The sequence below is a fragment of the Thioclava sp. F36-7 genome, assembly GCF_002020075.1.
GTDB lineage: Bacteria > Pseudomonadota > Alphaproteobacteria > Rhodobacterales > Rhodobacteraceae > Thioclava > Thioclava sediminum.
In genome coordinates this window covers 110,794-166,967 of sequence record NZ_MPZR01000004.1, presented here as the reverse complement: position 1 = coordinate 166,967, position 56,174 = coordinate 110,794, and the positions used below count along the sequence as shown (strand labels likewise).

The following is a 56,174-nucleotide window of genomic DNA, read 5'->3' as shown; positions in this document are numbered from 1 at the left end:
GGCGACGATCCAGAAGGACGGGCGCGCAAGCTGCTTCGAGTGATCACTCGGCCGGTTCGGTCATTGGGCGCATGACGGCGAACAGCTCCGCCACCTTGATCCCGAATTTGCGCATCTGCGACCGGTTCAGCAGCGTCCCGTCCGGCATCAGGTAAATCCAGTCGGTCACGTCGAGCACGTGGCCGCCCGCATCCTCGGGCAGCCGCAACCGATAGCGCATCCGCAGCGCATTGCCCGACTGCTCCATCTCGGCGCGCCCCTCGATATCGTCGGCGGTCGAGCTGATCTCGCCATTCGGCCCGAACTGGATATTCCAGGCGCGGCTCTGGCGCCGACCGGAGGCATATTCGAACTCCTCCTCGATCACGCCGCCATCATTCGTGAACCGCCCCGTCATCACGGCACGGAAGCGCGAGGTGACCCGACCGTCCGGCCCATAGATCATGCCATGCGCCTCGATAGGGCCCTCGAAGGCCCGGCGAATGTCGAATTCCGGGCTTTCCGAAGCGTAATCCGCCGACTTTTGCGCCGGGAATGAGAAGAAGAAATGCCGGATCAAGAGAGCCGCCAGGATCAGAACCGCGAGGGTGAAAAGCAATTTTAACAACATTTTACGCCCTCGCATGTGCCAGTTGGACCTGCACCACATCGGTATGGCCTACCGCGAAGGCCGCCGCGCAGGCTTCGAGATAATAGGACCAGTTGCGCAGGAACTCCGGCCCGAAGCCAAGTTCGGTGGCCCGCGCGCTGCGCTCTTTCAGGCGCGTCGCCCATTGCCGGCAGGTCTCGGCATAGTCCTGCCCGAAGGCGAAGCTTTCCTTCACCGCCAGTCCGGCCTTCGCCGCCTGATCGCGGATCACCCCATCGGACAGAAGCATGCCACCCGGGAAAGTGTATTGCCGAATGAAATCGGAAGTCTCGCGATATTTCGGAAAGTAGGAATCAGACACTGTTATGGCCTGAATCATCGCAGAGCCGCCCTCCGCCAGGCGATCTTTCACCGTTTGGAAATAGTTCGGCCAATAGCGCTCGCCGACCGCTTCGATCATCTCGATCGAAACGATATGATCGAATTTGCCCGGCGTGTGGCGATAGTCCTGCAACCGGATATCCGCCCGCCCGTCGAGCCGCGCATCGGCGTAGCCTTTCTGGCTGGGCGAGATCGTGATCCCGGTGACATGACGCCCCTGCTCGGCCGCGCGTTCGGCGAAATGCCCCCAGCCGCAGCCGATCTCCAGCACCTGTTCCCCGTCGCCCATCTGGTCGAGAATGCGGTCGAGCTTGCGGTTCTGCGCACGGTGCAGATCGTTATCCCCCGGCGCGAAAAGAGCGGAGGAATAGCTCATCCCCTCATCCAGCCAGAGCTGGTAGAACTCGTTCCCCACATCGTAATGCGCCCGGATGTTGCGCGACGCGCCGCGCAGCGAATTGGCACGCATCAGCCGGTCGATTAGCCGGAACTTCAGGTTCGACCAGAAGCCCGCATAGGCGTAACCGTCGACGACATCGAGGTTTTTCAGCGCGAGCGAGAGAAGCGCCTCGATCGAGGAGGTCTCCCACAGCCCCGCGATGTAGGCCTCGCCCAGGCCGACATCGCCGCGCGACGCCATCGCCACCACGGCCTGCCAATCGCGGATTTCCATGTCGGCTTGCGGCTCCCCGCGACCGAAACTGCGCACGGTGCCGTCAGGCAGGCGCAGATGCAGCGTCCCCTGCTCGATCTTCTCGCAGGTCGCGAGGAATTCGCTGCGGATCCGGTTGGTCAGGAAAGGCATCATTGGCTGATCTCCTCGCTGGGGGGTGTGGGCCGCGACAGGTAGCGGGCGCCTTTGAGCTTGAGTCGCAGGGCCTGCCAGTAGATCAGGCCGAGCGTGCGGATCGGGGTGAGCGGGCGGCGCAGCGCCATACCGAGAAGCGCCGCCGAAGTCAGTTTGCGGCGTTGGGTCGCGAGGGTGGCCACGACGCCCTCCTCGCCATTGCGGTGATCGATGCGGATGCGGATGTGCTCGGCTCCGAGGTCGAAGCGGAACCGATATTCCCCGGCGATGGTCTGGAACGGGGAGACGTAGAAGATTTTCGCCGCGTGAAGCTCGGTTTCTGCTGAAATAGGGTCGAAATTTGGGGTAGCGCAGAGATAGGAGTGCCGATCGCCGAAGGTATTGTTTACCTCTGCTATCACGGCGCGCAGGTCATCTTGCGCATCATAGGCCAGCCAGAAATTCACCGGGTTGAACCCGGCCCCGAGGATCTTCGGCTGGGTCAGGAGCCGCAGCTGCGCGATCTCTGGCGCACCGTGGCGCGAGAGCTGTTTACGGACCCATTCGGCCCCCGCGCCGCGGCCGGGCGCCCCGCCGTAATCCTTGTCATGCACCGTCGCGAGGTTACGCCCGCGACGCGAGAAAATCCGGGGCCACGGGCCCGGCGCGTCGGGATCGATCATCACGTAATCGACGTGATAGCGGAACTGGTGGGAAATCGCGCCCCGCCGCGCATGAACCGTATGACCGGGGCAGAACTCGCCGCTCATGCGGGCACCTTTTCGAAGTCGACCTGCGGCTGCGCCCCGCGATTGAGCTCGCGCGCCACCCGAACCGCCGAAGCAAACCCATCCTCGTGGAAACCATGACGGAGCCACGCACCGGCGAACCACGTCCGATTCAGACCCTGTATCGACTGGATTTCGCACTGCGCCTGTATCGCTGCGCGATCGAAGACCGGGTGCCAGAAGACCTCGTGATCGTAGATCGTCTCCTCGGCAATCGGCGTATCGGGGTTCAGCGTGACGAAAAGCGGATCGCTCTCGGGGATGTTCTGCAGCTTGTTCATCCAATAGGTCACGCCAAGCCGCGTCTCATTCGCGCGGGTCTGCGCCTGATAGACCCAGCTCGACCAGCAAGCGCGGCGGCGCGGCATCTGCGCCACGTCGCGATGCAGATAGACGTCGTTGGGCTGATAGCGGACCGCCGAAAGCGCGGCCTGTTCCTGCGGGCTCGGCTTGGCCAGCAGTTTCAGCGCCTGATCGGAATGGGTGGCAATGATGACCTGATCGAACTGATCCGGAAGGGCCTTTTCCGCCGAAATAGTGACTGAATTGCGCTGCCGCTCGATCGCGGTGACCGGCGTTCCGGTGCGGAATTCGACACCGCGAAGACGCAGGGCGGCCTCCAGCCGCTTCACATATTCAATCGATCCACCCGAGACCGTCCACCACTGGTGCTGACCGGTCGCCGACAACAACGCGTGGTTCTCGAAGAAGCGCAGGAGGCTTTTGGCCGGGAATGCGCCGATCTGATCGGCAGGCGTGGACCAGATCGCCCCGCAGATCGGCAGCAGGTAATAGCGCCGAAACCAATCGCCCAGGTTCAGCGCGTCCAGCAGATCATCGATCGTCACGTCGTCGCTTTGCGCGACAGCGACGGCCTTCGCGTTGAACTTCGCGATATCCGCGACCATCCGCAGAAAACCCGGCCGGGCCAAGTTCCGCTTTTGCGCAACGAGACTGTTCAGGTCGCGCAAAGCATATTCGATGCGGCCCTGATCGATCGTCACGCCAAAGCTCATGTCGGATTTCTCGACCGGCACATCGAGCTCGGAGAACAGGCGCGTTAGATGCGGATAATTCGCGTAATTGAACACGATGAACCCGGTATCGACCGGCTGGTCGCCGTTGCGCCCCGCCGTGATCGTGCGCGAATGCCCCCCAAGCCGCGTTTCCGCCTCGTAAATGGTAACGCGATTATGCGGCGCGAGTTGCCACGCCGCCGCCAGACCGGAAATCCCGGATCCGATGATCGCGATGCGTTGCGCATGTGGATGCAGGGCATCAAATGACATTCGAATTCTCCCAAGCTCTTGAAGGCGTAACGGTGCATATTACCGTTTGGATCAGAAGTTTTTTCGCATCGCATGTGAACCGCTATCTCATAAGCTGCGTATCGGTCACATGCTGAGAGATGCGACCATCAACTTCGACACCACAGGGACCCCGCCAATCGCGGCGGGTCAGGCCTTTGCCGGGAAGATAATGGACGACAGGAAATCAGCGAAACCGACGCCCGAGGCGGCTTGCGAGCAGACCGATTGGCTCGTGGCCGTTCGTGACAAGCGTGACAAAATGGCCTTCGCGCGGCTCTATGATCACTTCTCGCCGCGACTGAAGGGAATGCTGGTAAGGTCCGGTATGACGCAGGCGGCGGCGGAGGATGTGGTTCAGGACGTGATGCTCACGATCTGGCGGAAGGCACATCTTTACGACGAGACGCGGGCACGCGCCTCGGCATGGATTTACCGGATTGCACGCAATCGGCAGATTGATGTGATCCGAAGACGGCCCCGGCCCGTTCCAGACGAGCTGATCGCCGAGGCCGAAACGCGAGAAACCCGTGAGGCCGATGCGGCGATCGGGCTGGAACAGGAGGCGGCGCAGCTGCGTCAAGCGATCGAGGCACTGCCGGAAGCGCAGCGCGAGATCATCGAGCGGGCCTATGTGGGCGAACTCACACAGGCCGAAATACGCGAGGCGACGGGTCTCGCCCTTGGGACGATTAAATCGCGGATCCGGCTGGCGCTGGAGAAGCTTAGACACGAGTTAAGGGATCTGAGAGAAGAATGACCGAGATTACGCATCATTTGCCCGATTGGTTGGTTCGGTCCTACGCGACCGGCTCGCTCGGTCATGCGTTCTCGCTGGTCGTGGCGGCGCATGTGAGCCAGTGCGACGAGTGTCGCGCACGGCTCGAAGCAGAGGAACTGGCGGGCGGGCTGGTTCTGGATGACCTGAAAGGCATGGCTCCCAGCGACGATTTGCGGCGACGTGTGTTTGACGGGTTGGATGACGACGATGTGATCGTCGCTGAGCAACCTGCGCGCGCCGGGATTTATCCGGGCGCCGTGGTCGAGGCGATGGGCGCCGACAGTCCGCGCTGGCGGGCCTTGGGCGGCGGCATCAAGCAAGCCATTCTGAGCGAGGATAAAGAAGGGTCGGCCCGGCTTCTCTATATTCCGCCGGGGATGGCGGTGCCGGATCACACGCATGGCGGGCTCGAATTGACGCTCGTGCTGCAGGGGTCTTTCTCGGACGAGACCGGGCACTTTGGCGTAGGCGACGTGGAAGTGGCGGATGACGATCTCGATCACACGCCGATCGCGGGGATGGAGGATGTCTGCATCTGCCTCGCCGCCACCGATGCGCCGCTGAAGTTCAAGGGTCTTCTGCCGCGCTTGCTGCAGCCGATCTTCCGGATTTAAGACCCTAAATTCGGCGAAACACGACCCCGATCCAAAGGGCTAGCGTAGCCGCCCGGCTTTGGCGATAGAGCCTCAGCCGGGCGAATTCTTTCAGACGGGTCGAAAACCCCGCCTCGCGCATCCTCTTGAAGCGATCGAAAATGGCCCGGTTCTCGGGCGTGAACCGGCGCGCCGATGCGGTGAGCGCTGCACATTGATCGTCGATCCAGCACCGCCAATCGCCGGACAGCATGCGCCCGAGCCGCGAGAGCTTGGCGCGCATTTTGACATTCGTCCCTTCCGCGTTACCCCCGTGTTGGCGGTAGAGAAGCGTGGGCTTCGCATCATAGATGACCCGCGCGCCGCACCCTGTGAACAGCTGATAGAGCCACCAGTCATGACGCGGCACGACCCTCAGTTCGCGCGCCGCAGAGATGGCCAGTTCGGCCCCGGCCGGGTTCAGGAGAATGGTGTTTCCCGCCGCGATATTCTGCACCAGTGCATTGCGGAACCCCGGTGGACGTGAGTGTCGGGCGGAAAGGCGTTGGTCTTCCAGATCAGCGTTGCAGACCCTAGTCCGGCTGCAATAAAGCGCAGCGTCCCCTTCGCTCAATCTGGAAATCCCGTGCGCGAGCCGATCCGGCAGCCAAACATCATCCTGATCACAAAAAGCGATGTAATCCTGCTGCGCGCTGTCGATCCCCTGCAGCAGAGACAGGAAGTTCCCTCCCGCGCTGGTCCGCGGACCTCTCACGATCTGCACATCGTGGTTGCGCGCGAACTCCGCCAAGACGTCGTGGGCGGCGTCGGTTCGGCTGTCGTCCCCGACGATCAGACGCCAATCCCGATGGGTTTGCGCCGCGAGGCTTTCCAACTGATCGCGCAGTTCCGGACCCGGATCGCGTGTCGCCATCAGGATCGTCACCCGCGCCACGGTCGCTTACTCGATCAGGCGCAGCAAATATTCGCCATAGCTGTTCTTGCCGAATTTCTTTGCGCGGTCGGCGAGTGCGTCTGCACTGATCCAGCCTTTCTCGAAGGCGATCTCGTCGGGCGAGCCACTTTGCAGGCCTTGCCGCTCTTCCAGCGTGCGCACGAAGTTCCCCGCATCGAGCAGGCTGCCATGCGTTCCGGTGTCGAGCCAGGCAAAGCCCCGGCCCATCTGGGTGACCGAGAGCGCGCCGTCATGCAGGTAGGTTTCCAGAAGAGACGTGATCTCCAACTCGCCGCGGGCGGAAGGCGTAAGCGTCTTGGCGCGGTCCGGCGCGGTTTCATCGAGGAAGTAGAGCCCCGTGACCGCGAATTGCGACGGCGGCACTTCGGGCTTCTCGATGATCGCGCGCACGGTGCCGCTGTCGTCGAAATCCACCACGCCATACCGCTCCGGATCACGCACGCGGTAGCCGAAGACGGTGCCGCCATCTGTGGTCGCATTCGCCGCTTTCAGGATCTCGCCGAGACCCGCGCCGAAGAAGATGTTGTCGCCCAGAACCATCGCCGAAGGGCTGCCCGCGAGAAAGTCTTCGGCCAGCAGATAGGCCTGCGCCAGACCGTCGGGCGAGGGCTGCGTGATATAGGTGAGGTTCAGCCCCCATTGGCTGCCATCGCCGAGCGTGCGGATGAACTGCTCCTGATCATGCGGCGTGGTGATCACCGCAATCTCGCGAATGCCCGCCAGCATCAGCGTCGTCAGCGGATAGTAAATCATCGGTTTGTCATAGACCGGCAGAAGCTGTTTTGAGACGCCCATCGTGATCGGATAGAGCCGCGTGCCCGAGCCGCCCGCCAGAATGATCCCCTTGCGCGTCATATCGCCCCCAATTCGGTCAAAACCTCGCCCAATCCCAGTCTCCAATCGGGTCTGTTCAGGCCGAACACGGCCAGATCGCTGCAGTCGAGCCGCGAATTGAGCGGCCGTTTTGCAGGCGTCGGATAGTCGGCGGCGGGGATATCCTCCACCGTCACGTCCCGCCCGGTCCGCGCGAAGATCTCCCGCGCGAAGCCTGCCCAGCTTACATCGGGAGAGCCTGAGAAATGGTAAACGCCGCTTTTCTCGGGCGCGCGCTGCAACTCTTGCGCCATCGTCAGGCAGGCCTCGGCAATCGCCTTGGCCGGGGTCGGGCCGCCGATTTGGTCGGCGACGATCGTCAGTCGATCGCGGCTTTCCGACAGGCGCAGCATCGTCTTCACGAAGTTCCCGCCATGCGCCGAAAAGACCCAACTGGTGCGCAGGATGGCGAAGGTTCCTCCTGTCGCGCGGATCGCCTCTTCGCCTGCGAGCTTGGTGCGGCCATAGGCACCCAGCGGTCCGGTCGGATCGGTCGGCTTGAACGGCGTCTCGCCCGAGCCGTCGAAGACGTAATCGGTGGAGATGTGGACGAGCGGGATACCGAGGTCGCGGCAGGCTTCGGCCATCGCCGCAGGTGCGTCACCGTTGACCACCTGGGCGAGCTCCTCTTCTTCTTCGGCCTTGTCGACAGCCGTATAGGCGGCGGTATTGATCACCGCCTCGGGCTTGGCTTTATGGATCGCCTGTGCGGCGGCGTCGGGATAGCGCAAATCGACCCTATTCCGGCCCAAGAACGCCGCATCGGGCACAAGGCGCTGTAGCTCCTGCGCAACCTGGCCGGTCTGTCCGAAGACGAGGATCATGCTTTGCCCAGCCTTTCACCGACGCCGTGCCGCTCCAGCAGCGGCCGCCACCAGTCTTGGTTCTCGAGATACCAACGCACGGTGCGCTCGAGCCCCTCCTCAACCGTCACGCTCGGCCGCCAGCCCAGCTCCTCGCGGATGCGGGTCGGGTCGATCGCATAGCGCGCATCGTGGCCGGGGCGATCGGTGACGAAGGTGATCAGATCGGCATAGGGCGCGTCGCCCGGACGCAGTTTGTCGAGAATGGTGCAGATCGTCTGGACCAGTTCGAGGTTCGACCGCTCGTTCTCACCGCCAATATTGTAGCTGCGACCCAACGCGCCTTTCTCCAGCACCAGAAGCAGCGCATCGGCGTGATCTTCCACATACAGCCAGTCGCGGACGTTGGACCCGTCGCCATAGATCGGCAGCGGTTTGCCCGCGAGCGCGTTCAGGATCACGACCGGGATCAGCTTTTCCGGGAAGTGATAGGGGCCGTAATTGTTCGAGCAGTTCGTGAGCACGACCGGCAGCCCGTAGGTCTCGTGCCAGGCGCGCACGAGATGGTCCGAGCCCGCTTTCGAGGCGGAATAGGGACTGTTCGGCGCGTAGGGCGTCTCTTCGGTGAACTGGCCCGTGGCCCCAAGCGTGCCATAGACTTCGTCGGTCGAGATGTGATGGAAGCGGAAGCTCTCGGGGCGACCCTCGGCCTCCCAAAAGCTGCGCGCCGCTTGCAGCATGTTGTAGGTGCCCATCACGTTGGTCTCGATGAAGGCGCCGGGGCCGTCGATCGAGCGGTCGACATGGCTTTCGGCCGCGAGATGCATCACCGCGTCGGGCTTGTGGCGCGCGAAGATCGCCGCCAAGGCCTCGGGGTCGCGGATATCTGCCTGCTCGAAGGCGTAAAGCGGGCTGTCGGCGACAGGCGCGACATTCTCGAGGCAGGCGGCATAGGTCAGCGCGTCGAGGTTCACCACCTCATGGCCGCGCGAGACGGCGAGACGGACGACCGCGGAGCCGATGAACCCGGCCCCGCCGGTGATGAGGATCTTCATGCTGCGCCCTCCCATTTGAAGGGGCTGTCGAGCCCGGAGAAAAGCGGTGCCTCGGCGTCCTTGCCGGACAAAACAGGCTCTATTCCTGCGGAAAGCGGCCAGTCGATAGCCAGATCGGGGTCGTCCCAGCGGATCGCGCCCTCACACTCGGGCGCGTAGTAATCCGAGCATTTGTAGACGATCTCGGTGCCCGACTCGAGCGTGACGAACCCATGCGCGAAGCCCGCCGGGATCAGCAGCTGCTTGCCGTTCTCGAAGCTCAGCTCGGTGCCGAACCACTGGCCGTAGCTCGGGCTGCCCATGCGGATATCGACCGCGACATCCCAGAGCCGCCCGCGTCCGCAGCGCACCAGCTTCGCCTGCGCATGGGGTGGCGCTTGGAAATGCAGCCCGCGCACCGTGCCCACGGCCTCCGAGACCGAATGGTTGTCCTGCACAAACTCGATCTCGATCCCGGCCTCGGCAAATCTCTTCGCCGAATAGCTCTCGGAGAAAAATCCGCGGTGATCGCCGAATCGCTTCGGGGTGATCACAAGAACGCCGCTGAGAGGAGTTGGTTCGACTTGCATTCGCCCTGCCTTCATTGCTTCGGGAAAGTTGTGCCAAAGCACGGCCCGAAAGGCCAGCGACATCGCTGTAAGCAAAGAAATCAGGGGAAATCGGGAAAATGGTCGGAGCGAGAGGATTCGAACCTCCGACCCCCTGCTCCCGAAGCAGGTGCGCTACCAGGCTGCGCTACGCTCCGACCGTGGGCGGGGAATTAGCCGCTTGCGCAGGGTTTTGCAAGGGGGTCTGAGTCAGCTTCTTGAATTGCGTGCACGAAGGCCCAGAACGCGACCCAGAAGCGACGATCGCGGGGCGGTGACGGTTTCCGACCGGCCCCTTGTGCGCAGCACCGGCTGGTTCTCGGAGACACGCGTCTCGCGGATGACGATGTAGATGCCCGAGAGGATCACCACGCCCGCGCCGACAAGCGTCGGGATGTCCACGCTCTCGTGGAAGATGATCCAGCCGTAAAAGACCGCCCAGAGGATCTGCGAATATTGCATCGGCGCGACGATGGCGGCCTCGCCCGCGCGATAGGCGAGGATTTGCAGGAAGGAGGCGGTCAGGCCGAAGATCGCGATCACCGCCATGAGGCCCAGATCTCCGATCTGAAGCGGCTGCCAGACAAAGGGCAGAAGGATCGCCATGACGATCACGTTTCCCAGAAGCGGCGAGAGCAGCAGCACGACGGAGCGCTCCTCCGAGCCGATCTTACGCACGATCACCGAGGCCAGCGAGCCGGTGACCGCCGCCGTCATCGCCGCAAAGTGGCCCGGTGCGAGATCCGCCTGACCTGGGCGCACCACGATCACCACGCCGATCAGGCCGAGGATGACAGCGGCCCAGCGGTGAATACCGACCTTCTCGCCCAGGATCGGGATCGAGAAGACGGTAACCAGAAGCGGCATCGCGAAGAGGAGCGGATAGACCTGCGCGAGCGGCAGGGTCGAGAAGGCGTAGAACGCACAAAGCCCGGTGACGACGGTGGTAAAGACCCGTCCCGCAACCCAGCCGGGGTGAACCGGGCGCAGGCTTCCCCCGCGCTTGTCGTTGAGCAGGATCACCGAGAGCAACGGGAAAGACAGGAGCGCCGCGAAGAACACGATCTGAACCGGCGAATAGGTCTGACCCAGATGTTTGATGATGACGTCATGCGTGGCGAAAATCGCCATCGAGGTCAGGCCGAGCGACGCACCGCGTGCGTTTGATTTTCCGCCGAAATCGGGCATGGGAGGCTCCCGGTGTTATCGCTCACATCTTGAGCGGATGTTCGGGAGTTGCAAGGCCACGGCATGAAAAAGGCGCGAGCCTGTGCCCGCGCCTTTCACAAAACTTGTCTCGTGGATCAGAGCGAAGCGTCGAGCGCTTCGATGATCTTGTCGCCCATCTCGGAGGTCGAGACCGGGGTGCCGCCTTCGGGGCCCATCAGGTCCGCGGTGCGCACGCCATCGGCCAGCACTTTCTCGATCGCGGTTTCCAGACGGGTCGCCTCGTCGCCCTGATCGAAGCTGTAGCGCAGCGCCATCGCGAAGCTGAGGATACAGGCGATCGGGTTGGCCTTGCCCTGCCCCGCAATGTCGGGGGCCGAACCGTGGACGGGCTCGTACATCGCTTTCGGGCGACCGTTCGCCATCGGCGCGCCGAGCGACGCGGAGGGCAGCATCCCGAGCGAGCCTGTCAGCATCGCCGCGCAGTCGGACAGGATGTCGCCGAACAGGTTGTCGGTGACGATCACGTCGAACTGCTTGGGCGCGCGCACGAGCTGCATCGCGCCGTTATCGGCATACATGTGGCTCAGTTCGACTTCGGGGTATTCCTCGCCGACCCGGGTCACGACCTCGCGCCAGAGGATGCCCGACTCCATCACGTTGGCTTTCTCCATCGAGCAGAGCTTTTTGTTGCGCTTCATCGCCAGCTCGAACGCAGCCCGGGCGGCGCGCTCGATCTCGGACTCGGTGTAGCGCTGGGTGTTGATGCCGACGCGCTCGTTGCCTTCTTCGAAAATGCCGCGCGGCTCACCGAAATAGACGCCCGAGGTCAGCTCGCGCACGATCATGATGTCGAGGCCTGCAACCACGTCCTTCTTCAGCGAGGAGAAATCCGCCAGCGCGTCGAAGCATTGCGCGGGGCGCAGGTTGGCAAACAGATCCATCTCCTTGCGCAGACGCAGCAGGCCGCGCTCGGGCTTCACCGAGAAGTCGAGCACGTCGTATTTCGGACCGCCCACGGCGCCGAGCAGAACCGCGTCCACTTCCTGCGCCTTCGCCATCGTCTCATCGGCCAGCGGCACGCCGTGCTTGTCATAGGCCGCACCACCGACGAGGTCTTCGCTGACGTCGAAGGCGAGATCGCGCTTGGCACCGTACCAGTCGATGACTTTGCGAACCTCGGCCATGACTTCGGGGCCGATCCCGTCGCCGGGCAGGATGAGGATGGAGGGGTTGGACATGAGGATAATCTCCCAAGAAAACAGGGTCTCGAAGGGCGTATCCCCTGCCCGCCCCTTGGTCAAGCGGCACAGGTCGCGAAACCGTGTCTGGACGATCGGCAAGCGGTTGCCGAGGCTTCGGCGGGCTTTTGCGGATCAGGTGGTTGGCGAGTGGCCCCCGCACGCGTATGAGCGCATGCTAGAGTTTAGAGCAGGCAGACGACACATGAGGGCGAAATGAATCGCAGGGTATTGATCCTGGGAATGGGCGGTTTGTTCGGATCTGCTGCGGCACGGTCCTTCAGGACCGCTGGCTGGGACGTCGATCGCTATCGCCGGGGCACCGACATGGCGATCGCAGCGCGCGGGGCGCGGTGGATCGTGAACGCGATGAATCCGCCGAATTACCACGACTGGGCGAACCAGATCCCCCAGATCACCAAGCAGGTTCTGGCCGCCTCGCGCGACAGCGGAGCCTCGGTGATGGTGCCGGGCAATGTCTATGTCTACGGGCGCGAGCCGTCTCCGTGGAGTGCTTCGACCCCGCATCACGCCTGCACCCGCAAGGGCAAGATCCGCGCCGAGATGGAGGCGCGCTATCGCGCCCATGCCGAAGAGGGCCGTTCGGTCGCGATCCTGCGCGGCGGCGATTTCCTGAATGCCGAGTCGCCCGACACGCTGATGAACCGGGTGATGCTGAAGGATTTGCGCAAGGGCAAGATCACCGCGCTCGGCAAGCCCGATGCGCAGCGCGTCTATGCCGATCTCGAGGATATGACCCGGATCGCCGTGCAACTGGCCGAGACCGAAGATCACACGCCCGGTCTGCTCGACCTCGGTTTTCCCGGCACGCGGTTCTCCGCGCGCGAACTGGCCGAGGAATTCTCGAGTCAGATGGGGCGCGACATCTCGATCAAGAAATTCCCGTGGACGGCGCTGCTGCTTGCCTCGCCCGCATGGGAGCTGGCGCGCGAGCTGCGCGAAATGCGCTATTTGTTCGACATGAGCCACGAGATCGACGGCACCGATTTCCACGCGCGCTTCCCGGAATTCACCCCGAAAACGCTGCAGCGGGTGGTGTTCGAGCATCTCTATATCCGGGGCCTCAAGGTCGTGCCCGATCAGGGCAACGCGATGTCGAGCCACACCATCTTGTGACGCGAGGCGGCTGCGGCCGCCTTCGCCAAGGGCGCGCCCGGCTTCGGCCAGACAACGCCCGCCCCCGTCACCCTCAAGTCGGTCGACGGCAGAACGTAATCGAGCCGCAGATTGCCCGGCCCGTCGTAATCGGCGGTATCGAGGCCCGGATCGCCTTCATGCATGGGATCGGCGGCTTGCGTCGCACCATCACTGCGCGGCAGCGGGTCTTGCAGATGCGGGCCGTTCAGCAGCAGATCGAGCGCATCACGCCGCCCCTCCCCGTCTTTCGGATCGAGATTGGCGTCGCCTAGCAGGATCACCGGCGCTTCGGGCGGCAGCGCGTCGAGCTCCCCATCCAGATAGCGGAGCCAGAAGGCGCTTTCGTCACGATTGCGGCGTCCGTTGCGGTCCTCGGGTCCGTCGAAAACCGGCGGTGTCGCGGCGAAGGCCAAAATATGCAGCCGCTCGCCCGAAGGCAGTTGGAGCGGCACATCCCAATGCGCGGTGGAGCTGAGACGCTGCACCTCCAGCGCTTCAGGCGAAAGATCCGCCCCTGCGCTTTGCCCGTCAGGCAGGTCCTTCCACAGCATTGCGGAGAAGTCGCGCGCGCGGTCGGCCTCAATCGGGTAGCGCGACAGTAGCGCCAGACCGCCCTGCCCCGGAAACCGCCCGTAGCCCTGCGCATCGCGCGCTTCGCCAAGCTTGCCGTTTCCGTCGAGATCGGCCCCGCTCGGCCAGCCGCTATTGGGGTGCGGCGCGAAGAGATGCGGATAGGGCTGTGCGAAAGTCTCATTCAACGCGGCCAGCGCCTGCCCGTCATAGTCCCAGTCGATCCCGGTCAGCAAAAGCACATCCGGTGCGATCGCATCGACGATGCGGGTCACAGCCGCGACCTGCGCTGTGTCGTTGCGGATATCTTTCAGCAAAAGCCCCGGACCCCGGCGCGACAGCCCGGCATCCCATGTCGCCACGCGCAGGCTCTCTGCCGCGGCGGGCAGCGCCAAGCAGGTCGCGATCAGGCCGGCAAGTAGTCGCTCGCCCCGGAAGCGAGACGCTTGTTTTCGATCATTTGCGCCACCCGCGCCAGCGCGATGCCGCGCATGAACAGGCTTGCGGGAAGGAAGGCCCATGCCGTCACCATCCAGATCATCGTGTGGGGCACTTCGAGCGTCACGATCACGAAACTGACCGAGACGAGTTTGAGCACCGCCGGAATAAGGAAGGGCAAAAGGAAGCCCAGCGCAATGTTGAACCAGGAATCGCGGCGCAGACGCTCGACCACATCGCCGCCTGCGGTCGGGTCGAAGGTGGGCAGATTGACCCAGACGTTGAATTTCGTATGCGCCTGCGGCCAGCCCATGATCCGCATGACGATGACGAAATAGCCAAGGGTCAGCAGCGAGATCAGGTAGGCCATCCCCGCAGCGGTGCGCACCAGCGCGACCTGATGCAGTGAGGCATCCGCCGGCAGCGCGAGTTGCAGCAGGCGAACGGGGCTGTAAGGCACGTCGATGGAGCTGGCGACGGTCGTGCCCAGAACCTCGATCAGCCGGGTCAGCGTCGAGGCGTGATACTGCGACTGCACCGCCAGCGAGAGCAGCAGAACCGTCAGGAACAGCGACATGAAGCGGATGCGGTTGAAGGGCGGCGCATCGCGAAACTCGATCAAGCCGGGATAAACGGAAGCATATTCGAAAAGGGTCAGCGCGAAACCGAACAGCGCCATAAGCGCCACGATCTGTGCGGTGTCACTACTTGTATCAGGCAGAATGAGCGCGGGGGTGCAGATCACCACCGCGACGAGGATCGCGCGAACAAGCGCCCCTGAGAGACGTGAGAACACAGTTACCCTACCCTTCCCTGCGGTCGGATGCGGTACATTGCCGATCCTTTTACCCGCAAGACGCGCGCCGACTGTGACGCGCTGCCTCAAACTTGCCATGATTTTGCCCAAGTTCCCGATCCAAGCAAATAGTGTTTTCAGACTCTGTGCCGCATTAAGGCATTTTCTTGGAAGACCTGGTGCGACATTGCATCAACAAAGGTGCAAAAATGTGGCAACCTAGGAGGCGAAACCATATTTAGTGGATCAAGGGGTTAGCGCCTCAAAAACCCTCAGGAGTCGCGATTGGCAAAGCCAAGTGCGGCAAGCCCGACACCATCCGCCAGCAACTGGATTCCTAGCAATAGTCCAAGGATTTGCGTCGCTATCTGATCGAATGCGGAGAAGATCAGCACGCCGATCAGGATCGAAACCGCGCCCGACAGGACCAGCATCCACCGCAGGCGCGGCCCGGCAAGGCGCAGACCGAGGAGCAAGCGCAGCGCGCCCATCAGCAGGAAGAGAACACCGACCACCGCCGCGAGCGACACCGTGCCGGACATCGGATCGGCCATCAGCCAGACGCCGACGACGATGTTGAGAAGTGCGATCAGCGCATGCCACGCCCGATGCGCCCCGTCGCGGTCGTTGAAGGCGAGCCACGCCTGCACCACCCCGGCGATCAGGAACAAGATGCCGACGAAGGTGGTCAGGGCCAGCGAGGTCGCGAAGGGATTCGAGATGGCCGCAACGCCGAGAACGATCAGCACGAGGCCGGTCACCAGAAACAGGGTCGAAACGCGCATCGCATCATCCTCTCGATCTACGTCAAATGATGAACCCTACCATGGGCGCCGGGTTCCCGCGCCCCCCTCTCATGTAAAAAGCCGCCCCGGTCGGAGCGGCTTTTCATTTCGCGATGGCGTCGTGGGTTACACCCAGGGACGCGCCTGATGCATCTGCGTCTCGAACGTGTCGATGGCCGCGGCCTTCTCCAGCGTCAGGCCGATATCGTCGAGACCTTCGAGCAGGCAGTGCTTCTTGAACGCATCGACGTCGAACTTGATCGTCTCGCCTTCCGAGGTCGTGATCTCCTGGTTCTCGAGATCGACGGTCATCCGTGCGTTCGAGCCCTTCTCGGCATCCTTCATCAGCATGTCGACCTGCTCCTGCGGAAGCACGATCGGCAGCATCCCGTTCTTGAACGAGTTGTTGTAGAAGATGTCGGCGAAGGAGGTCGAAACGATCACCTTGATGCCGAAATCGGCCAGCGCCCACGGGGCGTGCTCGCGCGAGGAGCCGCAGCCGAAGTTGTCGCCGACCACGAGGATCTGCGCTTCGCGATATTGCGGCTTGTTGAGCACGAAGTCGGGGTTCTCGTTGCCCTGACGGTCGTAACGCATCTCGTCGAACGCATGCACGCCGAGACCGGTGCGCTTGATCGTCTTCAGGAAGCCCTTGGGGATGATCATATCGGTGTCGATATTGACCAGCGGCATGGGGGCGGCGATCCCGGTAACTTTTTCGAATTTTTCCATTCTCGTCGCTCCTTACGCGTCTTCCAGTTCTATCAGCTTGCGCACATCGGTCAGATGACCGGTGACAGCAGCTGCGGCGGCCATTTGCGGGCTCATCAGATGGGTGCGGCCCTTGTAGCCCTGACGCCCTTCGAAGTTGCGGTTCGAGGTCGACGCGCAGCGCTCGCCCTCGGCCAGCTGGTCGGGGTTCATCGCGAGACACATCGAGCAGCCCGCCATGCGCCATTCGAAACCTGCGTCGAGGAAGATCTTGTCCAGACCTTCTTCCTCCGCCTGCGCGCGCACGAGGCCCGAGCCCGGCACAACCATCGCGCGGACGCCATCGGCCAGCTTGCGACCTTTGACGACTTCGGCGGCGGCGCGCAGATCCTCGATCCGGCCGTTGGTGCAGGACCCGATGAAGACCACGTCGATCTTGATGTCGGTCAGCTTGGTGCCCGCTTCGAGGCCCATGTAGTCGAGCGCACGCTTGGCCGCTTCGACCTTGCCGCCTTTGAAGTCCTCCGGCGCGGGGACAGAGCCCGAGATCGGCAGCACATCCTCGGGCGAGGTGCCCCAGGTCACAACCGGTTCGATCTCTTCGGCCTTGATGGTGACGACCTTGTCGAAATGCGCGCCCTCATCGGTGTAGAGCTGCTTCCACCAATGCAGAGCCGCTTCCCATTGCGCGCCTTTCGGAGCGTGGGCCCGGCCTTTGACATACTCGAACGTCTTCTCGTCCGGGGCGATCAGGCCTGCGCGCGCGCCGCCTTCGATCGCCATGTTGCAGACGGTCATGCGGCCTTCCATCGACAGATCGCGGATCGCTTCGCCGCAATATTCGATGACGTGGCCGGTGCCGCCGGCGGTGCCGGTCGCACCGATGACCGACAGGGTGATGTCCTTGGCGGTGACGCCCGGACGCAGCTTGCCGGTGATCTCGACCTTCATGTTCTTCGACTTCGACTGGATCAGCGTCTGGGTCGCCAGAACGTGCTCCACTTCCGAGGTGCCGATGCCATGGGCGAGCGCGCCGAACGCGCCATGGGTCGCGGTGTGGCTATCGCCGCAGACGACGGTCATGCCCGGCAGGGTCCAGCCCTGTTCGGGGCCGACGATGTGGACGATGCCCTGACGCACGTCGGAGACCGGGTAATAGTTCACCCCGAAATCCTTGGCGTTCTTGTCGAGCGCGTCGACCTGAATCCGGCTTTCCTCGTTCTCGATCCCCTTGGCGCGGTCGAGCGTGGTCGGCACGTTGTGATCCGGAACGGCGATGGTTTTCTCCGGCGCGCGCACCTTGCGGCCCGCGATGCGCAGCCCTTCGAAGGCTTGCGGCGAGGTCACTTCGTGGACGAGGTGACGGTCGATATAGAGCAGGCTGGTGCCGTCTTCGTCTTCGGACACGACATGCGCGTCCCAGATCTTGTCATAGAGGGTCTTCGGAGCAGACATGGCTCTCACTTTCTTTGGATGGCTGGCCTAAAAACGGCCGTTTGTCAGACATGGGACAGCAGGCGCAGATATGCGCCCGCGGGCGCAGAGCATCAAAGTCGTGCCAGCACCGAGCGGCTTTCGCCGTAGAAGCGCTCGCGGAGGCGGGCGCGGTCATCCATGTCGAAAACGAGTGTCATGGGGCGCTAAATACGGCGAATCCGTCTCTTAGGCAATCGAAGAGTCCGTGTTTGGACTGATCGCAAAACCGGGCTAACGTCATTTTCATGGATTTCGCGAACGGGGACATCGTCAAGATATTGGCTTCGATCTGGGCCCAGATCGAAATCTTCCTCAATTCGATCGTGCTGCCCTCGCGGCTTTGGCAGTTCGGGATCATTGCGGCATGTTTTGCGCTGGCCCATCTCGGGCGGATCTGGCTTGCCCCGAAAGTCGATGACTGGGGACGTCGGCGCGAGCTTTCGACCCGCCAGCTTCGGCTGCTGATCCTGTTCCGGCAACGTCTGCGCGGCTTCCTCTTTGTTCTTCTCGCTTGGGGCTCGGTCTTCGTGCTCGAGGCGACCAAAGGCTTTTATTCCTGGCGCTTCCTCGTGGTGCTGGTGGCAACACTGGTCACGGCGTGGCTGGTCGTGGGCCTCGTCGCGCGACTGATCCGCAACGCGCTTCTGCGCCGCATCGTGCGCTGGGGCGCGTGGATCTGGGTGACGCTCTATTATCTCGGGCTGTGGGACGAGACCGTGCGGCTTCTGAACGGCACGGCGGTCGAATTCGGGGATTTCCGGATCACGGCCTACGGCGTCCTCAAGGCGCTGGTGCTGACGACGATCCTTCTGTCGGTCGCGCGGATCATCTCGGGGCAGACCTCGGTGCGGCTGCGCACCAACGAGGATATCAGCCCCTCGATGTCGGAGCTGGTCATCAAGGTGATGCAGGTTCTGCTCTATGGCGCGGCGCTGTTCATCGGGATCAAGGCGGTGGGCTTCGACCTGACCGGGCTTGCGGTTCTGTCGGGAGCGATCGGCGTCGGCCTCGGCTTCGGTCTGCAGAAAGTCGTGTCGAACCTCGTCTCGGGCGTGATCATCCTGCTGGATAAATCGATCAAGCCCGGCGACGTGATCAGCCTTGGCGAGACCTTCGGCTGGATCAATTCGCTGGGCGCGCGCTACGTCTCGGTCGTTACGCGCGACGGCAAGGAATACCTGATCCCGAACGAAGACCTGATCACCGGGCAGGTGGTCAACTGGTCCCATTCCAATGAATTCGTGCGGATCGACCTGCCCTTCGGCACCTCCTATCACGATGACCCGCACGTGGTGCGCAAGCTGGCGGTGGAGGCCGCGCAATCGGTGAACCGCGTTTTGAAAAACCGCCCGACCGTGTGTCACGTGACCGGGTTCGGGGACAGTTCGGTCGATTATCTCCTGCGGTTCTGGATCACGGACCCCGTCGAAGGGCTGACGAACGTGCGCGGGCAGGTCTTCCTCGCATTGTGGGATACATTCAAGGCAAACGGCATTTCGATCCCGTTCCCGCAGCGCGAAGTGCGTTTGCTCGAAGGTTCGCAACTGGACTTGCAACCCGGGCCGGAAACGCATAGCGAAAATTCGCCGCATGAAAATTGAAATTGAACCTTCGGGATGCTATTTTCGGAGGACGTCCAGCGCCGGGGCCATTTCGGTGCGTAACATCTGGAGGACCATGTCCTGTCTCATCTTTCCATCGTGCCGAGTGATGCCGGCACAAAGGCAGCGGCCATGAATACACGGGCCGTCAATGCCGAAGCGACGAGCGAAGAAATCCTCGCGCGCGTCATCTCTTCCCTCGAAGACGACAAGGCCGAAGATATCGTGACCATCGACCTGCGCGGTCGGTCCTCGATCGGTGACTATATGGTTGTCTGTTCCGGGCGCAGCACGCGTCAGGTCAGCGCCATCGCCGAGAACCTGACCGAGCGGCTGAAGCACGAATTCGACCGGGCTTGCAAAGTTGAGGGCAAGGATCAGGGCGACTGGGTGCTGATCGACAGCTCCGACGTCATCGTTCACGTCTTCCGCCCGGAAGTGCGCGAGTTTTATCAGCTGGAAAAGATGTGGATGCCTGCGGGCGCCCCCGTCTGAGTTCGGCTGCATGAAGATCACGATCTGCGCGGTGGGCCGCTTGCGCAAGGGGCCCGAACGCGAGCTGATCGACGACTACCTGAAACGCTTCGAGAAATCCGGGCGCGCCTTCGGGCTCGGCCCGGCTTCCGTCGTTGAGGTCGAAGACAAGAAGGGCCTGGGGCAGAGCGCGGAGGCGGACCTGCTGAGCCGCGCAATTCCCGACGGATCGGTGATCGTCACGCTCGACGAGCGCGGCAGCCTGATCTCATCGCCCGAATTTGCCACCAAGCTGCAAGGCTGGCGCGATCAGGCCCGCGACGTGGCTTTCGTGATCGGCGGCGCGGACGGGATCGATCCGTCCCTGCGCAGCCGCGCCGCGTTCTCGATCTCCTTCGGCAAGATGGTCTGGCCGCATATGCTGGCCCGCGTCATGCTGACCGAACAGATCTACCGCGCCGGACAGATCATCGCCGGCACGCCCTATCACCGCGTCTGATCAGCACATCTTAACCTGTGCCATTTTAACCTGAGCTCTCATCAACGGCTTGCGCCGTGTCGCGGCAACGTTACGCTGCGTCAGAAAATGATGTCCAGCGGGTCAGGCTCCATGAATACACTTCGCGACATGAATATTTCCGGCGCGTCCATTTCGCGCGAGGCGATGATGCTGATGGGCTTCCAGCGCACGCGCCAGATTTCAGGTACCGCGCGCAAGGCCTGGGAAGCTGGCGACAGGGGGCCCGCGCTGGAGGAAGTCGAGGCCCGCAACGAGGAGATTTTCCGCGGGGCGCTCGCCGAGGTCTTCACCGAGTATCTCCCGCTGCGCAAGGCGCTCGAGGAAACCGGTCGTCGCCCGACCCATGTGATCGACATCGGCTGCGGACAGGGTCTCAACGACGCGCTGCTGATCAAGGATTACGATTGCGCCGTGACCTTGATCGATATCGAGGAAACCCCGGAGCAATACCATTTCTGGAGCGATACCGGTGCGGGCTATGCCTCGCTCGACGCCGCGGCGTCGTTTCTGCGCGACAATGGCGCCCGCGCGGTCGAAACGCTCAACCCGGTCAAGCAACCAGATGCTCTGGAGGGGGTCACGGGCGATCTCGTCACCAGCCTGATTTCCTGCGGTTTCCACTACCCGATCGGTGACTATCTCGACCTTATGATGCGGGTGATCCGGGATGGCGGCGCGGTCGTGCTGGACCTGCGTCGGCGCTACATGAACAAGCCTGACGCGGCGCTCTCGTCGCTGTTCGAGGCGACGCGACAGACCGAAATCCTCAGCTATGAGAAGAAAGCCCGGCGGATCATGTTCCAGGCCTGAAGTGCTTACGCCCCCGGTTGCCGCCAAGGCTTGCGAGGCGTATGAGGGGGCAACAGATTAGGAGGCCGCCATGACCCGCCCGAAACCCGTCGTCCTGTGCATTCTCGATGGCTTTGGCGAGCGAAAGGAGCGCGAAGGAAACGCGCCCCTGCTGGCCGATACCCCGAACCTCGACCGCGTTCTGTGGAACAACCCGGCGAAATCGACGCTGGTGACCTTCGGCCCCGATGTCGGGCTACCGAGCGGTCAGATGGGCAATTCCGAGGTCGGTCACACCAATATCGGCGCAGGCCGGGTGGTGGCTATGGATCTGGGCCAGATCGATCTGGCGATCGAGGATGGTTCTTTCTTCAAGAACGAGGCGATCCTCTCCTTCATCGATACGATGAAAGAGAGCGGCGGGCGCGCGCATCTGATGGGCGTCATCTCGGATGGTGGCGTGCACGGCCATATCGAACATACGCTCGCCGCGGCGAAAATGGTCTCGGAGGCGGGCGTTCCCGTGCTGATCCACGCGATCACCGACGGGCGCGATGTGGCACCCGATAGCGCGAAGTCCTTCGTCTCCGATCTCTGCGACCGACTGCCCGAAGGCTGCACGGTCGTCACGGTAGATGGCCGCTATTACGCGATGGACCGCGACAACCGCTGGGAGCGCGTGGGCCTTGCCTATGACGCGATGATCAACGGCAAAGGGCAGGGGGCCGACACCCCTGTCGCGGCCGTCGAAGCCAGCTACGACAAGAAGGAAATGGACGAGTTCATCAAGCCCACCGTGATCGGAGATTACGATGGTGCGAAGGATGGCGACGGCTTCTTCTGTCTCAATTTCCGCGCCGACCGAGCCCGTGAAATCCTGCGGGCGATCGGCGAACCGGACTTCTCGGAATTCGAAACCGGCCCGCGTCCGAAATGGGCGGCGATGCTGGGGATGGTCGAGTATTCCGACAAGCATAACGCCTATATGAAGACCGCCTATCCGAAGCGCGAGATCGTCAATACGCTCGGCGAATGGATTTCGAAACAAGGGCTTAGCCAGTTCCACTTGGCCGAGACCGAGAAATATCCGCATGTGACCTTCTTCCTCAACGGTGGCAAAGAAGAGCCGTGGGAGGGCGAAGATCGCTACATGCCCAAATCGCCCAAGGTCGCGACCTATGACCTGCAGCCCGAGATGAGCGCACCGGAAGTCACCGACAAATTCGTCGAGGCGATCGAGACCGGGTACGACCTGATCATCGTGAACTACGCCAATCCCGACATGGTCGGCCATACCGGCTCGCTGGAAGCGGCGATCGCGGCGGTGGAAGAGATCGACCATGATATCGGCCGCGTCGTCGAGGCGCTGGAGGCTGCGGGCGGCGCGATGATCATCACCGCCGATCACGGCAATTGCGAAACCATGATCGACCCGGAAACCGGCGGACCGCATACCGCGCATACGACGAACCTCGTTCCGGTCTCACTGGTCGGTGGGCCCGAGGGCGCCAAGCTGCGCGAAGGTCGGCTTGCGGATCTCGCGCCGACGCTGCTGGAGCTGATGCAGATCGAGCAGCCCGAGGAAATGACCGGAAAGAGCCTGATCGTATCGTGATCCGCGCCGCCCTCGCAGCTCTTCTGATCTCGGCCGGGCCGCTTTGGGCGGAAGGATCGGGCGACGCCGCACTCAAGGCCTCGGCCGATCTGCGCAAAGCGATCACCGCGCTCGATGCGGCGCAGTCGAAATCCGACCGCATCGCGGCGCTGACGAAAACGATCCACGCCTATGAGCAAGGGTTGAGCGCGCTACGCGACGGCTTGCGCCGGGCCGCGATCCGCGAGCGCGAGATCAAGCAGGGGTTCGACGCGAAACGCGAAGAGCTTGGCGGGCTGCTGGCCGTGATGTCGACGATGCAGCAATCCGACGGGCCGCTTCTGCTGTTGCATCCCTCGGGCCCCGAAGGCTCGGCTCGTTCGGGAATGGTGCTGTCTTCGGTCGCGCCGGCCTTGCAGGAAGAGGCGCAGAAGCTGAGCGTCCACCTCAAGGAGATCGCGACGCTCCGCAAGCTGCAGGAAAACGCGCGCGAGACGCTGGAAGCGGGGATGGTTTCGGTGACCAAGGCGCGCACCGCGCTGTCCGAGGCAATCTCCGAACGCCGCGAAAAACTCCCGCAGCGCTATCTCGAAGAACCCGAGGAGCTGACCGCGCTGGTGCAAAGCGCCGATACGCTCGAAGGCTTCGCGACCGGCCTGAGCGACATGGAAAACGATATCGGCCCGCCGCGCGGCGATTTCGCGGGCGCGAAAGGCAGTCTGAACCTGCCGGTGATCGGCTCGGTTCTGCGGAGCTTCAACGAGCCCGATGCCGCGGGGATCAAACGTCCCGGCCTCGTGATCGCAAGTGAGCCGGGCTCGCTGGTCACAACGCCCTGGGCTGCGACAATTCGCTACCGTGGTCCGTTGCTCGACTACGGAAATGTGATGGTTCTCGAACCCGCAGATGGATATCTTCTGGTTCTTGCGGGGCTCGGAACCGTCTATGGTGAGGTTGGAGACGTGCTGCCAAAGGGCACGCCCATAGGTTTGATGGGCGGAATTCAGCCGGGAGCGAAGGAATTCGGCAAGGAATTCGTGCAGGCGGCGACAGATGGCGCTGGTGCAGATCGCAGCGAGACGCTTTATTTGGAACTGAGAGAGGGCGGTAAGCCCGTGGACCCGACGCCGTGGTTCATCCAGACAAAAGACGACAAGGGTTGAGTATGAAAAAGTTCATGATGGCAGCGGTTGGCGGCACGCTCGCGGGGGCGCTTTTGTCCACGCAAGTCGCGGCGCCGCTGATGGCCGAAGAAACGAAACGCAACGAGACCGTCTACCAGCAGCTGGACCTGTTCGGCGACATTTTCGAGAAAATCCGCCAGGACTATGTTGAGCCCGTGGACAGCAAGAAGCTGATCGAAGCCGCGATCAACGGCATGCTCAGCTCGCTCGATCCGCATTCCAGCTACCTGCCGCCCTCCGATTACAGCGACATGCGCGTTCAGACGCGCGGCTCCTTCGGCGGTCTCGGCATCGAGGTCACGCAGGAAGACGGCTTCGTGAAGGTGGTTTCGCCGATGGACGGCACGCCCGCGGCCGAGGCTGGCATCAAGTCCGGCGATTTCATCACCGCGGTCGATGGCGAGTCCCTGATGGGTATCCCGCTCGATCAGGCGGTGGACAAGATGCGCGGGCCGGTCGGTTCGGACATCACCGTGACCATCGTGCGCGAAGGCGAACAGGATCCGTTCGACGTCACGCTGACCCGCGACACAATCAAGCTGACCGCCGTGAAGGGCCGCCATGACGGCGATACTGTCATCCTGCGCATCACCACCTTCAACGACCAGACCTTCCCGAACCTCGAATCCTCGATCAAGGAGCAGGTCAAGGAAGTCGGCGGCATGGACAAGGTCGACGGCTTCATCGTCGATCTGCGCAACAACCCCGGCGGCCTGCTGACGCAGGCGATCAAGACGGCGGATGCCTTCCTCGACAAGGGCGAGATCGTCTCCACCCGTGGCCGGAACCCGCAGGATAGCGAGCGCTTCAACGCGACCGCCGGCGATATGGCCGACGGCAAACCGATCGTCGTACTGATCAACGGTGGCTCTGCCTCGGCGTCGGAAATCGTGACCGGTGCGCTGCAGGATCATCACCGCGCGATCGTCGTCGGCACCAAGAGCTTCGGTAAAGGCTCTGTCCAGACGGTCATGCCGATCCAGGGCGAAGGCGCGATGCGTCTGACCACTGCGCGTTACTACACGCCGTCGGGTCGCTCGATCCAGTCGCTGGGCATCGCCCCCGACGTGGTCGTGCCGCAGCCCGATCAGCCGAAATCTGAGGATAAAGCGGCCGCCGAAGGCGACAACGCCCGCAAGATGACCTCCGAGGCCGATCTGAAGGGTGCGATCACCAACGACTCGATGACCGAGGACGAAAAGCAGCAGGCCGAGGACGAGCGCGCGAAAGCCGAAGAGGCCGCGAAGCGCCGGATGGAAGATTTCCAGATGTCCTACGCGATCGACCTGATCAAAGGTCTCTCGGCCATCGCCCCCGAGACGAAGGCTGACACCGCCTCGACGCAGAAGGCCGAAGCGCCCAGCGACGATGGCAAATCCGACACGCAGCAGAATTGAGGGAAGGGGCCTTCGGGCCCCTTTTTCATATGACCCCCGAAGAGATCGTTAAACTTCCTTACCGCCGCAATGTCGGCGTCGTGCTGATGAACCCCGCTGGCCTCGTGTTCGCAGGCCAGCGCATCGACAATCCCGGCCCGGCCTGGCAGATGCCGCAAGGCGGGATCGACAAAGGCGAGAAACCGAAAGAAGCCGCACTGCGCGAGCTGGAAGAAGAGACCGGGGTGAACCCCGATCTCGTCGAAATCGTCGCGAAAACCTCCGATTGGGTGCGCTACGACCTGCCGCATGATCTCGTGCCGAAAATCTGGAACGGCCGCTGGCGCGGGCAGGAGCAGAAATGGTTTCTGATGCGCTTCCTCGGTTCCGACGATCAGGTGCAGATCGAGACTGACCATCCCGAATTTTCGGTCTGGCAATGGATGTCCTTCGACGAACTGGTCGAGAATATCGTGCCCTTCAAACGCTCGGTCTATGAGGCCGTTCGCGCCGAATTCAGAGACTATCTCGGCTGAAGTCTCAGAAGTCGAGGCCCAGATCGAGCGTCCGGGCCGAATGGGTGAGCGCGCCGGAAGAGATGTAATCCACACCGGTCGCCGCCACCTCGGCGATCCGCTCGAGCGTCATGTTCCCCGAGGCTTCCAGAACCACGCGGCCCGCATTCAGCGCAACAGCCGCACGCAGTTCCGCGCTGTCCATATTGTCGAGCAGGATGACATCGGCCCCGCCGATTTTCAGCGCTTCTTCCATCTGGCGCAGCGTGTCGACTTCCAGCTCGATCCGCATCATGTGGCTGCGCGCCGCTTTCGCCGCTTCGAGCACCGCACGGACGCCACCAGCCGCCGCGATATGGTTATCCTTGATCAGGATCGCGTCGGACAGGCCGTAACGATGGTTAAAACCGCCGCCATGGGTCACTGCGGCCTTCTCCAGAACGCGCAGCCCCGGCGTCGTTTTCCGCGTGCAGGTGATGCGCGCCTTGGTGCCTTCGGTTTTCGCGACAAAACCTGAGGTTTTCGTGGCGATCCCGCTCAGACGGCCCGCGAAATTCAGCGCGACGCGCTCCGCCATCAGGATCGAGGCCGCCGATCCGTCGACCGTCAGCAACGTCTCGCCAGCCTGGCACGGTTTGCCGTCAGCGATCAGGATCGACACGCGCAGCGTGGGATCGACCAGCCGAAACGCCATCGCCGCGACCTGCATCCCCGAAACCACGCCATTTTCGCGCGCTTTCAGCCGCGCCGAGTAGGCTTTGCCCGCCGGGATCACCGCATTGGTCGTCGCGTCGCCCATGGGCGAAAGGTCTTCGACCAGCGCGGCGCGGACAATCGGTTCGATCAGCAAATCGGGCAGCATGTCAGTCCTCCAAGGCAGCGGCGCGGATGTTCAGCGCCTCCTCCAGCGTGATTTTCGTTCTCTCCGCCAGTTTCGGGTTCATCTCCGGGAAATCCGAGCGGAAATGCCCCCCGCGGCTTTCTTCGCGCGCAAGGGCCGCCGAAGCAATCAACGTGGCCGTGGCGGTCATGTTCCGCATCGTTTCCGTGCGAGCCTCCGCCTCGATCTTCGCAATGACCCGAAGCGCAGCTTTCAAACCATCCGCATCACGCACGACACCGACGCCATCGGTCATCGCTTTTCGCAATACCTGCACGGCTGGCTCATTCACCGGGACATCGCCTTCCGGGAAATCTGGGTTAACCATCTCGACGTCGGGGATCCCCCCAAGCTCCGCGGCGATCCCGACAGCGCAGATCCGCGCAAACACCAAGGCTTCCAACAACCCGTTCGACGCCAGACGGTTCGCCCCGTGAAGCCCGGTCGACGACGCCTCGCCACAGACCCAAAGCCGATCGAGAGAACTGCGCCCCTCGGTATCGGTATCGATCCCGCCCATGTGGTAATGCGCGGCGGGCGCGACAGGGATCACACCAGAAACAGGGTCTATTCCAGCCCTTTCGCAAGCTTCGGCGACAGCCGGGAAGCGCGTGAGAACCTCGGCCCCAAGGGCTGCGCGCGTGTCCAGAGCGGGCTCGCGCCCGGCTTTGCGTTCCAGATACACCGCCCGGGCCACGATATCGCGCGGCGCAAGCTCGGCATCGGGATGAACCGAAAGCATGAAGCGTTCGCCAGCCGCGTTAACGAGTGTTGCGCCTTCACCGCGCAGCGCCTCGGTCGCAAGCGGGGCAGGGTCTTCGCCACTGGCGATCGCAGTCGGATGGAACTGCACGAATTCCGGATCGGCGATCCGCGCCCCGGCGCGCGCCGCCATCCCAATGACCTGCCCACGAATGCGCGGCGGGTTCGTCGTGACGGCAAACAGCCCGCCCGACCCGCCGCCCGCCAGCAGGATCGCCGGGCTTTTGATCAGCACCGGCCCCGAGGGCTCAAACGCGCGCTCGATCCACACGCCGGTGACGCGCCCGTCCTCCGTCTCCAGATGCGTCGCGAGAACGCCCTCGAGAACCTGAACCGATGGGGTCTGCCGAACTGCGGCGACAAGCGTTTGCATGATCTCGCGCCCGGCCTGATCACCCTTCACTCGAACGACGCGCGCGTGGCTATGCGCCGCCTCGCGCGACATCACGTAATCACCCTCCGGATCGCGGTCAAAAGGCGTGCCGAGTTCGGTCAATGCAAGGATGTGCTGACGCGCTTCTTCGGTCACCAAATGCGCGATTTGCGGTGAAACAGTGCCTGCTCCGGCGATCATTGTGTCGCGTGCGTGAGAGGCAGGCGTGTCGCCAACCGACATCGCGGCCGCGACGCCGCCCTGGGCCCAGGCCGAGGATGCGCCTTCGCCCAGAGTTTCCGGCGAGATGATGAGAACGGGGCGGGGCGCAAGGCTGAGCGCCGCATAAAGCGCCCCCAGACCGGCGCCGACGATAATGATCCGTCGCGTTTCAATCACTTCGCGAGCGTCCGGGACAGCTCGATCATCCGCTCAACCGCGACGCGCGCCTTTTCGGCGACCTGCGGATCGACGATCACTTCCTCGGTCCCGGTATGCAGCGACCACAGGATTTTCTCGAGCGTGATCTTCTTCATGTAGGGGCACATATTGCACGGACCCACAAAATCTACTTCCGGCAACGCATCGGCGATGTTCGACGCCATCGAGCATTCGGTGACCAACATCGCCTCTTTCGGCTTGTTGGTTTCGACGTAGTTGATGATGCCCGAGGTCGAGCCCGAGAAATCCGACGCCGCGACGACATCGGGCGGGCATTCGGGGTGCGCGATGATCCGTGTATTCGGATGCATCGAGCGGAAGTCATTGATATCCTTGGCAGTATACTGCTCGTGGACGATGCACGAGCCCTCCCACCAGACGACATTCTTCTCGGGCACTTCGTTCGCCACGTTCTGCGCAAGATACTGGTCCGGCGTCATGATGACCGTGTCGCTCTCCATCGCGCGCACGATCTGCGCAGCGTTGGACGAGGTGCAGCAGATATCGGACGCCGCTTTCACCTCGGCGGTCGTGTTAACGTAGCTTACCACGGGCGCACCGGGATATTTGGCGCGCATCTCCGCGATACCGTCGGCGGTGATCGACTCCGCCAGCGAACAACCGGCTTTCATATCGGGGATCAGGACAGTCTTGGCGGGGTTCAGGATCTTCGACGTCTCGGCCATGAAATGCACGCCGCATTGGACGATCGTCCCGGCCTGAACCTTCGTGGCCTCGATGGCGAGCTGCAGACTGTCACCCACAACATCTGCCACGCCATGATAGATTTCCGGCGTCATATAGTTATGCGCGAGGATGACCGCGTTTTTCTCTTTTTTCAGACGATTGATCGCGCGGATATAGGGCGCGTAGCGCGCGAAATCGGGCAGGGGGATAACGCGATCCATCTTCGCATGGATGTCCCGCATTTCCTCTGCCAACTCAATGGATGGCGCAAGATCGTACGTCTCGGCCAGCGTGGCGCGCATTTCGGTCAGGTCCAGCATGGACGGTCCTCCCGCTCTCTCCCTAAGAAGCCCCCGATTTAAGGGAGGTTGACGCTCGGTTAAATGGAAAACTTGCTTATTATGTCAGAAAACCCGACGTTTTCAGTCGTAGCGGTTCCAGATCGCGGCTTCGCCGAGCTGGGCTACGAAGGCAGCATGCGCCTCGGCCTCCTCGGCAGTCAAGCGCGGGGGCAGGGGCTCGGGGCGAGGCTTAGGACGCCAGTCTTGATTGGCTCCGGCCTGACGTTTCTGTCCCGTTTCAACGGGTTGCAACCCGAAGCCCGGCTGCCGACCACCGATCAGCTCGAGATAAACCTCGGCCAGAATTTCACTATCGAGCAGCGCGCCGTGCAGAGTCCGCGATGAGTTGTCGATGCTGAAGCGGCGGCACAGCGCATCGAGCGTCGCGGGCGAGCCCGGAAATCTCCGCCGGGCCATTGCCAGCGTATCGAGTGCGCGATCATCCGGGATCAGCGGCATTCCGGCCCAGCCAAGCTCGGCATTCAGGAATTTCATGTCGAACTTGGCATTGTGGATCACGAGAACCGAGTCCGTCCCGATAAAATTCAGGAAATCGAGGCCGATCTGGGCGAATTTGGGTTTATCCGACAGGAATTCGTCGCCCAGCCCGTGCACCTGAAAAGCTTCCTGGGGCATCGACCGCTCAGGGTTAATGTACTGGTGATAGGTGTTACCGGTCGGCATGTGGTTGAAGAGCTCAACCGCACCGATCTCGACGATCCGGTCGCCTTCTCCCGGCTCGAAGCCCGTGGTTTCGGTATCGAGAACGATTTCACGCATCTTGCTCACCCCTGATCTTCGCAATCAGGTTTCGCACATCTTGGCGGGTCTGCTCAAGATCGAGGGTTTCGATTACGAAGGTAGCGCGACGTCGTTTCTCCGCATCTGGCATCTGGCGCGACAGGATGAAATCAAGCTGTGCCTCGGTCATGCCCGGCCGTTCGAGAACACGCGCGCGCTGAACCTCTGCCGGGGCGGTGACCACGAGCGTTGCATCGCAGGCAGCGTCAGCCCCGGTCTCGAACAAAAGCGGGATATCGAGAAGGATCAGATCCGCCTCCGGATGCGCGGCGATGAAGTCGCTTCGCGAGGCCGTGGTCAGCGGATGAACAATCGATTCAAGGCGGGTTAGAGCCTTTTTATCTCTGGCGAGCAGCTTTTTCAGCTCGGCCCGGTCCACCGCTCCATCATTGACCGCAGACGGGAAGACCGCGGCAATCGGCGCAACGGCCGCACCACCCTTCGCGTAGAGATCGTGCACCGTCTGATCCGCATCCCACACGGGAATTCCCGCCTCGGCGAACATCGCTGCCGTCGTGGATTTTCCCATCCCGATGGAGCCGGTCAGCCCGAGCAGGAAAGGATTGCTCATGCCCCGAGCACCGCGTTGCGGACTGTTTCGGTCACTTCCGGGCGCTGGCCGAACCAGCGCTCAAACCCGGGAACGGCTTGATGCAGAAGCATGCCGAGCCCGTCGACCACGGTGCATCCCACATCTTCAGCCTCGGCGAGGAATTTCGTCTTCAGAGGTGTGTAGACGAGATCGCAACAGGTCGCGCTTGGCCGCAACGCATCGAGCGGAACGCGGAGTTCGGATTTGCCGACCATGCCGAGCGAGGTCGTGTTCACGACGGTCGCGGCATCTTCGAGCATATTGCCCGCCTGCACCCAATCGTAAACGACGAGACGCGCGCCGAATTCCTGACGCAGCGCGTCTGCGCGGGCCCGGGTGCGGTTCGAGATACGAATTTCCGGCGCGCCACTTTCAAGAAGCGAGGCGACGATGGCGCGCGCAGCGCCGCCAGCGCCCAGAACTGCGGCCGGGCCAGACTTGGGATCCCAGTTAGGCGCATTCTGCCGCAGATTAGCGATGAAACCGTAACCATCTGTATTATCGGCATAAATCTTTCCGTCAGGACGGAATACCAAGGTGTTCGCGGCCCCGATCAATGCCGCGCGATCGGAAATGACATCGGCAATCTCAAGCGCGCGGATCTTGTGCGGGATGGTGACATTGGTGCCGACGAACCCCGCTTTCGGCAATGTCCGCAGCACGGTTTCCAGATCATCGCGCGCCACATCCATCGGAATGTAGAACCCGTCGATCCCGTATTCGGCGAACCAGGTCCGAAACAGGAGAGGCGAGCGCGAGTGCGCGACCGGCGATCCAATGACGCCGGCGAGGGGAATGCGCGGATGATCCGTCATGTCGTGAAATCTCCTCGGGCGTGAAGCCAGTTCAGGAATTCGATCAGGGGAAGGCCCAGGACGGCAAAATAGTCGCCTTGGACGCGGGAGAAAAGGCGCACGCCTTCTTCCTCGAGTTTGTAGCTGCCGACCGACCAGCGGATGCTGTCCCAGTTCCGGGCGACGTAATCGTCGATGAACGGCTCCGAGAGTTCATGCATCGTCAGGCGTACTTCACCGACATGCCGCCACAGCGGCTCGCCATCCCGGATCGCGACCATCGCGGAGAGAAGCTTGTGGGTCTGGCCCGAAAGGGCGCGCAGCTGCGATTTCGCATCTTCCGGCGTCTCGGGCTTCGACAACACCGCGCCTTTGAGTTCGAGAACCTGATCCGCGCCGATCACCAACTCCCCGGGATGGCGCGCCGAGAGCTTCGCCGCCTTCATCTCGGCAAGCAGGTCCGCCACATCGCGCGGCTTCGCCTCTGCGGCCTCCAAACTCCGGCGGATCATGTCTTCATCGATGCGTGCGGGCTGCACGGTCACGGACAGGCCGGCGTTGCGCAGAAGCTGCGCGCGGATTTCTGAGGCGGAGGCGAGGAGGATGTTCATGAACTTGTGGATAAGCGGGCGCAGAAGTCTCGGGGTCGAATTGGGCATAACGCGGATCGGCAGATTACTCCACCGGATCGGCACGTTTCATGGCAGATTTCCGAAACTTGTCCACCTGTGGAATTCGGATTCGAGCCGTTGGGGACATGCCGGGGATTTCACAATTTTCTCCCAAGATTTATCCACAGGGTGACGTTGTGACTCTCTGGAAAAGAATCACGCGATATCAATATTTTACGAAACGTTAGCCGAGTAAAATATTAGTGCTCGCCTGATGTTTTCCGCCTGTGGAGAAAGTCTTGATAAAGTGTTAATCCACATCATCAACAGGCCCTACATCATCATCATCTTTTTCTTTAAAGAATCTTTTTTGAAGATGATGGCAGCTGTCAGCCGGAGGCGAGATGACCGATTTCCTGAGCACTTGGTATTTGTGGATCAAAGCACTGCACGTGATGGCGATCATCACCTGGATGGCAGCCCTGTTCTATTTGCCGCGACTTTACGTTTACCACGTCGAGGGGCTGAACAAGGCGGGCATGGAGCGCGACAGCGATCAGGAGCTTCTGTTCCGGCATCAGGAACGGCTTCTCCTCAAGGCGATCATGAATCCGGGAATGATCGCGAGCTGGCTCTTCGGCCTGATGCTGGTCTTCACGCCGGGGATCGTCGATTGGTCGAGCATTTGGCCGTGGACCAAAGCCGCAGCCGTTCTCGGCATGACCTGGTTCCACATGTGGTGCGCGAAGGAACGCAAGGCGCTCGCGGAGGGCAGGGCGAACCGCAGCGGGCGTTACTACCGGATGATGAACGAGATCCCGACGATCTTCATGATCGTTATCGTCGCCTCGGTGATCGTGAAATTCTGACTTTCGTTGACTCAGCGACGCTTTGCGCTTATCTGCGTCGCTAAGCCACGGCCGTCCTGGTCGACCGGTTTTTCTGATTCATGACGAATTTTCGCGTCCACCGCTCTGGTGAGGCGCCAGCTGCAGGTGATCCGATGAGCGATGAACGCCTCAATCTCTCCGATTTGAAAGCCAAGAGCCCGAAGGAACTTCTGGCGCTGGCCGAAGAATGGGAGATCGAAAACGCCTCGACAATGCGCAAGGGCGAGATGATGTTCTCGATCCTGAAGGAGCATGCCGAGGATGACTGGGTCATCGGCGGCGATGGCGTGCTGGAAGTGCTGCAGGACGGCTTCGGCTTCCTGCGCTCGACCGAAGCGAACTATCTGCCGGGTCCCGACGATATCTACGTCTCGCCCGACATGATCCGCCAGCACAGCCTGCGTACCGGCGACACCGTCGAAGGCGTGATCCGCGCCCCCGGCGAGAACGAGCGGTATTTCGCGTTAACGAAGGTTGAGCGGATCAACTTCGAGGAGCCGGAGAAAGCGCGCCACAAGGTCGCTTTCGATAACCTCACGCCGCTCTATCCTGACGAGCGTCTGAAGATGGAAATCGAGGATCCGACGATCAAGGATCGCTCGGCCCGGATCATCGACCTCGTTGCGCCGATCGGTAAGGGTCAGCGTTCGCTGATCGTGGCGCCGCCGCGGACCGGTAAGACGGTGCTGCTGCAGAACATAGCGACCTCGATCGAGCAGAACCATCCGGAATGTTACCTGATCGTGCTGCTGATTGACGAACGTCCGGAAGAAGTGACCGACATGCAGCGCTCGGTGAAGGGGGAGGTCGTGTCCTCGACTTTCGACGAACCGGCAACGCGTCACGTCGCGGTCTCCGATATGGTTATCGAAAAGGCCAAGCGCCTGGTCGAGCATAAGCGCGATGTCGTTATTTTGCTGGACTCGATCACCCGTCTGGGCCGCGCCTTCAACACCGTCGTTCCGAGCTCGGGCAAGGTGCTGACTGGTGGTGTCGACGCGAACGCGCTGCAGCGTCCGAAGCGCTTCTTCGGTGCTGCGCGGAACATCGAAGAGGGCGGCTCGCTGACCATCATCGCGACCGCGCTGATCGATACGGGCTCGCGGATGGACGAGGTCATCTTCGAAGAATTCAAGGGCACCGGTAACTCGGAAATCGTGCTGGACCGCAAGGTCGCGGACAAGCGCGTCTTCCCGGCGATGGACATCCTCAAATCCGGTACCCGGAAAGAGGAACTGCTCGTCGATCAGAAGGATCTGCAGAAAACCTACCTTCTGCGCCGCATCCTGAACCCGATGGGCACGACCGATGCGATCGAGTTCCTGATTTCGAAGCTCAAGCAGACCAAGACGAACTCGGAATTCTTCGACTCGATGAACGGCTGAGGCCGTCCTATCTTCCGCAGGGAAGAGGATTGCTATGGACACGATCTATGCTCTGGCCACGGCCCGCGGAAAAGCGGGCGTGGCCGTCATTCGTATTTCAGGACCGCTGGCGTGGCAGGCGGCGCGGAACTTGGCAGGGACCCTGCCGGAGCCGCGCGTCGCAGGGCTGCGGCGGTTGCGGCTCGCGGGTGAGGAACTCGACGAGGCAGTGGTGCTGTGTTTCGAGCGCGGCGCCAGCTTCACCGGCGAAGAGGTCGCGGAACTGCATATCCACGGCGCGATTGCGACGGTGTCCGCCGTGTTGCGCGCCCTTGGGCAGATCGACGGGTTGCGGCTTGCAGAACCTGGTGAATTCACCCGGCGGGCGTTGGAAAACGAACGGCTCGATCTGGCGCAGGTCGAAGGGCTTTCCGATCTGATCGAGGCGGAAACCGAGGCGCAGCGTAAGCAGGCATTGAAGGTTTTGTCAGGCGCAGTTGGGGCTCTGGTCGAGGATTGGCGCGCAAAGCTGATCCGGGCAGGGGCGTTGATCGAAGCCACGATCGATTTCGCGGATGAGGAAGTTCCGGTAGATGTTTCGCCCGAGGTACTGGAGCTGATCGACGCGGTCAGCGCCGGAATTCGCGATGAATTACGTCGTCTTGGTGCGGCGGAGCGTATTCGCGAGGGGTTCGAGGTCGCGATTGTCGGGCGGCCGAATGCCGGGAAATCAACCTTGCTTAACGCGCTGGCGGGGCGCGAAGCGGCGATCACCTCCGAATTCGCAGGCACGACGCGCGACGTCATCGAGGTGCGGATGGAGATTGGCGGGCAGGCGGTGACCTTGCTTGATACCGCTGGGCTGCGCGAAACCGACGATGTCGTGGAAGCGATCGGGGTGGAACGGGCACTGGACCGCGCGCGACAATCCGATCTGCGTGTTTTCCTGCTCGACGGCGAGGAAGTCCCGCTGATCGCACCGGAGCCGGGCGATCTTGTGGTGCATGGCAAAGCCGATATCGCTGCGCATGATGGGTTGAACGTCTCCGGGAAAACGGGCGAAGGGCTTGGCGAATTGCTCGCTGCGATCGAAGAACGTCTGTCCGGGCTTGGCGAAGGCGCCGGCGTAATGACGCGCGAACGGCACAGGGTTGCGATGCAGCGCGCATTCGGGGCTTTGGAATCGGCGCGAGATGAGGTATTGCGCGGGTCCGACCGAAGCGAGCTGGCAGCGGAATCACTGCGCCAGGCGGCTTGGGCGCTGGAAGCGTTGCTCGGTCGGGTGGATGTCGAGAACCTGTTGGACGAAATTTTCTCGAGCTTCTGCATCGGAAAGTAAGGAGTGTTTCACGTGAAACATTACGACGTCATCGTGATCGGAGGCGGGCACGCCGGAACCGAGGCAGCCCACGCGGCGGCCCGGATGGGTGCGCAGGTGGCTTTGGTGACGCTTCGCGCCGATGCGATCGGGGTGATGTCGTGCAACCCGGCGATCGGCGGGCTTGGTAAAGGCCACCTGGTCCGTGAGATCGATGCGCTGGACGGTGTGATGGGCCGGCTGGCCGACGCTGCCGGTATCCAGCTCCGCCTTCTTAACCGACGTAAAGGCCCCGCCGTGCAAGGCCCGCGCGCTCAGGCGGATCGTAAACTCTACCGCGAGGCCGCCCAGCGTATGACCGCGGCGCAGCCGAACCTCGAAGTGGTCGAGGGCGAGGTGACCGATCTTCGCGTCGAAGGCGGTCGGGTCACCGGCGTGGTGCTGGCAGATGGTGTGATGCTGAGCTGTCAGTCGGCGATCCTGACTTCGGGGACTTTCCTGAATGGCGTGATCCATATCGGCGACCAGCAGCGTCCGGGTGGACGCATTGGGGATCGGCCCTCGCGCGCATTGGCCGAGCGGCTTTACGCGATGGATCTGCCCATGGGCCGTCTTAAAACCGGCACACCGCCGCGGTTGGATGGGAAGACGATTGCCTGGGATAAACTGGAGAGTCAGCCCGGTGATGACGACCCGGTGATGTTTTCCTTCCTGAACCGGAGTCCCGAGGTCCGGCAGATTTCGTGCGGGATTACCCATACGAATGGGCGGACGCATGACATCATCCGGAGCAACCTTGACCGCTCCGCGATGTATGGCGGTCATATTTCGGGGGTGGGGCCCCGCTATTGCCCGTCGATCGAAGACAAGGTCGTGCGCTTCGCGGATAAGGACTCGCATCAGATTTTCCTTGAGCCAGAAGGCCTGGACGACGACACGGTCTATCCGAACGGGATTTCCACCTCGCTGCCGGTGGATGTTCAGGAAGATTACGTCCATTCGATTTTCGGGTTGGAAGAGGCGAAGATCCTGCAGCCCGGTTACGCGATCGAATATGACTATGTCGATCCGCGTGCGCTGGACGCGACGCTGCAGTTGCGTGCCGTCCCTGGCCTATATCTTGCGGGTCAGATCAACGGGACCACAGGATATGAGGAGGCCGCAGCTCAGGGTCTCGTCGCTGGTTTGAATGCGGCATCCTCTGCGAAGGCGGGCGCGCCGGTGCATTTCAGCCGAACGTCGAGCTATATCGGTGTGATGATCGACGATCTGACGTCGCGCGGGGTAACGGAGCCTTACCGCATGTTTACCTCGCGGGCCGAGTTCCGTCTGTCTCTGCGGGCCGATAATGCCGACCAGCGCCTGACGGGGATGGGGATCGAGATCGGCTGCGTTGGCGAGGCGCGCCGGGTTCTGTTTGAAGAGAAATCCGCCGATCTGACGGCAGGTCGGGAGTTGCTGCAGTCGATCTCGCTGACGCCCAAGGAAGCCAAGGCGAAGGGCTTTAAGGTGAACGAGGACGGGACGCGGCGAACTGCTTTCGATCTTTTGTCTTTCCCCGATATCACGATGCCCGCGCTGCAAGAGGCGCTGCCGGAATTGCAGGATCTCTCCGATGAGACGGCGCGGCAGCTGTCGATCGATGCGCTCTATGCGAATTACGTTGCGCGTCAGGAGGTCGACGCGGCTTCCCTTAAGCGCGATGAGGGCTGGAAAATTCCCGAAGATTTCGATTTCGATTCTCTGCAGGGGCTCTCGAACGAGTTGAAGGGTAAGCTTAAGCGCGCGATGCCGAAAACTTTGGGGCAGGCAGGACGAGTCGATGGCGTCACGCCCGCGGCACTTACGTTGATCTTGGCGCGACTACGGCAATCAAAGCGGGCACGCTCGGCATGACGACGCCTGAGGCTGAGGATTTCGCTGCACGATTCGATGTTTCACGTGAAACATTGGATAAGCTGTTTTCTTACGAGGCGTTGCTCAAGAAGTGGAATCCCGCGATTAACCTCGTCGCGAAGTCGACCTTGGAGGATATGTGGTCGCGCCACTTCCTCGATTCGGCACAAATATTCGCGATGGCGCCCGAAGATGCGCGGATTTGGGCGGATTTCGGGGCAGGGGGCGGCTTTCCGGGTTTGGTGATTGCGATTCTGTCGGCGGAAAAGGCGCCAGAACGCCAAGTCATTTTGGTCGAATCGGATCTACGAAAATCGGCCTTTCTCTCGACGGTCACACGGGAGCTGTCGCTCAATATCCGCGCTCTTGCGCAACGAATCGAAGAGATCGCCCCGCTGAAGGCCGATGTCGTCTCCGCCCGGGCCCTCGCAAACCTACCGAAACTACTGGAATTCACCGCCCGGCATCTGAAGCCCTCCGGCATCGCTATCTTCCCGAAAGGCGCGCGCTGGCAGGAAGAACTTGCGCAGGCGCAGGAAAGCTGGTCCTTTGACTACGGGGCGATCGAAAGCCTCAGCGATCCAAACAGTGTTGTCCTGAAAATCCACGGAGCCGAGCGTGTCTGATCCAATTCGCGCAAATGAACCGAAAATCATTGCGATTGCGAACCAGAAAGGCGGCGTGGGGAAGACGACGACGGCGATCAACCTCGCTGCAGGGCTGGTAGAAGCCGGGCGTAAGGTTCTTTTGATCGATCTCGATCCGCAGGGGAATGCGTCGACCGGTCTGGGGATTGAGCCCGATGATCGCGAGCTGACGACCTACGATCTGCTGATCGAAGACGCGCCAGTTTCCTCGGTTTTGCACAAGACCGAAATCGACGGTCTTTACCTCTGCCCGGCGACGACGGACCTGTCCTCGGCGGATATGGAGCTTGTCTCGACCGAAAAGCGCAGCTTCCTTCTGCATGACGCGCTACGACATCCAGATGTTGATAGCTATGGCTTCGACTATATCTTGATCGACTGCCCACCTTCGTTGAGCCTTCTGACGATCAACGCAATGGTTGCGTCGCATTCGGTCCTAGTGCCGCTGCAGGCGGAATTCTTCGCGCTCGAAGGACTTTCGCAGCTGATGCTGACGATCCGGGAGATCCGCCTGAGCGCGAATCGTAACCTGCGAATCGAGGGGGTCGTTCTCACGATGTATGACGTGCGGAACAATCTCTCGCAGCAGGTGGAGGCGGATGCGCGCGCGACTCTGGGCGAGCTGGTGTTCCGAACGATGATCCCGAGGAATGTGCGGGTATCCGAGGCGCCGTCCTATGCGATGCCGGTGCTCAGCTACGACAGCAGTTCGCGCGGGGCGTTGGCCTATCGGAATCTCGCCAGCGAATTGATGTCGCGGCATGAACTGGCAAAGGCGGTGTGAGAATGGCGAAAGAACGCGAAAAGCGTGGATTGGGGCGTGGTTTGTCGGCTTTGATGGCGGATGTTGATTTGAATCCGACCGAGACGACGACGTCTCCGCGTCGCCCGGAGCAATATGTCCCGGTCGAGAAGATCGAGCCGAACCCCGATCAGCCGCGTCGCGATTTCGAGCCGGCCGCTTTGGAAGAACTGGCGTCTTCGATCCGCGAGAAGGGTGTGATTCAGCCGCTTATCGTGCGCAAACATCCGACGAAGCCCGGTCATTACGAGATTGTGGCCGGTGAACGCCGGTGGCGCGCGTCGCAGATGGCCAAGCTGCACCAGCTTCCGGTCATCATTCGCGAATTCAATGACACGGAAGTTCTGGAAGTCGCGATCATCGAGAATATTCAGCGCGCCGACCTCAATGCGCTCGAAGAGGCGCTTGCGTATAAGCAGTTGATGAGCCGCTTCGGGCATACGCAGGAAAAACTGGCCGAGGCGCTGTCGAAAAGCCGTAGCCACATCGCGAATCTGATGCGTCTGCTGCAGCTGCCCGAAGAAGTTCAGGTCTATCTGCGCGAGGGCAAGCTGTCTGCCGGTCATGCGCGGGCGATGATCACCGCTGAAGATCCGATCAGCCTGGCGAAACAGGCCGTTGCGAAGACGCTTTCGGTGCGCGATGTCGAGAAACTTGCGAAGAAACAGCAGGGCGGGGAAGAACGCAAAGCGCGTCCGAAACCCCAGAAAGACGCTGACACGCGGGCGCTCGAGGGCGATTTGTCCGCGACGATCGGGATGAAGGTTGCGATCGATCATACCAGCAGCGGCAGCGGCAAGATTACGATTGCTTACGACGATCTGGAGGAGCTCGACAAGCTTTGCCAGATGCTCAGCAACGGCTGATCAGCTATTCGGGCGCGTCCAGATGAAAATCAGGACGCCGAGCAGGGTGATCCCCTGAAGCGCCAAAATTTCGACCGGTAACCGGAAGACCAAAGACAGGCCGAAAGCCGCGAAAACAGACACTGTTGCCGCGATTTTTGCGCGTTTCGCGATGGCGCGGCGTTCTTGCCAGTCGATGATCTGCGGTCCAAAGCGCGGATGGGTGATGATCCAGTTGTGCAGGCGATCAGAGGATCTTGCGAAGCAAAACGTCGCCAGAAGCATCAACGGAACGGTCGGGACGAGCGGCAGAAACAGCCCGATGATCCCGATTCCGGCCGAAATAATGCCAAGCGTGAGCCAGAGGATGCGCATCAGGGGATGAGATCGCGAATGATGGCGTTCAAGACCGGGCGGCCTCGATCCGTCGCGCGCAGAAATCCGTTCTCTCTCTCAACCACGCCGATATCCTCAAGATGGCGCATTGTCGCCTCATCGAGCGGTGAACGCGAGATCGTGTTGAACCGTTCCATCACGAGCCCTTCGGACAGGCGCAGCGCGAACAGAAGATATTCGATTGCCTGCTCTTCGCGGGGCAGGGCGGCGCGTTCATTCTCTCCGGCACCGGTTTTTTCCACCTGCGCAAGCCAGGCGCCGGGCTGTTTGAGCGTATCGGTAGCGTGACGGACACCGCCTTCGGTAAGGCGCCCATGTGCGCCGGGACCGATGCCGATATAGTCGCCATAACGCCAATAAATCAGGTTGTGGCGGCTCTCGGCGCCCGGGCGCGCGTGATTCGAGATCTCATAGGCGGGCAGGCCGTGCTTTTCGCAGATTTCCTGCGTCGCGAAATACATCTCGGCGGAGATATCGTCCTCAGGAATGCCGCGCAGCTTGCCGGCGTCGTGCCGCGCGCCGAAAGCCGTGCCGGGTTCGATGGTCAGCTGATAGAGCGAGAGGTGGTCGACCGCCATTTCCAGCGCCTCGTCCAGCTCTGCTTTCCAATCTTCGATCGTCTGGTGTTGGCGCGCGTAGATCAGATCGAAGCTCACACGCTCGAATTGCTTGCGCGCGATGTCGAAGGCTTTCTGGCCTTCCGCGACTGAGTGCATCCGGCCCAGACGACGGAGATCTTCGTCATTCAGCGCCTGCATCCCCATGGAGACGCGGTTCACGCCAGCCTCGGAAAAGGCTCTAAACCGCCTGGATTCGATACTTGTGGGGTTCGCTTCGAGGGTGATCTCGAAATCGTTGCTGGTTTGCCAGTTTCTGCGGATGCGCTCGATGATTGCGGCGACGATCTCGGGATCCATCAGAGAGGGTGTGCCGCCGCCGAAGAAAACCGTGTTCAGAATCCGGCCTTCCGTCTGCGCCGCATAGCGGTCGAGTTCGCTGAGATAGGCAGAGAGCCATCGTTTCTGGTCGATGGCGGTCGCGACATGGGAATTGAAGTCGCAATAAGGGCATTTGGCGGCACAGAACGGCCAGTGAAGGTAGAGGCCGAACCCTCCGTGCCGCCAATCCTCGGTCATTGCGCGTCGAAAATCGTCACGAACTTGCGGAAAGCATCCGCACGGTGCGAAATCTCGTTCTTTTGCGCGGCATCCATCTCCGCGAAGGTCTGGTCATAGCCATCGGGCTGGAACATCGGGTCATAACCATGCCCGAGAGCGCCGCGCATCGGCCAAACCAGCTGACCTTCGACACGGCCGTCGAACACCTCGTCATGCCCGTCGGGCCAGGCGAGAACTAGGGTGGAGCGGAAGCGCGCGGTCCGCGGCAGCTCCGCTTCGATCTCGTCGCAGGCTTTCCAGGTTTTTTCCATCGCCATGGTGAAGTCGCGCCCGTTCGGCGTGGTCGCCCAATCGGCAGTGTAAACGCCCGGCGCACCGTCGAGACAGTCGACTTCGATGCCGGAATCGTCCGCCAAGGCGGGCAGGCCGCTCGCTTTCGCCGCCGCATGGGCTTTGATCCGCGCATTGCCGACAAAGGTGCTCTCGGTCTCTTCCGGCTCGGGGAGGTTCATCTCCTTCGCGCCGACGACCTCGACGCCGAAAGGCGCGAGGATCGCTTTGATCTCCTCGAGCTTTCCGGCGTTATGGGTCGCGACCAGCAGCTTCTTTTCGGTGAAGCTTCTCATTCGACTGCGGCTTTCTGCATTTCGACAAGCTTCGCAGCGCCTTCCTCGGCCAGATCGAGAAGCCGATCCATCTGTTCGCGCGAGAAGGTCGCGCCTTCGGCCGACATCTGCACTTCGATCAACTTGCCGCGCCCGGTCATGATGAAATTCCCGTCAGTGCCCGCTTCGCTATCCTCTGCATAGTCGAGATCCGCGACCGGCTGGCCCGCATAAATGCCGCAGGACAGGGCTGCGACATGATCGAGCAGCGGATCCGAGGTGCAGGTGCCCGATTTCAGCAGCTTGTTAGTGGCGAGACGCAGCGCGACCCAACCGCCGGTGATCGAGGCGCAGCGCGTGCCGCCATCGGCCTGGATCACATCGCAATCGACCACGATCTGACGTTCGCCAAGCGCCGAACGATCGACGCCAGCGCGCAGGGCGCGACCGATAAGACGTTGAATTTCAACGGTTCTTCCGCCCTGCTTGCCTGCCGCGGCCTCGCGACGGTTACGCGTGTTGGTCGCGCGCGGCAGCATGCCGTATTCTGCCGTCACCCAGCCAAGGCCGGAACCTTTCAGGAAAGACGGCGCGCGGTCTTCGATCGTGGCGGTGCACAGCACATGGGTGTCGCCCATTTTGATCAGGCAAGACCCTTCTGCGTGTTTCGTAACCCCGGTCTCGATTGAAATCGGGCGAAGTTCACTTAACTCTCTGCCGGATGGGCGCATCGTGGGGACCTTTCTAATGAATTCACCCCATTTGATCGCCCATGCGCAGCGATGCAACCCCCGTGCCGTGATTGACCTTCGGCTTCGCGCGGCTTTAAGTCAGCAGGGATGAAGCGCGATGAGTGACCAGAACGATATTCTTTCCGAACTGAACGACCGCTCCCGCGAAGTGTTTCGCCGGGTGGTCGAAGGCTATCTCACGACTGGCGGTCCCGTGGGCTCGCGGAGCCTGACCCGAGAGATGAACGAGAAGCTGTCCGCGGCGACGATCCGCAACGTGATGCAGGATCTCGAATATCTCGGGCTTCTGGACAGCCCCCATGTCTCCGCCGGACGTGTTCCGACCCAGACGGGTCTGCGGCTGTTCGTCGATGGGGTGATGGAGGTGAACCATCTCGGCGACGAGGACCGTGCGGCGCTCGATGCCACGATGGGCGCGAATTCAGGCGATGTAGGGTCTTTGTTGGACCGGGTTTCGAGCGCGCTTTCGGGGATGACGCAGGGCGCGAGCCTCGTGCTGACGCCGAAACACGAAGCCCCGATCCGGCATATCGAATTCGTCTCGCTCTCGCCCGACCGGGCGCTGGTGGTGCTCGTTTTCGCTGACGGTCAGGTGGAGAACCGCGTCTTCACGCCACCGCTGGGTCAGACGCCGTCCTCGATGCGGGAGGCCGCGAATTTCCTCAACGCGATGGCGGAGGGGAAAACGCTGTCGGAACTGCGCGGTCACATCGCCCGCGAAATCGCAAATCACCGCACCGAAATCGATTCGCTCGCGACCGAACTGATCGACAGCGGGTTGGCAGCCTGGGAGAACAAAGGCGAGCGCTATGAGAGGCTGATCGTGCGCGGTCGTGCCAATCTTTTGGGCTCAGAAGACGACCTCGACCGGATCCGCTCGCTCTTCGATGATCTCGAGCGGAAGCGTGACATCGCCGAATTCCTCGATCTGGCCGAGGATGGCGAGGGCGTGCGTATTTTTATTGGCTCTGAGAACAAACTTTTCTCTCTTTCGGGTTCCTCTTTGGTTGTCTCTCCATATATGAACGCTGACCGAAAGATCATTGGTGCGGTGGGCGTGATTGGGCCAACCCGGCTCAACTACGGGCGCATCGTGCCGATCGTGGACTACACAGCGCAACTGGTCGGGCGGATGATCTCCGGCCAGGGCAAAGGATGAATGGCATGAGCGAGAAAAAAGACGAGATTGCCGAGGATCAGGCGCATATCGACGAGAGCTTCGAGGATGTGCTGTCCCATGAGGAAGACGAGCTCGAGGCATTGCGTGCCGAGCGCGACGATTATCGCGACCGATTCATGCGCGCGCTGGCAGATGCCGAGAATGCGCGCAAACGTGCCGACAAAGAGCGTCAGGAAGCCTCGAATTACGGTGGGACGCGTCTGGCGCGCGACATGCTGCCCGTGTTCGACGCGCTCTCGCGTGCGCTCGAAGCCGCGAATGAGGACGTGCGTTCGCAGGCCGGGCCGTTCCTTGAAGGCGTCGAGCTGACCCAGCGCGAATTACTCAACGTGTTCGCCCGTCACGGCATCACCACGGTGGCGCCCGAGGTCGGCGAGAAATTCGACCCGCAGATGCATGAGGCGATGTTCGAAGCGCCGGCGCCCGGCACGAAGGCCGGCGACATTATTCAGGTCATGGAGAACGGCTTCATGATCCACGACCGGCTTCTGCGGCCGGCGAAAGTGGGCGTCAGCTCCACTCCGAAATCCTGATCGGACAGGCTGGGGGCGCTGCCCCCAGACCCCCGGGATATTTTCCCCAAAACGAAGATCACTCCGTGAGAAGCGCGCGAAGCTCGTAAAGGGCGTCGAGCGCGTCTTTCGGTGTCATGTCGTCTGGAATGAGGGCTTTCAGCCGCTCTTCCAATTCTGACGGACTTGCTGGCGCGGCGGCCGGTTGCGGTGTGTTAGACACTGAAAACAGCGGCAGATCGTCGATCACCGCCTGTTTCTTGCCGCCACCTTCGCGTTCGCCCTTCTCCAGCGCATCGAGCACGATCCGGGCGCGTTCCACGACGGAATGTGGAAGCCCGGCGAGGCGCGCGACCTGAACCCCGTAGGAGCGGTCGGCGGCGCCCTTACGAACTTCGTGCAGGAAGATTACCTCGCCCTCCCATTCCTTGACCGCGACGGTCGCATTCTCGACGCCGTCCAGCTTGGCCGACAGCGCGGTCATCTCGTGGTAATGGGTCGCGAAGAGGGCGCGGCAGCGGTTGGACGCGTGCAGGTGCTCCATGACGGCCCAAGCGATCGAGAGCCCGTCATAAGTTGCCGTACCACGGCCGATCTCGTCGAGGATCACCAGAGCGCGGTCGTCGGCCTGATTGAGGATCGCGGCGGTTTCGACCATCTCGACCATGAAGGTCGACCGGCCCCGCGCCAGATCGTCCGCCGCACCGACACGGCTGAAGAGCTGAGACACAAGACCGATATGGGCGGATTTCGCCGGGACGAAGCTGCCCGCTTGGGCGAGAAGCGCGATCAGGGCGTTCTGCCGCAGGAAGGTCGATTTACCGGCCATGTTCGGACCGGTGAGCAGCCAGATCGCAGGCGTTGCGCCCTCGGTCAGTTCGCAGTCATTCGCGATGAAGGGCTCGCCGGATTTCTTCAGCGAGGCTTCGACGACCGGATGCCGACCGCCCTCGATCTCGAACGCGTGGCTGTCGTCGACGGTGGGTTCTGCCCAGTCTTCGTTGCGGGCGAGCGTCGCGAAAGCGCTGGCGAGGTCGATTTCGGCCAGTGCGCGCGAGGCCTCGTTGATCGGGCCCGCGCGGTCGAGAATGGCCTGTCTTAGGCTGGAATAGAGCCTTTTTTCGATCTCCAGCGCATGGTTTCCGGCGTTGAGAATTCGGGTTTCGATCTCGCTGAGTTCGACGGTCGTGAAACGCACCTGGTTCGCGGTGGTCTGGCGGTGGATGAAGCGTTCCGACAGCGGCGGGGCGAGCATCTTCTCGGCATGGGTGGCCGTGGTTTCGATGAAATAGCCCAGCACGTTGTTGTGCTTGATCTTCAGCGAATTGATGCCCGTAGCCTCGATATACTCCGCTTGCATCTTCGCGATCACGCCGCGGCCTTCGTCGCGCAGTTGGCGCGTCTGGTCGAGATCCTCGTCATAGCCCGTCGCAATGAAGCCGCCATCGCGCGCGAGAAGCGGCGGCTCCGCAATGAGCGCCGCATCCAGAAGGGCGGTGAGGTCGTCATGGCCCGTGAGCGCCTTGGCTGCCTCGGCGAGAAGCGGTGGGGCCTCGACGGCGGACACCGCTTCGGCGATCCGCTCGGCCTGCTCCAACCCGTTGCGGATCGCGGCCATGTCGCGCGGGCCGCCGCGATCCAGGGCGAGGCGCGACAGCGCGCGATCCATATCGGGGCAGCGCTTCATATCGGCACGGATATCTTCGGCAAATCGACCCTGTTCCAGCAGAAAACGGACAGAATCGTGCCGCGCGTGGATCTCGGTCAGGTTCCGGGACGGGGCGGAGATCCGGCGCTCCAGAAGCCGCGCGCCACCTGCCGTCACCGTGCGGTCGATGGCGTTGAGGAGCGAGCCCTCGCGTCCGCCCGACAGAGCTTGCGTCAATTCCAGATTACGCCGCGTGGCGGCGTCGATCTGCATCGCCGCGCCGCTGTCTTCGTGCACGGGACGGCGCAGCAGGGGCAGTTTCCCTTTCTGCGTGATCTCGAGGTAATCGACGATCGCCCCCATCGCGGCCATCTCGGCGCGGGTGAAGCTGCCGAACGCATCCAGCGACCCGATCGAATAGAGCGACAGAAGCCGCGTCTCGGCAGCCTGACTGTCGAAGCTCGCGCGGGACAAGGGCGTCATCGCGGCCCGCATATCAGAGACTATTTCGGCGCAATCGGCCTCCTTGGCCTCGCTTACCAGCACTTCACGTGGCGCAAGCCGGGCAAGCTCCGGGCCCAGCCGTGACAGCGGGCAGGGCGTCACGCGGAACTCGCCGGTGGAGATATCGACCCAGGCAATCGCGGCCTCGTCGCGCACTTCGGCCCAAGCGGCGAGGAAATTGTGGCGGCGCGCCTCCAGCAGACTTTCCTCGGTCAATGTGCCGGGCGTGACCAGCCGCACCACATCGCGTTTCACGACGGATTTAGAGCCGCGCTTCTTCGCTTCGGCGGGATCCTCCATCTGCTCGGCAATCGCCACGCGGAAGCCTTTGCGGATCAGCGTCAGCAGGTAGCCCTCGGCCGCGTGCACGGGAACGCCGCACATTGCGATGTCCTCGCCCAGATGCTGTCCGCGCTTGGTCAGCGCGATGTCGAGCGCGGATGCGGCATCGACCGCGTCCTGAAAGAACATCTCGTAGAAATCACCCATCCGATAGAACAGGAGCGCGCCCGGATTGGCCTCCTTGATCCCCAGATACTGTTCCATCATCGGTGTGACGGTCGGCTTGGCCATGTGCCCCCCATTTGCTGGTCGCGCGACCCTACAAAACCCCGGATTCGGGCGCAATTCCGTTGAGTGGCGGATCACGGGACGTTAAACGGGTTCGGACCTGCAGGAGGAGCACCGGCCCAATGCCCAGCAAGAACCGTATCACGCCCGAAGAGGCGTTGGCGTATCACCTCGACCCGCATCCGGGGAAATACGACATCACCGCGTCGAAGCCCATGACATCGCAGCGCGATCTGTCGCTGGCCTACAGCCCGGGCGTTGCCGTGCCGGTGGAGGCGATCGCAGAAAACCCCGAGCTGGCCTACGATTACACCGTGAAGGGAAACATGGTCGCCGTGATCTCGAACGGCTCGGCCATTCTGGGGCTCGGCAATCTCGGGGCGCTCGCCTCGAAGCCGGTGATGGAGGGCAAGGCGGTCCTCTTCAAGCGTTTCGCGGATGTGAACGCGATCGATATCGAGCTCGATACCGAGGATGCCGACGAGATCATCAACGCGGTGAAACTGATGGGGCCGACCTTCGGGGGGATTAACCTCGAGGATATCAAGGCGCCGGAATGTTTCATCATCGAGCAGCGGCTCAAGGAGCTGATGGACATCCCGGTGTTCCACGACGATCAGCACGGCACGGCGGTGATCTGTGCGGCGGGGCTGATCAACGCGCTGGAGCTGTCGGGCAAGAAGATCGAGGACTGCAAGATCGTGCTGAACGGCGCGGGCGCTGCGGGCATCGCCTGTCTGGAACTCGTGAAAGCGATGGGTGCGAAGCACGACAATTGCATCATGTGCGACACCAAGGGCGTGATCTATCAGGGCCGCACCGAGGGCATGAACCAGTGGAAATCGGCCCATGCGGCGGTGACCGAGGCGCGCTCGCTCGAAGAGGCGATGGAAGGCGCGGATGTGTTCCTCGGCGTGTCTGCCAAGGGCGCGGTGACGCCCGAGATGGTGCAGTCGATGGCCGACAATCCGGTGATCTTCGCGATGGCGAACCCGGACCCGGAGATCACGCCGGAAGAGGCGCAATCGGTGCGCCCCGATGCGATCGTGGCGACGGGGCGGTCGGATTACCCGAACCAGGTGAACAACGTCCTCGGCTTCCCCTACCTGTTCCGCGGTGCGCTCGACATCCATGCCCGCGCGATCAATGACGAGATGAAGATCGCCTGCGCCAACGCTCTGGCGGAGCTTGCCCGCGAGGATGTGCCTGACGAGGTCGCGATGGCCTATGGGCGCAAGCTCAGCTTCGGGCGCGATTACATCATTCCGACGCCCTTCGATCCGCGCCTGATCCACGTGATCCCGCCGGCGGTCGCGAAAGCCGGGATGGACACCGGTGTCGCGCGGCGTCCGATCATCGACATGGAAGGCTATGCGCAAAGCCTGAAAGCGCGGATGGACCCGACCGCGTCGATCCTGCAGGGCATCCAGAGCCGTGCGCGTCAGGCGCAGGCGAAGATGATCTTTGCCGAGGGCGATGACGAGAGGGTGCTGCGCGCCGCCGTGGCCTATCAGCGCTCCGGCATGGGCGAGGCGCTGGTCGTGGGCCGTGAGCAGGACGTGAAGGAAAAGCTCGAAGCGGCTGGCCTGGGCGATGCCTATCGCGAGCTGCGCGTGGTGAATGCGGCCAATTCCAAGAATACCGAGAGCTACAAGGATTTCCTGTATAAGCGCCTGCAACGGCAGGGCGTGGACCGCGAGGATGCGCATAAGCTGGCGACGCGCGACCGGCATGTCTTCGCGGCGCTGATGCTGGTGCATGGGCATGGTGACGCGATGGTCACGGGCGCGACCCGGAAATCGGCGCATGTGCTGGAACTGATCAACAAGGTGATCGACGCGAAGCCCTCGGATGGGGCGGTCGGGATCACCGCCCTGCTGAACAAGGGCCGCGTGGTGCTGATCGGCGATACGCTGGTGCATGAATGGCCCGACGAGAACGATCTGGCCGATATCGCGACGGCGGGCGCGCATGTGGCGCGGGGCCTGGGCCTTGAGCCGCGTGTGGCCTTCTGCTCCTTCTCGACCTTCGGCTATCCGGTCTCTGAGCGGGCCACGAAGATGCATGTCGCGCCGAAGGTGCTCGACGCGCGCGGGGCGGATTTCGAGTATGATGGCGAGATGACCGTCGATGTGGCGCTCAACATGGATCAGATGAAGAACTACCCGTTCTGCCGTCTGACCGGCCCCGCCAACATTCTCGTCGTGCCGGCACGCCATTCGGCCTCGATCTCCGTGAAACTGATGCAGGAGATGGCGGGCGCGACCGTGATCGGCCCGATCCTGACCGGGACGAGCCACGCGGTTCAGCTGTGCTCGACCACGTCGACGGTGAACGACATCCTCAACATGGCGGCGCTTGCCTCGTGCAAGCTGTGCCTGAAGGACTGAATTGAAAAGGCGCGCGGTGATCCGCGCGCCTGTTTCGCTTTATCCCAGCGCGTAACCCGTGCCGCGCACCGTGCGCACCGGATCATCCCCGCCATTGGCCATCAGCGCCTTGCGCAGCCGCCCGACATGGACGTCGATGGTGCGGGTGTCGACATATATGTCGCGGCCCCAGACCCGGTCGAGCAGTTGATCGCGGGTCCAGACGCGGCCCGGTTTTTCCATCATCGTCGAGAGCAGCCGGAACTCGGTCGGACCGAGTTTCAGCGGCTGGCCGTTGCGGAAAACGCGGTGTTCCTCGGCATCTAGGATGATGTCCTCGAAGCTCAGCCGCTCGCCCATCGTCGCGGGCCGCGTGCGGCGCAGCTGGGTGCGCACGCGCGCCATCAGCTCGACGACCGAATAGGGTTTCACGACGTAGTCATCCGCGCCGGTCTCGAGGCCCCGCACCCGGTCCACCTCTTCGGAGCGTGCCGAGAGCATGATGACAGGAATGTTTCGGGTCTCGGAATTGGCCTTCACGCGGCGACAAATCTCGATGCCGGAGACATTGGGCAGCATCCAGTCCAGCACGATCAGATCGGGCTTCTCTTCCTTCAGGAACAAGAGGCCCTCGTCTCCATTCTCCGCCATCACGACGCGAAACCCTTCGGCTTCGAGGTTGTAGCTGAGCACTTCGCGCTGGGCGTTTTCGTCTTCAACCACAAGGACACAGGGTTGTTGGGCTGGCGACATTTCTCAGGTCTCCGTCACATTACGCTCGAGCTTTTCGGGCGCGCGTCTTCCGGCATTTCGCCGGTCACGAGGTAGATCACCTGCTCGGCGATCGTCGTCGCATGGTCGCCCATCCGCTCGATGTTCTTCGCGATGAAATGCAGGTGCATGCAGGGCGTGATGTTGCGCGGGTCTTCCATCATGTAGGTCAGGAATTCGCGGAACAGCGCGTTATACATCTGGTCCACTTCGAGGTCGCGCTCGCGCACATCGGCGGCCAGTTTCGGGTCGCGCTGGATATAGGCGTCGAGCGCGTCTTTCAGCATCGCTTCCGTCGTGCCCGCCATGCGGCGGATCGCGGTTGCGGTGCCGCTGATCTGCGGCCCGTCGGACAGAACCTGCGTGCGCTTGGCGATGTTCTTCGCGTAGTCGCCGACCCGCTCGAGGCTTGCGGAGATCTTGATGACCGAGAGCGCCATGCGCAGGTCGCGCGCGGCGGGGGCGCGCAGGGCGATCAGGCGCGCAGCTTCTTCGTTGATCTTCTCTTCCAGCTCGTCGACGGCGCGGTCGCGGGCCCGGATCTGCTCGGCCAGTTCGAGGTCGCGCACTTCGAGGGCGCGGGCGCTTTCGAGGATCTGCTCCTCGACGAGGCCGCCCATTTTGACGACCAACGCCTGCACCGCCTCAAGGTCGCGGTCGAAGGCGGAAAGAATGTGCTCGCTCATGATTATTTGCCTCCTCAGCCGATCCGGCCGGTAATGTAGCTTTCCGTCCGGCTGTCGGACGGGTTGGTGAAAATCTTGTCCGTGTCGTCGTATTCGACGAGGTTTCCGAGGTGGAAGAACGCAGTCTTCTGACTGACGCGCGCGGCCTGCTGCATCGAGTGCGTCACGATCACCACCGAGAAATTCGCCCGAAGTTCGTCGATCAGTTCCTCGACCTGCGCGGTCGCGATCGGGTCGAGCGCCGAGCAGGGCTCGTCCATCAGCAGCACTTCCGGCGAGGTCGCCACGGCGCGCGCGATGCACAGGCGCTGTTGCTGACCGCCCGAAAGCCCGGTGCCGGGCGCGTGCAGGCGATCTTTCACCTCGTTCCACAGCGCGGCCTTGCGCAGCGAGTCCTCGACCACCTGATCCAGCTCGGCCTTGTTCTTCGTCAGGCCGTGGATTTTCGGCCCATAGGCCACGTTGTCGTAGATCGACTTCGGGAAAGGGTTCGGTTTCTGGAACACCATGCCGACCTTGGCGCGCAGCTGCACCGGGTCGACGCGCTTGTCGTAGATGTCTTCGCCGTCGAGTTTGATATCGCCCTCGACGCGGCAGATATCGATCGTGTCGTTCATCCGGTTCAGGCAGCGCAGGAAGGTCGACTTCCCGCAGCCCGACGGGCCGATGAACGCGGTGACGGTCTTGTCGAGAATGTCGACATCGACGTCCTTGATCGCGTGGGTGTCGCCGTAATGGACCTGCACGTTGCGTGCGGTGATCTTGATGTCGTCAGTGGTCACGGCTCTCTCCGTCAGGCTCATGTCTTCCATTTGTCTCGCGCTCCCTTACCAGCGACGCTCGAATTTGCGGCGCAGGATGATGGCGATGATGTTCATGCCCAGAAGGAAGATCAGCAGAATGATGATACCTCCCCAGGCGCGTTCGTAAAATGCCGGGTCGGCGCGCTTGGCCCATTCGTAGATCTGCGCGGGCATGGCCGAGTTGGGCGAGACGAAGCCGTCGAGGAACCCGTCCGGCGAGTTGGTCGCGATATAGCCCACCATCCCGATCAGCAGGAGCGGTGCGGTCTCGCCCAGAGCCTGCGCCAGACCGATGATCGTGCCGGTCAGGATGCCGGGCATCGCCAGCGGCAGAACGTGGTGGAAGACCGATTGCATTTTTGATGCGCCAACGCCGAGGGCGGCGTCGCGGATCGAAGGCGGCACGGCTTTCAGCGCGGCGCGGGTCGAGATGATGATCGTCGGCAGGGTCATCAGCGTGAGCACGAGGCCACCGACCAGCGGCGCCGATTGCGGCAGATGCGCGAACTGGATGAAGACCGCGAGGCCGAGGATACCGAAGACGATCGACGGCACCGCAGCGAGGTTCGAGATGTTCACTTCGATCAGGTCGGTGATACGGTTCTTCGGTGCGAACTCTTCGAGATAGATCGAGGCAGCGACCCCGATCGGCAGAGCCAGCACCAGCACCACGAGCATCATGTAGAACGAGCCCAGCATCGAGATCCCGATCCCGGCCTGCTCGGCGCGGCTGTCGGAGGCGTCGGCGCCGAAGATGAAGGCCCAATTGAAACCTTTATGGATGATGCCCGCGTCGCGAAGCTGATCGACGAGGTCGAGCTGCGCCACGGTGATGTTCTTGTCCTTGGCGATCTCGTCGCGATGCACCCGGCCCTTGAGGTAGCTGTCGACCCGCGACGAGGCGAGGATCTTGAAATCCACCGTCGTGCCGATGATCGACGGGTCGGCGAGCACCGTGTCGCGTACCTGGCTCGCAGCGGAGGCCGAGATCAGGTTCTTCATGTCCTTCGCCTTGCTCAGATCGGTCGTCGCGCCGGATTTCTCCACGGCGTCGAGCAGAGCTTTCTCGATCAGCGGCTTGTAGGTGAAGGTCGTCGCCTTCTTCAGATCCTCCGGATCGCGGTTGCCCTTCTTGTCGAGCTTCGCGGCGTCCAGATAGACCGGCACTTCGACAAAGGTCTGCTGAAACGCGGTCGCGCCGTTGGAGACGATCGTCACCAGCAGGATCACGAGGAACGCGAGACCGATCCCGATCGCGCCGATGCCGAGCGCCTTGAAGCGTTTCTCGGAGGCGTTGCGGCGTTTCGTGCGCGCATCGAGATGATGCAGCGAACGCGTCGCGGGCTGGCTTGCGCCGTGTTGGGTCGCATCACTCATTCGTATTGCTCCCGGTATTTGCGCACGATGTAGAGCGCGAAGATGTTGAGCCCGAGCGTCAGGACGAACAGCGTCATGCCGAGCGCGAAGGCGACCAGCGCCTCGGGGGAGGCGAAATCGGCGTCACCGGTCAGCTGCGAGACGATCTTGGCGGTGACGGTGGTCATCGCGTCGAACGGGTTCATGCTGAGCCGCGCGGCGGCGCCGGCGCCCAGCACCACGATCATCGTCTCGCCAATGGCGCGCGAGGTCGCCAGAAGCACCGCGCCGACGATGCCGGGCAGGGCTGCGGGCAGGATCACCTGCTTGATCGTTTCGGATTTCGTCGCGCCGAGGCCATAGGAGCCGTCGCGCAAGCTTTGCGGCACCGCGTTGATGATGTCATCGGACAGCGAGGAGACGAAGGGGATCAGCATGATGCCCATCACCAGACCCGCGGTCATCACCGCCGTGCCCGCATGCATCCAGCCACCATCGGCCATCGCCGCGGTCGGGCCATTCGCGCCGAAGATCGACAGCAGGAACGGGCCCACGGTCAGCAGCGCGAAAAGACCGTAAACGATGGTCGGGATCCCGGCGAGCACTTCGAGCAGCGGTTTCACGATGCCGCGCACCGATTTGGTCGCGTATTCCGACAGGTAGACGGCGGCGAACAGCCCGATCGGCACCGCGACCAGAAGGGCCACGAGCGAGATGTAGAGCGTGCCCCAGAGAAGCGGCAGGATGCCGAGCTCAGACCCGCCCCCGAAGCTCGGCGACCAGGTCGTGCCGAAGAAGAAGTCGGAGATCGGATAGAGACGGAAGAACTCGATCGTGTTGAAGACTAGCGACAGAACGATGCCGATCGTCGTCAGGATCGCGATGGAGGCCGCGGCGATCAGCAGAACGCGCACGCCTTTTTCGACCGTGTTGCGGGCGCGGAAATCCTTGTTCGTGCGCAGGTAGGCGAAGGCAAAGCCCGCGATGGCTGCCAGCAGAACCAGTACCGTCATCGCCAGATCGCCCACCGAGGTCATGCCGCGATAGGTCTCCGCCGCGTTCAGCGTCGCCGGATCGACACTGGAGCCGAGCGCGACCCCGACCGAGCCGAGAATTTCGCGCAGGTCCGTGGTCTGAAGATCGATATTCGCGGCTTGCCGTGCGCTCAGCGCGCCTTGGGCAATTGCGGTGTCGAGACCGTCGGCAACACGCCGGACATCGGACATCACGAGGCTCATGTTCGAGCCGTCCAGCAGCGCATCGGGGATCTCGGCCGAGACGCGGGCATTCACGATCAGCGGCTGTGCCACCATCCAGACCAGCAGCAGAAGAAGCGCCGGCACAGCGGTGAACATCGCGACGTTGAAGCCGTAGTAATTCGGCAGGCTGTGCAGAGACCGTCGGTCTTCGCCTGCCGAATGCAGCGCACGCATACGGCCCATCACGAAGCCGACGACTGCCAGCACGACCACGATCACAACGATCCACAAAACAGGCATTTCAGCCCCACCAGTTGAAAATAACCAAAAAGGAAAAAGGGGGCAGCGAAATAAGCCGCCCCCTGAAGATAGCGGTCTCGATTACGAGCCCGAACCCATGGTCACTTCGTTCGCCACGGCGTCCTGGGTCTTGGCCAGTTCCGGGTCGGCAACGAGGCCGTACTGAGCGAGCGGGCCGTCGGGGCCAGCGATCTCGTCGGAGACGAAGAACTCAGCGTATTCCTTCAGGCCGGGGATCACGCCGATATGCGCTTTCTTGACGTAGAAGTAGAGCGGACGCGACACCGGATACTCGCCCGAAGCGATGGTCTCGGTCGAGGGCTCGACGCCCGACATGGTCGCGACTTTCAGCTTGTCGGTGTTGTTCTCGTAGAACGCCAGACCGAAGACGCCGATGCCGTTCGGGTTGGAACCGATGCGGGCGAGGGTCTCGGTGTAGTCGCCGTCGATGTCGACAGCCTTGCCGTCGGTGCGGACTTCCATGCAGGCCTTGCCGGCTGCTTTTTCGTCCATGCCCGAAGCGATGAAGGCTTCTTTCGCGCCGGTCGCTTCACAGCCAGCTTCCAGAACCTTCTCTTCGAAGACTTCACGGGTGCCGTGCTTGGTGCCCGGGATGAAGGCGATGATGTCGGCATCCGGCAGGTCGGAGTTGAACTCGTTCCACTTGGCGTAGCTGTTGTCGACGATCTCGCCGTCCTTCAGGACCTTCGCGCCGAGCGCGTTGAAGATGTCCGAGGGGGTGAAAGCGTTGAAGGCCGGGCCGTCTTTTTGCGAAGCAAAGACGATGCCGTCATAGCCGATGCGGACTTCCATGATGTCGGTGACGCCGTTGTCGGCGCAGGTCGCGACTTCTTTGTCCTTGATCTTGCGCGAAGCGTTCGCGACGTCGATCGTGTTTTCGCCAACGCCTTCGCAGAAGCGCTTCAGGCCAGCCGAGGAGCCGCCCGATTCCACGACCGGGGTCGGGTAATCGAAGTTTTCACCGAAAGCTTCGGCGACGATGGAGGCGTAGGGCAGCACGGTCGAGGAACCGGCGACCTGGATGTTGTCACGCGCGAAAGCGGCGGTGCCCGAAGCGGCAACGATCGCGATCGCGGAGGCGGCGAGGTTGAACGATTTCATAGATCACTCCCAGTGTTCTCAAATTTGGGCCGTCGAGTGGCCTCAGCGCGGTCCTAGGGGTCTTCGGTGACGCTTATGCAAACATTATGTAACAGCTATGTGACAATCTACGAGTCCGTGAAGGTTCGTGATCCGGCCCGCGAAACCGCCTGTGCAATCAGGACGGGAACCTCACGATGGGCTCCGATTTCAGGCAAAAGGCGCCCCCGATAGCTAGCTGCTTGCAAGGCCTCAGGAATATCGCCTGTCACATGTCCTGCCCGCAGCGCGAAGAAGGGCAGACACACGCCATCCGGGTGTTCTCGGGCCACATCTTCGAGGAACGGGGGCTCTTCGATCAGGGCC

Annotated in this window: 57 protein-coding genes and 1 tRNA gene (2 of these 58 only partly in view); 22 read left to right on the top strand and 36 right to left on the bottom strand. The window is 62.2% G+C overall.

Going from position 1 to position 56,174, the window contains the following annotated elements; genetic code table 11:
- On the top strand, positions 1-43 hold the 3' end of the coding sequence (mtgA, locus tag BMI89_RS08795; protein ID WP_078570635.1) for a monofunctional biosynthetic peptidoglycan transglycosylase. The gene continues 704 nt to the left of window position 1, outside the view; the window shows 43 of its 747 coding nt (coding positions 705-747); the start codon falls outside the window, past its left edge; the stop codon is at positions 41-43.
- Here the strand turns inward: mtgA and BMI89_RS08790 are convergent, their stop codons facing one another.
- The 4 genes from BMI89_RS08790 to BMI89_RS08775 are packed head-to-tail and all read right to left on the bottom strand — an operon-like array spanning position 44 to position 3,834.
- Complete coding sequence (locus tag BMI89_RS08790; protein WP_078570634.1) at positions 44-610, bottom strand: DUF3833 domain-containing protein; 567 nt, start codon at positions 608-610, stop codon at positions 44-46.
- Between the two features lies 1 nt (position 611).
- Positions 612-1,775, bottom strand: coding sequence for a cyclopropane-fatty-acyl-phospholipid synthase family protein (locus BMI89_RS08785; RefSeq protein ID WP_078570833.1), 1,164 nt, complete (start codon positions 1,773-1,775; stop codon positions 612-614).
- Positions 1,775-2,527 carry a DUF1365 domain-containing protein gene (locus tag BMI89_RS08780; protein WP_078570633.1) on the bottom strand — a complete coding sequence of 251 codons (753 nt, stop codon included), beginning with the start codon at positions 2,525-2,527 and terminating at the stop codon, positions 1,775-1,777. Before BMI89_RS08780 ends, BMI89_RS08785 begins: the two co-directional genes overlap by 1 nt.
- On the bottom strand, positions 2,524-3,834 hold the full coding sequence (locus BMI89_RS08775; RefSeq protein WP_078570632.1) for an FAD-dependent oxidoreductase: 1,311 nt from the start codon (positions 3,832-3,834) through the stop codon (positions 2,524-2,526). The genes BMI89_RS08780 and BMI89_RS08775 overlap by 4 nt, the downstream gene beginning before the upstream one ends.
- Positions 3,835-3,880: 46 nt before the next feature.
- Between BMI89_RS08775 and BMI89_RS08770 the strand changes: the two genes are divergently transcribed.
- Together BMI89_RS08770 and BMI89_RS08765 are read left to right on the top strand one after the other, a co-directional pair.
- Positions 3,881-4,612 (top strand): sigma-70 family RNA polymerase sigma factor, encoded by a 732-nt coding sequence (locus tag BMI89_RS08770; RefSeq protein WP_281478255.1) that lies wholly within the window; start codon positions 3,881-3,883, stop codon positions 4,610-4,612.
- On the top strand, positions 4,609-5,247 hold the full coding sequence (locus tag BMI89_RS08765; RefSeq protein WP_078570631.1) for a ChrR family anti-sigma-E factor: 639 nt from the start codon (positions 4,609-4,611) through the stop codon (positions 5,245-5,247). The genes BMI89_RS08770 and BMI89_RS08765 overlap by 4 nt, the downstream gene beginning before the upstream one ends.
- 4 nt (positions 5,248-5,251) lie before the next feature.
- On the opposite strand, the gene BMI89_RS08760 is transcribed toward BMI89_RS08765, so the two are convergent.
- The 8 genes from BMI89_RS08760 to leuB all read right to left on the bottom strand — a co-directional run bounded on the left by BMI89_RS08760 (position 5,252) and on the right by leuB (position 11,907).
- Positions 5,252-6,151, bottom strand: coding sequence for a glycosyltransferase (locus tag BMI89_RS08760; RefSeq protein ID WP_281478259.1), 900 nt, complete (start codon positions 6,149-6,151; stop codon positions 5,252-5,254).
- 15 nt (positions 6,152-6,166) lie between these two features.
- Positions 6,167-7,036, bottom strand: a complete 870-nt coding sequence (gene rfbA / locus BMI89_RS08755; RefSeq protein ID WP_078570629.1) for a glucose-1-phosphate thymidylyltransferase RfbA — start codon at positions 7,034-7,036, stop codon at positions 6,167-6,169.
- Complete coding sequence (gene rfbD / locus BMI89_RS08750) at positions 7,033-7,878, bottom strand: dTDP-4-dehydrorhamnose reductase (protein ID WP_078570628.1); 846 nt, start codon at positions 7,876-7,878, stop codon at positions 7,033-7,035. The genes rfbA and rfbD overlap by 4 nt, the downstream gene beginning before the upstream one ends.
- The gene (rfbB, locus tag BMI89_RS08745) at positions 7,875-8,912 is read right to left on the bottom strand and encodes a dTDP-glucose 4,6-dehydratase (protein ID WP_078570627.1); all 1,038 of its coding nucleotides are present in this window, start codon (positions 8,910-8,912) and stop codon (positions 7,875-7,877) included. Before rfbB ends, rfbD begins: the two co-directional genes overlap by 4 nt.
- On the bottom strand, positions 8,909-9,481 hold the full coding sequence (rfbC, locus tag BMI89_RS08740) for a dTDP-4-dehydrorhamnose 3,5-epimerase (protein WP_078570626.1): 573 nt from the start codon (positions 9,479-9,481) through the stop codon (positions 8,909-8,911). The genes rfbB and rfbC overlap by 4 nt, the downstream gene beginning before the upstream one ends.
- Positions 9,482-9,580: 99 nt before the next feature.
- A tRNA-Pro gene (locus tag BMI89_RS08735) sits at positions 9,581-9,657 on the bottom strand.
- Positions 9,658-9,709: 52 nt separating this feature from the next.
- A complete protein-coding gene (locus BMI89_RS08730; RefSeq protein WP_078570625.1) occupies positions 9,710-10,687 on the bottom strand; it encodes a DMT family transporter in 978 nt (325 codons plus the stop codon).
- 116 nt (positions 10,688-10,803) lie between these two features.
- Entirely contained in the window at positions 10,804-11,907 is a 1,104-nt protein-coding gene (leuB, locus tag BMI89_RS08725; RefSeq protein WP_078541515.1) for a 3-isopropylmalate dehydrogenase, read from the bottom strand.
- Positions 11,908-12,123: 216 nt separating this feature from the next.
- On the opposite strand from leuB, the gene BMI89_RS08720 reads away from it, so the two are divergent.
- Positions 12,124-13,044, top strand: coding sequence for a hypothetical protein (locus tag BMI89_RS08720; protein WP_078570624.1), 921 nt, complete (start codon positions 12,124-12,126; stop codon positions 13,042-13,044).
- Here BMI89_RS08720 and BMI89_RS08715 read toward each other — a convergent pair.
- The 5 genes from BMI89_RS08715 to leuC all read right to left on the bottom strand — a co-directional run bounded on the left by BMI89_RS08715 (position 13,008) and on the right by leuC (position 17,820).
- Entirely contained in the window at positions 13,008-14,030 is a 1,023-nt protein-coding gene (locus BMI89_RS08715) for an endonuclease/exonuclease/phosphatase family protein (RefSeq protein ID WP_246831998.1), read from the bottom strand. The genes BMI89_RS08720 and BMI89_RS08715 overlap by 37 nt on opposite strands.
- Positions 14,031-14,041: 11 nt before the next feature.
- Positions 14,042-14,869, bottom strand: a complete 828-nt coding sequence (locus BMI89_RS08710; RefSeq protein WP_133052000.1) for a hypothetical protein — start codon at positions 14,867-14,869, stop codon at positions 14,042-14,044.
- Positions 14,870-15,141: 272 nt separating this feature from the next.
- Complete coding sequence (locus BMI89_RS08705; RefSeq protein WP_078570622.1) at positions 15,142-15,654, bottom strand: DUF308 domain-containing protein; 513 nt, start codon at positions 15,652-15,654, stop codon at positions 15,142-15,144.
- Between the two features lie 126 nt (positions 15,655-15,780).
- Positions 15,781-16,386, bottom strand: coding sequence for a 3-isopropylmalate dehydratase small subunit (leuD, locus tag BMI89_RS08700; RefSeq protein WP_078522648.1), 606 nt, complete (start codon positions 16,384-16,386; stop codon positions 15,781-15,783).
- 12 nt (positions 16,387-16,398) lie between these two features.
- Entirely contained in the window at positions 16,399-17,820 is a 1,422-nt protein-coding gene (gene leuC, locus BMI89_RS08695; protein WP_078570621.1) for a 3-isopropylmalate dehydratase large subunit, read from the bottom strand.
- A 266-nt stretch (positions 17,821-18,086) separates the two neighbouring features.
- Here leuC and BMI89_RS08690 point away from each other — a divergent pair, with 266 nt between their 5' ends.
- From BMI89_RS08690 to BMI89_RS08655, 8 genes are all read left to right on the top strand, one after another.
- Positions 18,087-19,442: a mechanosensitive ion channel domain-containing protein gene (locus tag BMI89_RS08690; RefSeq protein WP_078570620.1), complete on the top strand. Its 1,356-nt coding sequence runs from the start codon at positions 18,087-18,089 to the stop codon at positions 19,440-19,442.
- A 132-nt stretch (positions 19,443-19,574) separates the two neighbouring features.
- Positions 19,575-19,937, top strand: coding sequence for a ribosome silencing factor (gene rsfS / locus BMI89_RS08685; RefSeq protein ID WP_075776745.1), 363 nt, complete (start codon positions 19,575-19,577; stop codon positions 19,935-19,937).
- Positions 19,938-19,947: 10 nt separating this feature from the next.
- Positions 19,948-20,415 carry a 23S rRNA (pseudouridine(1915)-N(3))-methyltransferase RlmH gene (gene rlmH, locus BMI89_RS08680; RefSeq protein WP_078570619.1) on the top strand — a complete coding sequence of 156 codons (468 nt, stop codon included), beginning with the start codon at positions 19,948-19,950 and terminating at the stop codon, positions 20,413-20,415.
- A 111-nt stretch (positions 20,416-20,526) separates the two neighbouring features.
- Entirely contained in the window at positions 20,527-21,246 is a 720-nt protein-coding gene (locus BMI89_RS08675; protein WP_078570618.1) for a class I SAM-dependent methyltransferase, read from the top strand.
- Between the two features lie 70 nt (positions 21,247-21,316).
- Positions 21,317-22,840, top strand: a complete 1,524-nt coding sequence (gpmI, locus tag BMI89_RS08670) for a 2,3-bisphosphoglycerate-independent phosphoglycerate mutase (protein WP_078570617.1) — start codon at positions 21,317-21,319, stop codon at positions 22,838-22,840.
- Positions 22,837-23,982: a peptidoglycan DD-metalloendopeptidase family protein gene (locus BMI89_RS08665; RefSeq protein WP_078570616.1), complete on the top strand. Its 1,146-nt coding sequence runs from the start codon at positions 22,837-22,839 to the stop codon at positions 23,980-23,982. The genes gpmI and BMI89_RS08665 overlap by 4 nt, the downstream gene beginning before the upstream one ends.
- A 2-nt stretch (positions 23,983-23,984) precedes the next feature.
- Positions 23,985-25,400, top strand: coding sequence for a S41 family peptidase (locus BMI89_RS08660; RefSeq protein WP_078570615.1), 1,416 nt, complete (start codon positions 23,985-23,987; stop codon positions 25,398-25,400).
- A gap of 29 nt (positions 25,401-25,429) precedes the next feature.
- Complete coding sequence (locus BMI89_RS08655; RefSeq protein WP_078551016.1) at positions 25,430-25,915, top strand: RNA pyrophosphohydrolase; 486 nt, start codon at positions 25,430-25,432, stop codon at positions 25,913-25,915.
- A gap of 4 nt (positions 25,916-25,919) precedes the next feature.
- Here BMI89_RS08655 and nadC read toward each other — a convergent pair whose 3' ends face one another.
- The 7 genes from nadC to BMI89_RS08620 form a co-directional block, all read right to left on the bottom strand.
- Positions 25,920-26,756 (bottom strand): carboxylating nicotinate-nucleotide diphosphorylase, encoded by an 837-nt coding sequence (gene nadC / locus BMI89_RS08650; RefSeq protein ID WP_078570614.1) that lies wholly within the window; start codon positions 26,754-26,756, stop codon positions 25,920-25,922.
- Between the two features lies 1 nt (position 26,757).
- Positions 26,758-28,308, bottom strand: coding sequence for an L-aspartate oxidase (locus BMI89_RS08645; protein ID WP_078570613.1), 1,551 nt, complete (start codon positions 28,306-28,308; stop codon positions 26,758-26,760).
- On the bottom strand, positions 28,305-29,357 hold the full coding sequence (gene nadA, locus BMI89_RS08640; protein ID WP_078570612.1) for a quinolinate synthase NadA: 1,053 nt from the start codon (positions 29,355-29,357) through the stop codon (positions 28,305-28,307). Before nadA ends, BMI89_RS08645 begins: the two co-directional genes overlap by 4 nt.
- Positions 29,358-29,459: 102 nt before the next feature.
- The gene (gene dnaQ / locus BMI89_RS08635) at positions 29,460-30,158 is read right to left on the bottom strand and encodes a DNA polymerase III subunit epsilon (RefSeq protein WP_078541749.1); all 699 of its coding nucleotides are present in this window, start codon (positions 30,156-30,158) and stop codon (positions 29,460-29,462) included.
- Positions 30,151-30,750, bottom strand: a complete 600-nt coding sequence (gene coaE, locus BMI89_RS08630) for a dephospho-CoA kinase (protein ID WP_078570611.1) — start codon at positions 30,748-30,750, stop codon at positions 30,151-30,153. The genes dnaQ and coaE overlap by 8 nt, the downstream gene beginning before the upstream one ends.
- The gene (locus BMI89_RS08625) at positions 30,747-31,586 is read right to left on the bottom strand and encodes a shikimate dehydrogenase (protein ID WP_078570610.1); all 840 of its coding nucleotides are present in this window, start codon (positions 31,584-31,586) and stop codon (positions 30,747-30,749) included. Before BMI89_RS08625 ends, coaE begins: the two co-directional genes overlap by 4 nt.
- Positions 31,583-32,224, bottom strand: coding sequence for a Maf family protein (locus BMI89_RS08620; RefSeq protein ID WP_246831997.1), 642 nt, complete (start codon positions 32,222-32,224; stop codon positions 31,583-31,585). The genes BMI89_RS08625 and BMI89_RS08620 overlap by 4 nt, the downstream gene beginning before the upstream one ends.
- A gap of 356 nt (positions 32,225-32,580) precedes the next feature.
- Here BMI89_RS08620 and BMI89_RS08615 point away from each other — a divergent pair, with 356 nt between their 5' ends.
- The 7 genes from BMI89_RS08615 to BMI89_RS08585 all read left to right on the top strand — a co-directional run bounded on the left by BMI89_RS08615 (position 32,581) and on the right by BMI89_RS08585 (position 39,959).
- A complete protein-coding gene (locus tag BMI89_RS08615; protein WP_078541497.1) occupies positions 32,581-33,045 on the top strand; it encodes a CopD family protein in 465 nt (154 codons plus the stop codon).
- Between the two features lie 134 nt (positions 33,046-33,179).
- Positions 33,180-34,451 carry a transcription termination factor Rho gene (gene rho / locus BMI89_RS08610; RefSeq protein WP_078522665.1) on the top strand — a complete coding sequence of 424 codons (1,272 nt, stop codon included), beginning with the start codon at positions 33,180-33,182 and terminating at the stop codon, positions 34,449-34,451.
- 34 nt (positions 34,452-34,485) lie between these two features.
- On the top strand, positions 34,486-35,769 hold the full coding sequence (gene mnmE / locus BMI89_RS08605) for a tRNA uridine-5-carboxymethylaminomethyl(34) synthesis GTPase MnmE (RefSeq protein ID WP_078570609.1): 1,284 nt from the start codon (positions 34,486-34,488) through the stop codon (positions 35,767-35,769).
- 12 nt (positions 35,770-35,781) lie between these two features.
- Positions 35,782-37,644 carry a tRNA uridine-5-carboxymethylaminomethyl(34) synthesis enzyme MnmG gene (mnmG, locus tag BMI89_RS08600; RefSeq protein ID WP_078570830.1) on the top strand — a complete coding sequence of 621 codons (1,863 nt, stop codon included), beginning with the start codon at positions 35,782-35,784 and terminating at the stop codon, positions 37,642-37,644.
- A complete protein-coding gene (gene rsmG / locus BMI89_RS08595) occupies positions 37,641-38,270 on the top strand; it encodes a 16S rRNA (guanine(527)-N(7))-methyltransferase RsmG (RefSeq protein WP_078570608.1) in 630 nt (209 codons plus the stop codon). Before mnmG ends, rsmG begins: the two co-directional genes overlap by 4 nt.
- A complete protein-coding gene (locus BMI89_RS08590) occupies positions 38,263-39,075 on the top strand; it encodes an AAA family ATPase (protein WP_078522668.1) in 813 nt (270 codons plus the stop codon). The genes rsmG and BMI89_RS08590 overlap by 8 nt, the downstream gene beginning before the upstream one ends.
- A 2-nt stretch (positions 39,076-39,077) precedes the next feature.
- Positions 39,078-39,959, top strand: coding sequence for a ParB/RepB/Spo0J family partition protein (locus BMI89_RS08585; protein WP_078570607.1), 882 nt, complete (start codon positions 39,078-39,080; stop codon positions 39,957-39,959).
- On the opposite strand, the gene BMI89_RS08580 is transcribed toward BMI89_RS08585, so the two are convergent.
- The 4 genes from BMI89_RS08580 to rph are packed head-to-tail and all read right to left on the bottom strand — an operon-like array spanning position 39,960 to position 42,788.
- Positions 39,960-40,313 (bottom strand): YbaN family protein, encoded by a 354-nt coding sequence (locus BMI89_RS08580; protein WP_078570606.1) that lies wholly within the window; start codon positions 40,311-40,313, stop codon positions 39,960-39,962.
- Positions 40,313-41,470 carry a radical SAM family heme chaperone HemW gene (gene hemW / locus BMI89_RS08575; RefSeq protein ID WP_078570605.1) on the bottom strand — a complete coding sequence of 386 codons (1,158 nt, stop codon included), beginning with the start codon at positions 41,468-41,470 and terminating at the stop codon, positions 40,313-40,315. The genes BMI89_RS08580 and hemW overlap by 1 nt, the downstream gene beginning before the upstream one ends.
- Positions 41,467-42,078: an RdgB/HAM1 family non-canonical purine NTP pyrophosphatase gene (gene rdgB, locus BMI89_RS08570; protein ID WP_078570604.1), complete on the bottom strand. Its 612-nt coding sequence runs from the start codon at positions 42,076-42,078 to the stop codon at positions 41,467-41,469. The genes hemW and rdgB overlap by 4 nt, the downstream gene beginning before the upstream one ends.
- A complete protein-coding gene (gene rph / locus BMI89_RS08565) occupies positions 42,075-42,788 on the bottom strand; it encodes a ribonuclease PH (RefSeq protein WP_078570603.1) in 714 nt (237 codons plus the stop codon). The genes rdgB and rph overlap by 4 nt, the downstream gene beginning before the upstream one ends.
- A gap of 118 nt (positions 42,789-42,906) precedes the next feature.
- On the opposite strand from rph, the gene hrcA reads away from it, so the two are divergent.
- Together hrcA and BMI89_RS08555 are read left to right on the top strand one after the other, a co-directional pair.
- Positions 42,907-43,968 (top strand): heat-inducible transcriptional repressor HrcA, encoded by a 1,062-nt coding sequence (hrcA, locus tag BMI89_RS08560; RefSeq protein WP_078570602.1) that lies wholly within the window; start codon positions 42,907-42,909, stop codon positions 43,966-43,968.
- A 5-nt stretch (positions 43,969-43,973) separates the two neighbouring features.
- On the top strand, positions 43,974-44,522 hold the full coding sequence (locus BMI89_RS08555; protein WP_078522675.1) for a nucleotide exchange factor GrpE: 549 nt from the start codon (positions 43,974-43,976) through the stop codon (positions 44,520-44,522).
- A gap of 58 nt (positions 44,523-44,580) precedes the next feature.
- Here BMI89_RS08555 and mutS read toward each other — a convergent pair whose 3' ends face one another.
- Positions 44,581-47,226 carry a DNA mismatch repair protein MutS gene (mutS, locus tag BMI89_RS08550; RefSeq protein ID WP_078570601.1) on the bottom strand — a complete coding sequence of 882 codons (2,646 nt, stop codon included), beginning with the start codon at positions 47,224-47,226 and terminating at the stop codon, positions 44,581-44,583.
- Between the two features lie 119 nt (positions 47,227-47,345).
- Here mutS and BMI89_RS08545 point away from each other — a divergent pair, with 119 nt between their 5' ends.
- Positions 47,346-49,613, top strand: a complete 2,268-nt coding sequence (locus tag BMI89_RS08545) for an NADP-dependent malic enzyme (RefSeq protein WP_078570600.1) — start codon at positions 47,346-47,348, stop codon at positions 49,611-49,613.
- 39 nt (positions 49,614-49,652) lie between these two features.
- On the opposite strand, the gene phoB is transcribed toward BMI89_RS08545, so the two are convergent.
- From phoB to BMI89_RS08510, 7 genes are all read right to left on the bottom strand, one after another.
- Positions 49,653-50,345, bottom strand: coding sequence for a phosphate regulon transcriptional regulator PhoB (gene phoB / locus BMI89_RS08540; protein WP_078522678.1), 693 nt, complete (start codon positions 50,343-50,345; stop codon positions 49,653-49,655).
- 14 nt (positions 50,346-50,359) lie between these two features.
- Entirely contained in the window at positions 50,360-51,049 is a 690-nt protein-coding gene (phoU, locus tag BMI89_RS08535) for a phosphate signaling complex protein PhoU (RefSeq protein ID WP_152844554.1), read from the bottom strand.
- 14 nt (positions 51,050-51,063) lie between these two features.
- Positions 51,064-51,861 carry a phosphate ABC transporter ATP-binding protein PstB gene (pstB, locus tag BMI89_RS08530; RefSeq protein ID WP_078522679.1) on the bottom strand — a complete coding sequence of 266 codons (798 nt, stop codon included), beginning with the start codon at positions 51,859-51,861 and terminating at the stop codon, positions 51,064-51,066.
- Positions 51,862-51,876: 15 nt separating this feature from the next.
- Entirely contained in the window at positions 51,877-53,229 is a 1,353-nt protein-coding gene (pstA, locus tag BMI89_RS08525; RefSeq protein ID WP_078570599.1) for a phosphate ABC transporter permease PstA, read from the bottom strand.
- Entirely contained in the window at positions 53,226-54,707 is a 1,482-nt protein-coding gene (gene pstC / locus BMI89_RS08520) for a phosphate ABC transporter permease subunit PstC (RefSeq protein ID WP_078570598.1), read from the bottom strand. The genes pstA and pstC overlap by 4 nt, the downstream gene beginning before the upstream one ends.
- An 81-nt stretch (positions 54,708-54,788) precedes the next feature.
- Positions 54,789-55,829, bottom strand: coding sequence for a substrate-binding domain-containing protein (locus tag BMI89_RS08515; protein WP_078570597.1), 1,041 nt, complete (start codon positions 55,827-55,829; stop codon positions 54,789-54,791).
- Between the two features lie 107 nt (positions 55,830-55,936).
- A protein-coding gene (locus BMI89_RS08510; RefSeq protein WP_078570596.1) for a CbiX/SirB N-terminal domain-containing protein crosses the window boundary here: on the bottom strand, positions 55,937-56,174 show its final stretch. 470 nt of this gene lie beyond the right edge of the window; only the last 238 of its 708 coding nucleotides appear in the window; its start codon lies beyond the right edge, outside the window; it ends in the stop codon at positions 55,937-55,939.

Coding starts and splice junctions, on each gene's coding strand:
- BMI89_RS08790 (WP_078570634.1), bottom strand. CDS start 610: ATGTTGTTAAAATTGCTTTTCACCCTCGCGGTTCTGATCCTGGCGGCT.
- BMI89_RS08785 (WP_078570833.1), bottom strand. CDS start 1,775: ATGCCTTTCCTGACCAACCGGATCCGCAGCGAATTCCTCGCGACCTGC.
- BMI89_RS08780 (WP_078570633.1), bottom strand. CDS start 2,527: ATGAGCGGCGAGTTCTGCCCCGGTCATACGGTTCATGCGCGGCGGGGC.
- BMI89_RS08775 (WP_078570632.1), bottom strand. CDS start 3,834: ATGTCATTTGATGCCCTGCATCCACATGCGCAACGCATCGCGATCATC.
- BMI89_RS08765 (WP_078570631.1), top strand. CDS start 4,609: ATGACCGAGATTACGCATCATTTGCCCGATTGGTTGGTTCGGTCCTAC.
- rfbA (WP_078570629.1), bottom strand. CDS start 7,036: ATGACGCGCAAGGGGATCATTCTGGCGGGCGGCTCGGGCACGCGGCTC.
- rfbD (WP_078570628.1), bottom strand. CDS start 7,878: ATGATCCTCGTCTTCGGACAGACCGGCCAGGTTGCGCAGGAGCTACAG.
- rfbB (WP_078570627.1), bottom strand. CDS start 8,912: ATGAAGATCCTCATCACCGGCGGGGCCGGGTTCATCGGCTCCGCGGTC.
- rfbC (WP_078570626.1), bottom strand. CDS start 9,481: ATGCAAGTCGAACCAACTCCTCTCAGCGGCGTTCTTGTGATCACCCCG.
- BMI89_RS08730 (WP_078570625.1), bottom strand. CDS start 10,687: ATGCCCGATTTCGGCGGAAAATCAAACGCACGCGGTGCGTCGCTCGGC.
- leuB (WP_078541515.1), bottom strand. CDS start 11,907: ATGTCCAACCCCTCCATCCTCATCCTGCCCGGCGACGGGATCGGCCCC.
- BMI89_RS08720 (WP_078570624.1), top strand. CDS start 12,124: ATGAATCGCAGGGTATTGATCCTGGGAATGGGCGGTTTGTTCGGATCT.
- BMI89_RS08705 (WP_078570622.1), bottom strand. CDS start 15,654: ATGCGCGTTTCGACCCTGTTTCTGGTGACCGGCCTCGTGCTGATCGTT.
- leuD (WP_078522648.1), bottom strand. CDS start 16,386: ATGGAAAAATTCGAAAAAGTTACCGGGATCGCCGCCCCCATGCCGCTG.
- leuC (WP_078570621.1), bottom strand. CDS start 17,820: ATGTCTGCTCCGAAGACCCTCTATGACAAGATCTGGGACGCGCATGTC.
- BMI89_RS08690 (WP_078570620.1), top strand. CDS start 18,087: ATGGATTTCGCGAACGGGGACATCGTCAAGATATTGGCTTCGATCTGG.
- rsfS (WP_075776745.1), top strand. CDS start 19,575: ATGAATACACGGGCCGTCAATGCCGAAGCGACGAGCGAAGAAATCCTC.
- rlmH (WP_078570619.1), top strand. CDS start 19,948: ATGAAGATCACGATCTGCGCGGTGGGCCGCTTGCGCAAGGGGCCCGAA.
- BMI89_RS08675 (WP_078570618.1), top strand. CDS start 20,527: ATGAATACACTTCGCGACATGAATATTTCCGGCGCGTCCATTTCGCGC.
- gpmI (WP_078570617.1), top strand. CDS start 21,317: ATGACCCGCCCGAAACCCGTCGTCCTGTGCATTCTCGATGGCTTTGGC.
- BMI89_RS08660 (WP_078570615.1), top strand. CDS start 23,985: ATGAAAAAGTTCATGATGGCAGCGGTTGGCGGCACGCTCGCGGGGGCG.
- BMI89_RS08655 (WP_078551016.1), top strand. CDS start 25,430: ATGACCCCCGAAGAGATCGTTAAACTTCCTTACCGCCGCAATGTCGGC.
- nadC (WP_078570614.1), bottom strand. CDS start 26,756: ATGCTGCCCGATTTGCTGATCGAACCGATTGTCCGCGCCGCGCTGGTC.
- nadA (WP_078570612.1), bottom strand. CDS start 29,357: ATGCTGGACCTGACCGAAATGCGCGCCACGCTGGCCGAGACGTACGAT.
- dnaQ (WP_078541749.1), bottom strand. CDS start 30,158: ATGCGTGAAATCGTTCTCGATACCGAAACCACGGGCTTCGAGCCGGGA.
- coaE (WP_078570611.1), bottom strand. CDS start 30,750: ATGAGCAATCCTTTCCTGCTCGGGCTGACCGGCTCCATCGGGATGGGA.
- BMI89_RS08625 (WP_078570610.1), bottom strand. CDS start 31,586: ATGACGGATCATCCGCGCATTCCCCTCGCCGGCGTCATTGGATCGCCG.
- BMI89_RS08620 (WP_246831997.1), bottom strand. CDS start 32,224: ATGCCCAATTCGACCCCGAGACTTCTGCGCCCGCTTATCCACAAGTTC.
- BMI89_RS08615 (WP_078541497.1), top strand. CDS start 32,581: ATGACCGATTTCCTGAGCACTTGGTATTTGTGGATCAAAGCACTGCAC.
- rho (WP_078522665.1), top strand. CDS start 33,180: ATGAGCGATGAACGCCTCAATCTCTCCGATTTGAAAGCCAAGAGCCCG.
- mnmE (WP_078570609.1), top strand. CDS start 34,486: ATGGACACGATCTATGCTCTGGCCACGGCCCGCGGAAAAGCGGGCGTG.
- rsmG (WP_078570608.1), top strand. CDS start 37,641: ATGACGACGCCTGAGGCTGAGGATTTCGCTGCACGATTCGATGTTTCA.
- BMI89_RS08585 (WP_078570607.1), top strand. CDS start 39,078: ATGGCGAAAGAACGCGAAAAGCGTGGATTGGGGCGTGGTTTGTCGGCT.
- BMI89_RS08580 (WP_078570606.1), bottom strand. CDS start 40,313: ATGCGCATCCTCTGGCTCACGCTTGGCATTATTTCGGCCGGAATCGGG.
- hemW (WP_078570605.1), bottom strand. CDS start 41,470: ATGACCGAGGATTGGCGGCACGGAGGGTTCGGCCTCTACCTTCACTGG.
- rdgB (WP_078570604.1), bottom strand. CDS start 42,078: ATGAGAAGCTTCACCGAAAAGAAGCTGCTGGTCGCGACCCATAACGCC.
- rph (WP_078570603.1), bottom strand. CDS start 42,788: ATGCGCCCATCCGGCAGAGAGTTAAGTGAACTTCGCCCGATTTCAATC.
- hrcA (WP_078570602.1), top strand. CDS start 42,907: ATGAGTGACCAGAACGATATTCTTTCCGAACTGAACGACCGCTCCCGC.
- BMI89_RS08555 (WP_078522675.1), top strand. CDS start 43,974: ATGAGCGAGAAAAAAGACGAGATTGCCGAGGATCAGGCGCATATCGAC.
- mutS (WP_078570601.1), bottom strand. CDS start 47,226: ATGGCCAAGCCGACCGTCACACCGATGATGGAACAGTATCTGGGGATC.
- BMI89_RS08545 (WP_078570600.1), top strand. CDS start 47,346: ATGCCCAGCAAGAACCGTATCACGCCCGAAGAGGCGTTGGCGTATCAC.
- phoB (WP_078522678.1), bottom strand. CDS start 50,345: ATGTCGCCAGCCCAACAACCCTGTGTCCTTGTGGTTGAAGACGAAAAC.
- phoU (WP_152844554.1), bottom strand. CDS start 51,049: ATGAGCGAGCACATTCTTTCCGCCTTCGACCGCGACCTTGAGGCGGTG.
- pstB (WP_078522679.1), bottom strand. CDS start 51,861: ATGGAAGACATGAGCCTGACGGAGAGAGCCGTGACCACTGACGACATC.
- pstA (WP_078570599.1), bottom strand. CDS start 53,229: ATGAGTGATGCGACCCAACACGGCGCAAGCCAGCCCGCGACGCGTTCG.
- pstC (WP_078570598.1), bottom strand. CDS start 54,707: ATGCCTGTTTTGTGGATCGTTGTGATCGTGGTCGTGCTGGCAGTCGTC.
- BMI89_RS08515 (WP_078570597.1), bottom strand. CDS start 55,829: ATGAAATCGTTCAACCTCGCCGCCTCCGCGATCGCGATCGTTGCCGCT.